Source organism: Bacillus sp. JK62, assembly GCF_053663455.1.
This window is the reverse complement of the sequence record NZ_JBSJQA010000001.1, coordinates 403,701-459,632: the sequence shown is the minus strand read 5'-3', so window position 1 is coordinate 459,632 and position 55,932 is coordinate 403,701. Positions and strand designations below refer to the sequence as shown.

At 46.9% G+C, this 55,932-nt stretch carries 64 protein-coding genes and 1 pseudogene (2 of these 65 running past the window's edge); 10 read left to right on the top strand and 55 right to left on the bottom strand.

Going from position 1 to position 55,932, the window contains the following annotated elements; genetic code table 11:
* Position 1, top strand: partial view of a DUF5362 family protein gene (locus tag ACWJJ4_RS02275; RefSeq protein WP_003151208.1) — a 1-nt sliver only. 386 nt of this gene lie to the left of the window's left edge; a 1-nt sliver of its 387-nt coding sequence is all that appears in the window; its start codon lies off the left edge, out of view; the stop codon is cut by the window's left edge — 1 of its three bases falls inside, at position 1.
* 472 nt (positions 2-473) lie between these two features.
* Positions 474-1,115 carry an endo-1,4-beta-xylanase XynA gene (gene xynA / locus ACWJJ4_RS02270; RefSeq protein ID WP_007407578.1) on the top strand — a complete coding sequence of 214 codons (642 nt, stop codon included), beginning with the start codon at positions 474-476 and terminating at the stop codon, positions 1,113-1,115.
* Positions 1,116-1,139: 24 nt separating this feature from the next.
* Here xynA and ACWJJ4_RS02265 read toward each other — a convergent pair whose 3' ends face one another.
* The 17 genes from ACWJJ4_RS02265 to ACWJJ4_RS02185 all read right to left on the bottom strand — a co-directional run bounded on the left by ACWJJ4_RS02265 (position 1,140) and on the right by ACWJJ4_RS02185 (position 14,772).
* Positions 1,140-1,451, bottom strand: a complete 312-nt coding sequence (locus ACWJJ4_RS02265; protein WP_223609733.1) for a hypothetical protein — start codon at positions 1,449-1,451, stop codon at positions 1,140-1,142.
* A gap of 37 nt (positions 1,452-1,488) precedes the next feature.
* The gene (locus ACWJJ4_RS02260) at positions 1,489-1,893 is read right to left on the bottom strand and encodes an Rrf2 family transcriptional regulator (RefSeq protein ID WP_003151203.1); all 405 of its coding nucleotides are present in this window, start codon (positions 1,891-1,893) and stop codon (positions 1,489-1,491) included.
* A 140-nt stretch (positions 1,894-2,033) separates the two neighbouring features.
* On the bottom strand, positions 2,034-3,743 hold the full coding sequence (ureC, locus tag ACWJJ4_RS02255) for an urease subunit alpha (RefSeq protein ID WP_014305996.1): 1,710 nt from the start codon (positions 3,741-3,743) through the stop codon (positions 2,034-2,036).
* A complete protein-coding gene (ureB, locus tag ACWJJ4_RS02250; protein ID WP_070082506.1) occupies positions 3,740-4,114 on the bottom strand; it encodes an urease subunit beta in 375 nt (124 codons plus the stop codon). The genes ureC and ureB overlap by 4 nt, the downstream gene beginning before the upstream one ends.
* Positions 4,111-4,428 carry an urease subunit gamma gene (ureA, locus tag ACWJJ4_RS02245; protein ID WP_003151198.1) on the bottom strand — a complete coding sequence of 106 codons (318 nt, stop codon included), beginning with the start codon at positions 4,426-4,428 and terminating at the stop codon, positions 4,111-4,113. Before ureA ends, ureB begins: the two co-directional genes overlap by 4 nt.
* Before the next feature lie 353 nt (positions 4,429-4,781).
* The gene (locus ACWJJ4_RS02240; protein WP_003151197.1) at positions 4,782-4,970 is read right to left on the bottom strand and encodes a CsbD family protein; all 189 of its coding nucleotides are present in this window, start codon (positions 4,968-4,970) and stop codon (positions 4,782-4,784) included.
* A gap of 73 nt (positions 4,971-5,043) precedes the next feature.
* Entirely contained in the window at positions 5,044-5,523 is a 480-nt protein-coding gene (locus tag ACWJJ4_RS02235; protein ID WP_065982538.1) for a hypothetical protein, read from the bottom strand.
* 121 nt (positions 5,524-5,644) lie between these two features.
* Positions 5,645-6,775 (bottom strand): response regulator aspartate phosphatase, encoded by a 1,131-nt coding sequence (locus tag ACWJJ4_RS02230; protein WP_053573977.1) that lies wholly within the window; start codon positions 6,773-6,775, stop codon positions 5,645-5,647.
* Between the two features lie 190 nt (positions 6,776-6,965).
* Complete coding sequence (moaA, locus tag ACWJJ4_RS02225; protein ID WP_146284000.1) at positions 6,966-7,991, bottom strand: GTP 3',8-cyclase MoaA; 1,026 nt, start codon at positions 7,989-7,991, stop codon at positions 6,966-6,968.
* Positions 7,992-8,008: 17 nt separating this feature from the next.
* Positions 8,009-8,797, bottom strand: a complete 789-nt coding sequence (fdhD, locus tag ACWJJ4_RS02220; protein ID WP_014306001.1) for a formate dehydrogenase accessory sulfurtransferase FdhD — start codon at positions 8,795-8,797, stop codon at positions 8,009-8,011.
* Between the two features lie 94 nt (positions 8,798-8,891).
* Positions 8,892-9,056, bottom strand: coding sequence for a hypothetical protein (locus tag ACWJJ4_RS02215; RefSeq protein ID WP_007407587.1), 165 nt, complete (start codon positions 9,054-9,056; stop codon positions 8,892-8,894).
* Positions 9,057-9,142: 86 nt separating this feature from the next.
* Complete coding sequence (locus ACWJJ4_RS02210; protein ID WP_015387578.1) at positions 9,143-9,823, bottom strand: VWA domain-containing protein; 681 nt, start codon at positions 9,821-9,823, stop codon at positions 9,143-9,145.
* Positions 9,824-10,133: 310 nt separating this feature from the next.
* Positions 10,134-10,820, bottom strand: coding sequence for a VWA domain-containing protein (locus ACWJJ4_RS02205; protein WP_182069045.1), 687 nt, complete (start codon positions 10,818-10,820; stop codon positions 10,134-10,136).
* A gap of 265 nt (positions 10,821-11,085) precedes the next feature.
* On the bottom strand, positions 11,086-12,117 hold the full coding sequence (spoIID, locus tag ACWJJ4_RS02200; protein ID WP_077722974.1) for a stage II sporulation protein D: 1,032 nt from the start codon (positions 12,115-12,117) through the stop codon (positions 11,086-11,088).
* A 198-nt stretch (positions 12,118-12,315) separates the two neighbouring features.
* Positions 12,316-13,626 (bottom strand): UDP-N-acetylglucosamine 1-carboxyvinyltransferase, encoded by a 1,311-nt coding sequence (gene murA, locus ACWJJ4_RS02195; protein WP_007407592.1) that lies wholly within the window; start codon positions 13,624-13,626, stop codon positions 12,316-12,318.
* Between the two features lie 33 nt (positions 13,627-13,659).
* Positions 13,660-14,400 carry a YwmB family TATA-box binding protein gene (locus tag ACWJJ4_RS02190; protein WP_003151183.1) on the bottom strand — a complete coding sequence of 247 codons (741 nt, stop codon included), beginning with the start codon at positions 14,398-14,400 and terminating at the stop codon, positions 13,660-13,662.
* A 141-nt stretch (positions 14,401-14,541) separates the two neighbouring features.
* Positions 14,542-14,772: a DUF1146 family protein gene (locus ACWJJ4_RS02185; RefSeq protein ID WP_003151181.1), complete on the bottom strand. Its 231-nt coding sequence runs from the start codon at positions 14,770-14,772 to the stop codon at positions 14,542-14,544.
* A 172-nt stretch (positions 14,773-14,944) separates the two neighbouring features.
* Here ACWJJ4_RS02185 and ACWJJ4_RS02180 point away from each other — a divergent pair, with 172 nt between their 5' ends.
* Positions 14,945-15,415 carry a hypothetical protein gene (locus ACWJJ4_RS02180; protein WP_003151179.1) on the top strand — a complete coding sequence of 157 codons (471 nt, stop codon included), beginning with the start codon at positions 14,945-14,947 and terminating at the stop codon, positions 15,413-15,415.
* A gap of 44 nt (positions 15,416-15,459) precedes the next feature.
* Here ACWJJ4_RS02180 and ACWJJ4_RS02175 read toward each other — a convergent pair whose 3' ends face one another.
* The 18 genes from ACWJJ4_RS02175 to spoIIR all read right to left on the bottom strand — a co-directional run bounded on the left by ACWJJ4_RS02175 (position 15,460) and on the right by spoIIR (position 29,635).
* Positions 15,460-15,858 (bottom strand): F0F1 ATP synthase subunit epsilon, encoded by a 399-nt coding sequence (locus tag ACWJJ4_RS02175; RefSeq protein ID WP_003151176.1) that lies wholly within the window; start codon positions 15,856-15,858, stop codon positions 15,460-15,462.
* A 23-nt stretch (positions 15,859-15,881) separates the two neighbouring features.
* A complete protein-coding gene (atpD, locus tag ACWJJ4_RS02170; RefSeq protein ID WP_003151173.1) occupies positions 15,882-17,303 on the bottom strand; it encodes a F0F1 ATP synthase subunit beta in 1,422 nt (473 codons plus the stop codon).
* Positions 17,304-17,328: 25 nt separating this feature from the next.
* Positions 17,329-18,192 carry an ATP synthase F1 subunit gamma gene (gene atpG / locus ACWJJ4_RS02165; RefSeq protein ID WP_003151172.1) on the bottom strand — a complete coding sequence of 288 codons (864 nt, stop codon included), beginning with the start codon at positions 18,190-18,192 and terminating at the stop codon, positions 17,329-17,331.
* 75 nt (positions 18,193-18,267) lie between these two features.
* Entirely contained in the window at positions 18,268-19,776 is a 1,509-nt protein-coding gene (gene atpA / locus ACWJJ4_RS02160; protein WP_003151170.1) for a F0F1 ATP synthase subunit alpha, read from the bottom strand.
* A 16-nt stretch (positions 19,777-19,792) separates the two neighbouring features.
* Positions 19,793-20,338: a F0F1 ATP synthase subunit delta gene (locus ACWJJ4_RS02155; protein WP_146283999.1), complete on the bottom strand. Its 546-nt coding sequence runs from the start codon at positions 20,336-20,338 to the stop codon at positions 19,793-19,795.
* On the bottom strand, positions 20,335-20,847 hold the full coding sequence (atpF, locus tag ACWJJ4_RS02150) for a F0F1 ATP synthase subunit B (protein ID WP_003151168.1): 513 nt from the start codon (positions 20,845-20,847) through the stop codon (positions 20,335-20,337). Before atpF ends, ACWJJ4_RS02155 begins: the two co-directional genes overlap by 4 nt.
* A gap of 142 nt (positions 20,848-20,989) precedes the next feature.
* Positions 20,990-21,202: a F0F1 ATP synthase subunit C gene (gene atpE / locus ACWJJ4_RS02145; protein ID WP_003151167.1), complete on the bottom strand. Its 213-nt coding sequence runs from the start codon at positions 21,200-21,202 to the stop codon at positions 20,990-20,992.
* A 45-nt stretch (positions 21,203-21,247) separates the two neighbouring features.
* Entirely contained in the window at positions 21,248-21,982 is a 735-nt protein-coding gene (atpB, locus tag ACWJJ4_RS02140; RefSeq protein ID WP_003151158.1) for a F0F1 ATP synthase subunit A, read from the bottom strand.
* A gap of 7 nt (positions 21,983-21,989) precedes the next feature.
* Positions 21,990-22,373, bottom strand: a complete 384-nt coding sequence (gene atpI / locus ACWJJ4_RS02135) for an ATP synthase subunit I (RefSeq protein ID WP_003151155.1) — start codon at positions 22,371-22,373, stop codon at positions 21,990-21,992.
* 419 nt (positions 22,374-22,792) lie between these two features.
* Positions 22,793-23,422 (bottom strand): uracil phosphoribosyltransferase, encoded by a 630-nt coding sequence (gene upp, locus ACWJJ4_RS02130; RefSeq protein WP_003151154.1) that lies wholly within the window; start codon positions 23,420-23,422, stop codon positions 22,793-22,795.
* 134 nt (positions 23,423-23,556) lie between these two features.
* Complete coding sequence (glyA, locus tag ACWJJ4_RS02125) at positions 23,557-24,804, bottom strand: serine hydroxymethyltransferase (protein WP_102422814.1); 1,248 nt, start codon at positions 24,802-24,804, stop codon at positions 23,557-23,559.
* A gap of 146 nt (positions 24,805-24,950) precedes the next feature.
* A complete protein-coding gene (locus ACWJJ4_RS02120) occupies positions 24,951-25,493 on the bottom strand; it encodes a TIGR01440 family protein (protein ID WP_454021392.1) in 543 nt (180 codons plus the stop codon).
* Positions 25,494-25,506: 13 nt separating this feature from the next.
* Entirely contained in the window at positions 25,507-25,956 is a 450-nt protein-coding gene (rpiB, locus tag ACWJJ4_RS02115) for a ribose 5-phosphate isomerase B (RefSeq protein ID WP_003151149.1), read from the bottom strand.
* 133 nt (positions 25,957-26,089) lie between these two features.
* Positions 26,090-26,545: a low molecular weight protein arginine phosphatase gene (locus ACWJJ4_RS02110; RefSeq protein ID WP_029325731.1), complete on the bottom strand. Its 456-nt coding sequence runs from the start codon at positions 26,543-26,545 to the stop codon at positions 26,090-26,092.
* Between the two features lie 73 nt (positions 26,546-26,618).
* Positions 26,619-27,176, bottom strand: a complete 558-nt coding sequence (locus ACWJJ4_RS02105; RefSeq protein WP_039253506.1) for a manganese efflux pump MntP — start codon at positions 27,174-27,176, stop codon at positions 26,619-26,621.
* A 67-nt stretch (positions 27,177-27,243) separates the two neighbouring features.
* Positions 27,244-28,284: an L-threonylcarbamoyladenylate synthase gene (locus ACWJJ4_RS02100; protein ID WP_070082510.1), complete on the bottom strand. Its 1,041-nt coding sequence runs from the start codon at positions 28,282-28,284 to the stop codon at positions 27,244-27,246.
* A gap of 156 nt (positions 28,285-28,440) precedes the next feature.
* The gene (locus ACWJJ4_RS02095) at positions 28,441-28,884 is read right to left on the bottom strand and encodes a GNAT family N-acetyltransferase (RefSeq protein ID WP_003151145.1); all 444 of its coding nucleotides are present in this window, start codon (positions 28,882-28,884) and stop codon (positions 28,441-28,443) included.
* 70 nt (positions 28,885-28,954) lie between these two features.
* Positions 28,955-29,635, bottom strand: coding sequence for a stage II sporulation protein R (gene spoIIR / locus ACWJJ4_RS02090; protein ID WP_077722976.1), 681 nt, complete (start codon positions 29,633-29,635; stop codon positions 28,955-28,957).
* 160 nt (positions 29,636-29,795) lie between these two features.
* On the opposite strand from spoIIR, the gene ACWJJ4_RS02085 reads away from it, so the two are divergent.
* Positions 29,796-30,170, top strand: a complete 375-nt coding sequence (locus ACWJJ4_RS02085; RefSeq protein ID WP_069449065.1) for a UPF0715 family protein — start codon at positions 29,796-29,798, stop codon at positions 30,168-30,170.
* On the opposite strand, the gene ACWJJ4_RS02080 is transcribed toward ACWJJ4_RS02085, so the two are convergent.
* From ACWJJ4_RS02080 to prfA, 3 genes are all read right to left on the bottom strand, one after another.
* A complete protein-coding gene (locus ACWJJ4_RS02080; protein ID WP_069449066.1) occupies positions 30,157-30,435 on the bottom strand; it encodes a DUF5316 family protein in 279 nt (92 codons plus the stop codon). The two genes, ACWJJ4_RS02085 and ACWJJ4_RS02080, sit on opposite strands and share 14 nt — an antisense overlap.
* A gap of 70 nt (positions 30,436-30,505) precedes the next feature.
* Positions 30,506-31,366, bottom strand: coding sequence for a peptide chain release factor N(5)-glutamine methyltransferase (prmC, locus tag ACWJJ4_RS02075; protein ID WP_069449067.1), 861 nt, complete (start codon positions 31,364-31,366; stop codon positions 30,506-30,508).
* 1 nt (position 31,367) lies between these two features.
* The gene (prfA, locus tag ACWJJ4_RS02070) at positions 31,368-32,438 is read right to left on the bottom strand and encodes a peptide chain release factor 1 (protein WP_003151139.1); all 1,071 of its coding nucleotides are present in this window, start codon (positions 32,436-32,438) and stop codon (positions 31,368-31,370) included.
* A 111-nt stretch (positions 32,439-32,549) separates the two neighbouring features.
* Between prfA and gloA2 the strand changes: the two genes are divergently transcribed.
* Positions 32,550-32,933: an SMU1112c/YaeR family gloxylase I-like metalloprotein gene (gene gloA2 / locus ACWJJ4_RS02065; RefSeq protein ID WP_003151138.1), complete on the top strand. Its 384-nt coding sequence runs from the start codon at positions 32,550-32,552 to the stop codon at positions 32,931-32,933.
* A 110-nt stretch (positions 32,934-33,043) separates the two neighbouring features.
* Positions 33,044-33,607, top strand: coding sequence for a chromosome-anchoring protein RacA (gene racA / locus ACWJJ4_RS02060; RefSeq protein ID WP_015418422.1), 564 nt, complete (start codon positions 33,044-33,046; stop codon positions 33,605-33,607).
* A 33-nt stretch (positions 33,608-33,640) separates the two neighbouring features.
* On the opposite strand, the gene ACWJJ4_RS02055 is transcribed toward racA, so the two are convergent.
* The 11 genes and pseudogenes from ACWJJ4_RS02055 to spo0F form a co-directional block, all read right to left on the bottom strand.
* Positions 33,641-34,597 carry an AEC family transporter gene (locus tag ACWJJ4_RS02055; RefSeq protein WP_003151136.1) on the bottom strand — a complete coding sequence of 319 codons (957 nt, stop codon included), beginning with the start codon at positions 34,595-34,597 and terminating at the stop codon, positions 33,641-33,643.
* An 85-nt stretch (positions 34,598-34,682) separates the two neighbouring features.
* Entirely contained in the window at positions 34,683-36,380 is a 1,698-nt protein-coding gene (malS, locus tag ACWJJ4_RS02050; RefSeq protein ID WP_003151135.1) for an oxaloacetate-decarboxylating malate dehydrogenase, read from the bottom strand.
* A 276-nt stretch (positions 36,381-36,656) separates the two neighbouring features.
* Positions 36,657-37,247, bottom strand: coding sequence for a thymidine kinase (locus ACWJJ4_RS02045; RefSeq protein WP_038464350.1), 591 nt, complete (start codon positions 37,245-37,247; stop codon positions 36,657-36,659).
* 84 nt (positions 37,248-37,331) lie between these two features.
* On the bottom strand, positions 37,332-37,532 hold the full coding sequence (gene rpmE, locus ACWJJ4_RS02040; protein WP_003151132.1) for a 50S ribosomal protein L31: 201 nt from the start codon (positions 37,530-37,532) through the stop codon (positions 37,332-37,334).
* Positions 37,533-37,654: 122 nt separating this feature from the next.
* Positions 37,655-38,941: a transcription termination factor Rho gene (gene rho, locus ACWJJ4_RS02035; protein WP_003151107.1), complete on the bottom strand. Its 1,287-nt coding sequence runs from the start codon at positions 38,939-38,941 to the stop codon at positions 37,655-37,657.
* Positions 38,938-39,146: pseudogene (locus ACWJJ4_RS02030) on the bottom strand (hypothetical protein). Before ACWJJ4_RS02030 ends, rho begins: the two are co-directional and overlap by 4 nt.
* Positions 39,147-39,347: 201 nt before the next feature.
* A complete protein-coding gene (gene glpX / locus ACWJJ4_RS02025) occupies positions 39,348-40,313 on the bottom strand; it encodes a class II fructose-bisphosphatase (RefSeq protein WP_003151105.1) in 966 nt (321 codons plus the stop codon).
* 33 nt (positions 40,314-40,346) lie between these two features.
* On the bottom strand, positions 40,347-41,636 hold the full coding sequence (locus ACWJJ4_RS02020) for a UDP-N-acetylglucosamine 1-carboxyvinyltransferase (RefSeq protein ID WP_014306008.1): 1,290 nt from the start codon (positions 41,634-41,636) through the stop codon (positions 40,347-40,349).
* A gap of 309 nt (positions 41,637-41,945) precedes the next feature.
* Positions 41,946-42,584 (bottom strand): fructose-6-phosphate aldolase, encoded by a 639-nt coding sequence (gene fsa / locus ACWJJ4_RS02015; protein ID WP_003151103.1) that lies wholly within the window; start codon positions 42,582-42,584, stop codon positions 41,946-41,948.
* 118 nt (positions 42,585-42,702) lie between these two features.
* Positions 42,703-43,560: a class II fructose-bisphosphate aldolase gene (locus ACWJJ4_RS02010; protein ID WP_003151102.1), complete on the bottom strand. Its 858-nt coding sequence runs from the start codon at positions 43,558-43,560 to the stop codon at positions 42,703-42,705.
* Positions 43,561-43,735: 175 nt separating this feature from the next.
* A complete protein-coding gene (spo0F, locus tag ACWJJ4_RS02005; RefSeq protein ID WP_012118670.1) occupies positions 43,736-44,110 on the bottom strand; it encodes a sporulation initiation phosphotransferase Spo0F in 375 nt (124 codons plus the stop codon).
* 164 nt (positions 44,111-44,274) lie between these two features.
* Between spo0F and ACWJJ4_RS02000 the strand changes: the two genes are divergently transcribed.
* On the top strand, positions 44,275-44,796 hold the full coding sequence (locus tag ACWJJ4_RS02000) for a DUF2529 domain-containing protein (protein ID WP_077722977.1): 522 nt from the start codon (positions 44,275-44,277) through the stop codon (positions 44,794-44,796).
* A 47-nt stretch (positions 44,797-44,843) separates the two neighbouring features.
* On the opposite strand, the gene pyrG is transcribed toward ACWJJ4_RS02000, so the two are convergent.
* From pyrG to ACWJJ4_RS01985, 3 genes are all read right to left on the bottom strand, one after another.
* Entirely contained in the window at positions 44,844-46,451 is a 1,608-nt protein-coding gene (gene pyrG / locus ACWJJ4_RS01995) for a glutamine hydrolyzing CTP synthase (RefSeq protein ID WP_003151098.1), read from the bottom strand.
* A 240-nt stretch (positions 46,452-46,691) separates the two neighbouring features.
* Positions 46,692-47,219 (bottom strand): DNA-directed RNA polymerase subunit delta, encoded by a 528-nt coding sequence (gene rpoE, locus ACWJJ4_RS01990; RefSeq protein WP_146275710.1) that lies wholly within the window; start codon positions 47,217-47,219, stop codon positions 46,692-46,694.
* 227 nt (positions 47,220-47,446) lie between these two features.
* A complete protein-coding gene (locus tag ACWJJ4_RS01985; RefSeq protein ID WP_326374878.1) occupies positions 47,447-49,555 on the bottom strand; it encodes a (Fe-S)-binding protein in 2,109 nt (702 codons plus the stop codon).
* A 138-nt stretch (positions 49,556-49,693) separates the two neighbouring features.
* Here ACWJJ4_RS01985 and cls (ACWJJ4_RS01980) point away from each other — a divergent pair, with 138 nt between their 5' ends.
* From cls (ACWJJ4_RS01980) to ACWJJ4_RS01970, 3 genes are all read left to right on the top strand, one after another.
* Positions 49,694-50,893 carry a cardiolipin synthase gene (gene cls, locus ACWJJ4_RS01980; RefSeq protein ID WP_146275712.1) on the top strand — a complete coding sequence of 400 codons (1,200 nt, stop codon included), beginning with the start codon at positions 49,694-49,696 and terminating at the stop codon, positions 50,891-50,893.
* 12 nt (positions 50,894-50,905) lie between these two features.
* Entirely contained in the window at positions 50,906-51,868 is a 963-nt protein-coding gene (uvsE, locus tag ACWJJ4_RS01975; RefSeq protein ID WP_454021391.1) for a UV DNA damage repair endonuclease UvsE, read from the top strand.
* A 68-nt stretch (positions 51,869-51,936) separates the two neighbouring features.
* Positions 51,937-52,209, top strand: coding sequence for a hypothetical protein (locus ACWJJ4_RS01970; protein WP_003151087.1), 273 nt, complete (start codon positions 51,937-51,939; stop codon positions 52,207-52,209).
* Positions 52,210-52,275: 66 nt separating this feature from the next.
* On the opposite strand, the gene ACWJJ4_RS01965 is transcribed toward ACWJJ4_RS01970, so the two are convergent.
* The 3 genes from ACWJJ4_RS01965 to ACWJJ4_RS01955 form a co-directional block, all read right to left on the bottom strand.
* Entirely contained in the window at positions 52,276-54,003 is a 1,728-nt protein-coding gene (locus ACWJJ4_RS01965; RefSeq protein ID WP_025853595.1) for an ABC transporter ATP-binding protein, read from the bottom strand.
* 80 nt (positions 54,004-54,083) lie between these two features.
* On the bottom strand, positions 54,084-55,586 hold the full coding sequence (cls, locus tag ACWJJ4_RS01960; RefSeq protein WP_454021390.1) for a cardiolipin synthase: 1,503 nt from the start codon (positions 55,584-55,586) through the stop codon (positions 54,084-54,086).
* 96 nt (positions 55,587-55,682) lie between these two features.
* Positions 55,683-55,932: the 3' portion of a YitT family protein gene (locus tag ACWJJ4_RS01955; RefSeq protein ID WP_077722981.1), read on the bottom strand. 380 nt of this gene lie beyond the right edge of the window; 250 of the gene's 630 nt are visible here — the last part of the coding sequence; the start codon falls outside the window, past its right edge; it ends in the stop codon at positions 55,683-55,685.

The following is a 55,932-nucleotide window of genomic DNA, read 5'->3' as shown; positions in this document are numbered from 1 at the left end:
AAAAGGAAAATCCCGGCGCATCCGCCCGGGATTTTTTCTTATTCCGCTTCTTCGACAACGGTAAAGTTTTTCTGCTTTGGATTTGCCAATACGGCGAACAGCATTGACGCTGTATGCTCCAGCGCGCTTTCCGTTCGGGTCATGGACTCCGTGCTCTCAAGGTCTTGTAAATTCTCGCCTGCTGAAGCGCTGTATGCAGATATTCTTTCGGCAAAAAATTTTTTTCAAATAAAACTTTTCCTCAGAGTTTCAACTGAAATCACTCAGTTCTGCGAAATAAGGCTATGGCGGTACAAGACCACTCATCATACAGTTTTTTGGGTCTTTGTAATTAAATTACAATTGTTCTTAATATTCACTCATGTATTCATGCTATTATATTGAAAGGAACGATCAAAAGCGTTGGCGTTCGTTAAATATTTACGAGTGCTGCCTCATGTCAAAGTCAGAAAAAATAGTATAGGAGGTAACATATGTTTAAGTTTAAAAAGAAATTCTTAGTGGGATTGACGGCAGCTTTCATGAGTATCAGCATGTTTTCGGCAACCGCCTCTGCAGCTGGCACAGATTACTGGCAAAATTGGACTGACGGGGGCGGAACAGTAAACGCAGTCAATGGCTCTGGCGGGAATTACAGTGTTAATTGGTCTAATACCGGGAATTTCGTTGTTGGTAAAGGCTGGACTACAGGCTCGCCATTTAGAACAATAAACTATAATGCCGGAGTTTGGGCGCCGAATGGCAATGGATATTTGACTTTATACGGATGGACGAGAGCACCTCTCATCGAATATTATGTAGTGGATTCATGGGGTACTTACAGACCTACCGGAACGTATAAAGGTACTGTAAAGAGTGATGGAGGTACATATGACATATATACAACCACACGTTATAATGCACCTTCCATTGATGGCGATAACACTACTTTTACGCAGTACTGGAGTGTCCGCCAGTCGAAGAGACCAACCGGAAGCAACGCTGCAATCACTTTCAGCAATCATGTTAACGCATGGAAGAGCCATGGAATGAATCTGGGCAGTAATTGGGCTTATCAAGTCTTAGCGACAGAAGGATATAAAAGCAGCGGAAGTTCTAATGTAACAGTGTGGTAACAGCTCATCTTTAATGAGGGGCAGCTAACGGGCTGCTGATCGTTCCTTGAGAAATTTTATAATGATTGTGAAGAGGCGAACGGTTTTGGCATTACCGGAGGCAGGATATTCTCCATCAGTTTTTTTAGCGCGTATTAAAATAAGAGTTCCGTCTTTTTTTGGTAACCCGCTTACAACAGACACCTTCACATAAGCCTTAAGCAAAATAAAAATATCCCGGTTACCACCTCCTTTAGTTTCGGAGGATTTCTTCATTAAACAGATCGCAATCCCGCATCCAGGCTTGTCTGAATATAGAGCCAAAACCGTGATTTCCTCATTATCCATTGTAACCATTCCCGTTACACCTCTAGCGGCATGAACCCATCTCTTTTTAACAAAAGAGATGATTCATTACATCATAAAGGGACTTGCTCGCAAGTTCATTCTCCATTGCCCGCTGTACGCTTCCGAACGTCTCATCGAGCGCGCGCTGAATATTTTTGCCGACCGGACAGTCGGGGTTCGGATTGTCGTGAACCGCAAAAAGCTCTTCCTTATTCTGCACCGCCCTGTAAACCTCTAAGAGGGTGATCTCCGACGGATCTTTTTTCAGGCTGGCTCCCGGAACACCCGCCCGGGATGTCAGAATACCCGCTTTTTTCAGCTGGCTGATCGTTCTCCGCACTACGACGGGATTGGTGTTTACGCTGCCCGCAATCATGTCCGATGACGCCCGTTCATCCGTTGAGATCAGCGATAAAATGTGAATGGCCACAGCAAGACGGCTGTTAATCATGTTTTTCACCACCGTTGTAACCACAATGGTTACATTTCATTTGTTTGTCAACTACTAATATACACTAAAACGGGCGGCAGGATGAAATCAAGTTGGCAATAGAGGGTAAACAGGCCGGCGGGAAACCGGCCGGAGAGGGATTAAAATAAGAAATAACGCTGTCCTAACGGAACATAACTGACGGGCTGGCATGCCAGCTCTTCTCCGTCGGCGAACACCTGATAGGTTTTCGGATCGACATGTATATTCGGCATCGCGTCATTCAGCTTCATGTCGAGCTTACTCAGCTTACGGATATTCCGTACGGGAGAAATCATTTTTTCAAGGCCGAGCTTTTCCGGCACACCGTTTGCGATACCGGCCTGGGACATAAATGTAATAGAGGTATTTCGGTTTGCTTTACCGTAGGATGCGTACATCTGCCGCATAAACACGGGCTCAGGCGTCGGAATGGAAGCATTCGGATCTCCCATCTGGGCGCGGGCGATCATGCCGCCTTTGAGCACAAGTTCAGGTTTGACACCGAAGAAAACCGGGTCCCATAGTACAAGGTCTGCAAGCTTTCCTTTTTCAACGGAACCGACTTCATGGCTCAGGCCGTGAGTGACAGCCGGGTTGATCGTGTATTTGGCGATATAGCGTTTGGCGCGCACATTGTCATTGCCGTTTTCTCCTGATAGAGCGCCGCGCTGTTTTTTCATTTTATCGGCGACCTGCCATGTCCGGATAATCACTTCTCCCACCCTGCCCATCGCCTGCGAGTCAGATGACGTCATGCTGATCGCGCCGATATCGTGCAGAATATCCTCCGCCGCGATGGTGGCCGCTCTGATGCGTGAATGACTGAACGCCACGTCTTCAGGCACTTTTGAATCTAAATGATGGCAGACCATCATCATATCAAGATGCTCATCCATCGTGTTGACGGTATATGGAATCGTCGGCGTCGTAGAGGACGGCAGGATATTGGCGTAAGATGCGAGTTTCATAATATCCGGTGCATGGCCTCCGCCGGCTCCCTCTATGTGATATGTATGGATAACCCGGTCGCCGATCGCATCAAGCGTATTTTCTAAAAAGCCCGCTTCATTTATCGTGTCTGTGTGGATCGCCACCTGAATGTCCGCCTCATCCGCTGCTTCCATGCAAGCTTTAATGGCGCTTGGCGTTGATCCCCAATCTTCATGCAGCTTCAGGCCGATCGCGCCTGCTTCCACCTGCTCGATCAGCGGCGCTTTATCGGATGCATTTCCTTTTCCTAAGAAACCGACATTGATCGGAAACTCCTCGGCCGCTTCCAGCATTCTCGACATGTACCATGCACCGGATGTACAAGTCGTCGCTTTACTTCCCGTCGCAGGACCTGTTCCGCCGCCGAGAAGCGTGGTCACGCCTGAAGAAAGCGCGACTTCCATCTGCTGCGGGCAGATAAAGTGGATATGCGTATCCACCCCGCCGGCCGTTACGATTTTCCCTTCGCCGGAAATGACTTCTGTTCCGGCACCGATAATCATGTGCGGGTCCACCCCATCCATCATATCAGGGTTGCCGCTTTTCCCGACGCCGACAATCCGGCCGTCCTTCACCCCGATATCCGCCTTGACGATTCCGGTATAATCCAGGATGACGGCGTTTGTAATGACCAGATCAAGCGCTCCGTCTTTCCCGGTGATACGCCCGTTCTGCCCCATGCCGTCCCGGATTGTTTTCCCTCCGCCGAAAATCATTTCTTCCCCGTAATTCGTGAAATCTTTTTCGACTTCAATCCATAAATCCGTATCTCCGAGTCTGACTTTGTCTCCCGTTGTCGGTCCGAACAGTTCTGCGTATTGCTCACGTGACATTTTCATCGGATCGCCTCCTCCATCCATCCGGCTTTTTTAAGATTTGACAGCGTCTTCTCTTTTCCCCGCTCATCCATATACGTATCGGCCATGCCGTTGAGGCCTCTGACCGTTTTTCGCCCTCCGATTTCCACGAGCGTGACGGTTTTCTCTTCTCCCGGTTCAAAACGGACAGATGTGCCTGACGGGATATCAAGGCGCATGCCGATTGCTTTGTCCCGATTGAAGGAAAGGGAGCCGTTGGCTTCGGCAAAATGAAAATGCGATCCTACCTGCACTGACCGTGTTCCGTTATTGGTGACTGACACCTCCAGCGTCTTCCGGCCTTCGTTAATGGTGATGGTCCCCTTTGCGACTTGAATCGCTCCCGGCTTCATGACTTCACCTCCGCTTTGATCGGCTGATGAACGGTGACAAGCTTAACCCCGTCCGGGAACGTCGCTTCCACCTGAATGCTGTCCAGCATTTCCGCAACACCTTCCATAACGTCTTTTTCCGTCAATACATTGCGGCCGGATTCCATCAGCTCCGCAACGCTTTTTCCGTCTCTCGCGCCTTCCATCAGATAACAGGTCAAATATGCGGCGGCTTCGGGATAATTCAGCAGGACGCCGCGCGCCTTCCGTTGCTTAGCGAGCTCTCCCGCCGTAAAAATAAGCAATTTTTCTTGTTCAACCGGTGTCAGTTTCATCTGTATTCCCCCTTAGTGATAGTCAAACGCAATCCGCATGGTCATACCGAAACGATGCAGGCGGCCGTTACCCCCTTCACCTCATGAAATGTTAAGTGATAAAAGTTATTCGACGGTGAACGGCCCGATTCCTTTTGCAGAAATGACCGATTTCTCATTTTTTTCTTCAACAAACGTTTAATTAAATGTGAAGAAAGGTTACATTCTTTGTGAATATTATAAAGAAATCGCCGGAGAATTTATAGAATATTTAAAAATTTAGTGAATATTAACCAAATGAACTGGAATTTTTGTCATTTCTCATAACAAAAAGCCCAAAATATTTTGGGCTTTTGCTGTGTTTCACGATCAAATTAATCATCACTGAGTTTATCTTTCGTTTTACCGACACCCTTTTGCAGGCTGCCTTTCGCTTTGTCTTTTTTCCCTTCCGCTTTTAAGTCGGACTTGTTTGCCATGTCGCCTGCTTTGTCCTTTGCTTCCCCTTTCATTTTGTTCATGCCGCCTTTTACTTTGTCTTTTAAACCGTTATCTTCACTCATGATCTCTTCAGCTCCTTTTGTTTTTGTGTACTTGTTTTCTTCCCTTTCAGCCTGATAGCAAACATTTCAACTCTCAATTATTGATTTCACAGCGTTCCCCGTAGCGGATCACTTTGTAAACGGCCAATCCGTCTGACAGCTTATTATCCCCGTATTGCACGGGCAGAAGAGCAAAGAAAACATAATAAGTTGAAAAATAGACAAATTGGTAAAAAAATAAGTTTGGCTCGAGGACATCTTTTATGATCAGCAGATTTATTAAAAAGATAGAAGCGAGATTAAACAGACAGCCTCCGGAATAGACGAGCGCGCTCGTCAGACGGTTATCTATCCGCAATTCGCCGAACTTGCAGAAAGAATCTATGAAGTAGATACGCCGAACCTGAATCGGCCCTACTTTTAAAAGACGTTTCCCCATTCCGATATCCAATGACGCCTTGCCTCCGAACAGCATGGCCATAAAGCTGTGTCCCGACACATGGATGACAGACACCATCGGGAGAATGATGAGAAATGAAACGAAAAACTTTATCATATCATTAAATCCGAACAACAAATCCCTCCTTCCCATCGTACTTTTTTCCCTCTTTTGCGATTTTTCCGATTTTTTCTATGATCAAACGTCCTGATGTGCATAAAAAAATAACCATCTGCTGATCAGATGGTTAAGAAAATTATATATCGTATAAACACTGTTCTTTTTGAATGTTTTCTCTCATGCGAATCGCTTTTTCATAAAAATACGCCGCTTCTTTATATTGCTCATGTGCGCTTGTGTAAACGGCGGCCTCCAAGGCGAAATCTTCAATATACACATACAGCGATTTTTCATTCATATAGTCAAACACTTCATGAATTAAATCCATATTGAGAGACTCCAAATAAAGCGCTTGTAAAAACTTATACTTCTCTAAACTGAATCGGTCGCCGCGTTCTTTCGCGATCATGATCCCTCTTTCATAATAGGTAAGGGCCGCTTGGTCATCATGCAGCCTGAAAAGGGTGTGCGTTAAGCTGAACAGCGCCTTCGGAAGCTGTTCAAGCTGATGCTCTTCAAAAACGGGAACCGCTTTTCTAAAGTACCGGGCCGCTTCATCCAGATCCCGCTTTTCAGAATAACAATTCCCCAGATTGTAAAGCGAAGACCCGATCAGGCGGGGCTGTCCTTCAAGCAAAGAAAGGCGGAGGGCTTCGTCTAAATGCTCAAGCGCTTTGTCGTAGTTTTTGCAGTCGATGTAGTTTCCTGAGATGACGAAATGGCATTGAATTCTCCGCACTCTGTAAAAATCGTGTTTCATATACGTATCCAGCGCCTGAATCCCGTGATTCATGGAAAAATGAGTCTGCTTCATGACGTAAAACACTTCAGACATCTTGAAATGGAATTCCGCCCTCTCTATATCATCCTCGACAAATGAAAGGAGTTTTTCCGCTTTCCGGTAAAAAGAAATAGCCGCAACATAGTTATTGTGATCGAATTCATACATTCCTCTGAACAAATGGAAATAATACTCAGACAGTCCTGATATACTGTCCGTGCTTTCGATCGTCTTTTGCAGCTCGCTGTACTGAATCTGTGATTGTTCGGTGCATTCCGGCTTGACGTAATCAAGCATAATATGATGGCGGTAGCTGATCAGCTGATAATATAACAGCAGCAGCTGGTCTTCCTCCATACGTTGTATATCCTCATCAATTTCCTCTTTCAGCTTTATGGCATCAGCCGCTTGAAACGCTAAAATGTGCTTGTACCATTTGTTGATCTTGACTCCAACTTGAGATGACGGAATCTCGTATGCGGTCATGCCCCTTTCACAACCTTTTCTAATTTCTATTGGTTATATTTTAACATATTGTATGGCTTTGGAATTGCATAACTTGATTGTCCTGCATCAAAATTCCTATCATATATTTCGGCTGTCACCGGTATTTTTTGAACAGACCGCTCTCATAATGTGAATAAAAAAGCCTGCCCTTGTCCGGGCAAGCTTTTCTTCATCCGCCTATATAAGACATTTCCACTTTCTTTTTCCCATCCGTTTTAGAAAGCGCGCGGTCAATTGAATACTGATCCGTGCGATTTCTCCAGACAGAAGCGATGGATTCCGTCAATTCATCATCGGTCAGACCGCCGCGCACGAGTTTCCGAACATCATAGCCGCTTGACGCAAACAGGCACGTAAACAGCTCGCCTCTCGCCGACAGGCGCGCTCTGTTGCAGGAGGCGCAGAATGCATCCGAGACGGAGGAAATCACGCCGATTTCGCCGGAACCGTCAAGATAGCGGAACCTGGAAGCAACCTCCCCTTTATAATTCGCTTCTATCGGCTCCGTCGGCATGTGCTGGTTGATCAGATCAATAATTTCAGCCTTCGTGATCACGTCTTTTTTATTCCATTGATTCGTATTGCCTACATCCATAAATTCAATAAACCGGAGAATATGACCCTTTTCTTTAAAATAGCGGGCCATCGGCAGGATATCTTTTTCATTGACGCCCTTTTGAACAACCATATTGATTTTCACACCGAGTCCGGCCGCTTTTGCCGCCTCAATGCCCTCAAGCACCTTTTTCACCGAAACGCCGCGGCCGTTAATGGCCTTAAACCGCTCATCCTCTAAAGAATCGAGGCTGACTGTCACTCGATGCAGCCCCGCCTCCTTCAGTTTTTCCGCATACACGGGAAGCAGAGAGCCGTTTGTCGTCATCGCGATATCTTTAAGTCCGGGGATGCGCGCAAGTTTTTTGATCAATTCAGGCATATCTTTTCTCATGAGCGGCTCTCCGCCCGTCAGCCTGATTTTTTCAACGCCGAAGCGGCCGACAAACAGCTTCGCAAGCCGCTCAAGCTCCTCGAAGGAGAGCAATTCCGTCTTTTGTAAAAATGGATAATCCGGTCCGAATAATTCGGCTGGCATACAGTACGTGCATCTGAAGTTGCAGCGGTCGGTTACAGAGATACGAAGATCCCTGAGCGGCCTTTCCCTTTTGTCTGTCACCCGGCGCGTTTCTGTATTCATAAGCCCAAGACCCCTTTCTATTGTTCAACCCGTTCAGGATGTGTGTATACGTTAAATGATCCGTTTCTGACAAAACCGATCGCGGTGATGTTCAGCTCTTCCGCCATTTGCAGCGCGAGCTCCGTCGGCGCCGATTTTGAAATGACAATCGACACGCCGATTTTTGCGGCTTTTAATAAAACCTCTGAGGAAATCCGGCCGCTGAAGACGATCAGCTTGTCACGGACGGGCATTCCGTTTTTCAAACAGCAGCCGTACAGCTTATCCAGCGCGTTGTGGCGCCCGATATCCGTCCTCATCAAGAGCAGCTTTTCCGTATCGCACAGCGCTGCATTATGGACGCCGCCCGTTTCCCGGAAGGTGCCGCTTCCGCTTTGCATCTCCTTCATCAGGCGAAGGCACGTCTCAGGAGTTATGGTAATCCGGCTGACGGCGGTTTTGGCCGTTTTCACATCCTGCTGAAAGTAAAAATGGCGGCCTTTCCCGCAGCATGAACCGATGACCCTCTTCGTATAGTCTTTTTGCTCAAGCACTCCGGGATTCGTCAGTTCAACATATGCAAACCCGAGACTTTCATCTATAGTAAAGCTTTTGATCTCTTTTTCAAAACGAATGACGCCTTCTGATGCGAGAAATCCGATGACGAGTTCCTCTAAATGGTCAGGCGTGCAGACGAGCGTAACAAATTCCTGCCCGTTCACCATGACGGTCAGCGGATACTCTGAAACCATCCGATCTGCCGTCTTTGTTAATACCCCTTTTTCATAGCGGTATATGTCTCTTACCGCTGTTGTTTTTTCATCCACTTTTTTCCCCTCCGCAGTATCCTTCTCTTTTATTCTTCCACAATCCCTGTATTTTGTCGAATTTGCGGTTTAAAAAAAGAGCCCTCTTCGGACTCTATGTTTCGTTGCGATGATGTCTGCTCAAAATGGTGAATAAAATTACTGCGGCGATAATGGCCAATATACTGACGAATATGAAGGCGGCAAGCTTCAGAAAAATCCCCATCAGAACAAAAACGACTGCCGCCAGCACCAATATAATGCCTGCTCCTTTTAACAACAGCGTTCATCTCCTTTTATCCGTATCATTCCCGCGGTTCCGTTTTCTAAACAAAAAAAGACGCCGCGCGGGCGCCCTTTTTTAACCTATTCTTTTGCTAAATCCTTTGCAGCGTCTTCCCAAGCCTGTTTGAACTCGTCCGCGCTGTCAGCTGAGACGTATGTGCCGCCTCCCGCTTCCGCCGCTTTTTCAAGGCTTTCGCTTCCTTTCATGCCGAAGTTGAAGCCGATGATATTGACGACCGTGTTGACATTCGCTTTACGGAGCTTTTGAATTTCGGCCTGAGGATTCCCGCCGCATGTTTCTTCACCGTCTGTGATCAGATATACGACGTTTTTCCCTTTAGCGCCGGCCCGCTCAAATTCTTCCCGTGTATCAGAAAGCGCTTTCGCTATCGGTGTCCAGCCGGTCGGTTTAATCTTGCTGAGTGATTGCTCAAATGGAGTCACGGCGTACGGCTGAAGGCCGTATAACGTTTCTGTCGCGTTACATGATACGGCTTTGCCTGAGTTTTTATTATTGCCCTTATGCCCGAATACCCGAAGCATCAGATTCGTGTCTTCAGGAAGAACTTCCGCAAAAGAAGTGACAGACTCTTTCGCAACATCTATTTTACGCTCTCCCCCTGTTTTTTGTATCATGCTCCCGCTTGCGTCAAACAGCACGGCGACATTTGTTTCTTCGTGCTTTTTCTCAGCTGCAAAAACAGGCGATCCGAGTGAAAGCGTCAAAAGTCCGACAATCCCCGCAGTGAACATTTTTTTCATTTCCTTCATTCCTCTCCGTTTGTTTTTGGCCGATGGGCCCCCGGCTCTTCTCTATGCTAGATGAGGAGTATGCAAAAAGATATAGGGCGGGATTCCTTTTGTATAAGCGGCTGTACGCCGTTAAAAATGAACAGAATTATGCGCATCATCCTAAAAAGATTGGATAAATGATGACAGATTTAATGCCTTTTTCGCCCTTTTTGTAATATAAGTCCGGAATCTGATTCTTTTTACAGTTTTCTCTTCATCTTTTCTTGAAACTTTTGTTAAATGGAACATAAAAAAAAGGGCCGCTAAACGGCACCTTTTCTTATTTCGCTAATGAACTCGCTTCCAGCGTAAAGATGCGGTTCATATCCTTTTGGCTGTGAGCTTCGTAATATTTTCCTCCGCCCGCACCGGCAATTGCGTGAAGCTGTCCGTTGAAGCCTTCTTTAAAGTCAAAGCCGATCACGTTGACTTTAATATGATGTTTGCGAAGTTCTTTCGCTGTCTTAATAGGATCTCCGCCGCATGTCTCCTCACCGTCTGTCAACAGGTAAACGGATTTAAAGCCGAATTTATGGACGCCGTTAAAAGAAGCCTTCGCGTCTTCTAATGCTTTTGCAATCGGTGTCCAGCCCGTAGGCCCGATTCCGTTCAGAGAATTGAGGAAGCTCTGTCTGTCAAACTTTTGGAATCCGTATACACCGCGAATGGATTCACAAGATTGAACTTTGCCGGAGTTTTTATTATTGCCTTCCGAACCGAAAACCGTCATTCTGACCTGTGATGTAGACTTAATTCGATCTGCAAAACGGACGATTTCATCTTTTGCCATATTGTATTTGGAAACGCCGTCAATCCGTTTCGCCATACTGCCGCTTGCATCAAGCAAAATGGCGATATTGTTTTTAAATAAAAATGTCTTCTCGTTTGCATTCTCGGCAGCAAAAGCAGGAGATGCAGCAGTCAGCATCAATCCGAGCATGATTATGAGTGAAAGTGTTTTTTTCATTGCTTCTTCCCCTTTTCAATAGATTTACGTTCAACGCCGAACAATATTTATCGTAAATGAGATGAAAAGGGAAATAAATAGGACGGCGTTCCTCATTATTTTTGCGTATATTCACATAGATGCGGCATTTTTATCAGTGATTTTCACCCGGCGCTCAGCCTTCAGACGGCATTTGTCAGCCTTTAGGCTTTCGTTATATGAGTCTGTTGGTTGCTTTACCGTTTATGGAATAGTTTTCAAAAAAAACAGACGCTCATGAAAGCGTCTATTTTTTCGCCATATATTTGTTTAAAAATGAATCTGCTTCGGATATGTCCACTCCCTGATAATAATGCTTGACGATGTCCGCCACGGATTTCCCCTGCTCCGCCATGTAATTGGCCCCGTACTGGCTCATGCCGACGCCGTGGCCGAATCCTTTTGTCGTAATGGTGATGCTGCCGCCGTTCCGTTTCCATTCAAAGTCGGCAGAACGGAGTCCGAGTTTTTCCCGGATGTCTCTTCCCTTCAGCTTTTTGCCGTTTATGACGGCCGTCGCCACTTGATGGCCCGGCGTTCTGGCTGTAATCTGCCCTACCGTGTTTTGCCCCGAGAGCTGCACGCCGAGCTTTTGCTGAAACTCCGGCACACTGAAGGTCTGGGTGGCGAGATATTTCGGCGATTGCTTATCCCACGGACTTTTCACGCTCTTTAAATAAGGAATGGCGCTTGTCCAATAGGCTTCCGCATTTTCCGTATACCCGTTGCTCGTAGAGAAGAAAGATGCCTCAATCGGCTTGTTGTCGTACGTTAAAATCTTTCCTTGCGTGCCGGCGACCGCGTTTGTGATTTTCTTGAGGTTGTGTGCGTACTTAGAACCCCATTCTTTTTTCAGCTGGCTTTTGCTTTGATAGACTTGGAACATTTGCGTATCATCCACCAGTGATCCTTTCGGCGCCTGAACGGCTGAGTCAGCGACCATCAGTCTGACGATGAAAGTCCGGGCGGCGAGCGCCTGGGCTTTTAAGGCTTCCGGTTTAAAGTTTGCGGGCATTTCGGAAGCCACGACACCGATCACGTACTCTTCAAGCGGAATGTTCTCTACAGAATGTTTGGATGTCCGATAAACCGGAATGGATACAGGTGATTCTTTCAATGTTTCTGCTCCTTTTGTTTCTCGTATGGTGTGTGCTGTTTTGTGTCCGGGCTCTCTGTTTACGGCTGCTCCTTTTTCCGCCTGAAACGGAAGGACGAGAATGGTGGGGACAAGAAGAATAAGTATACACAGCCCGGATAGTAGAAATACAATCGGTTTCATATATCAGCTGCCTCCTGCTTGGGATTCGACTCTACTTCATCTTATGGGCAGGGACAAGCTAATATGACTTCCTTTTGGACAGAATCTTATTCCATTTTTCACGCGAAAAACGTATTCTTTTTTGAAAATCAGAGCATAATAATGATGATAAACCATAAAAAAACAGTATGCCAGATTGACATACTGTTTTTACAGCCATTATGCGTTTAGGTCAGTTACGACTTCTTTGCTTTCTTGTTCAGCGGCCGTTTCATCAACGACACGCTCGATGTCAGCGCCGAGGGCCGCAAGTTTTTTATGGAAATTCACATAACCGCGATCCAAGTGCTTCAGTTCCGTGACGCGTGTATGACCTTCAGCCACTAATCCCGCAAGAATCAGCGCCGCGCCCGCACGCAGGTCCGTAGCGGCAACTTCTGCGCCTTGCAGCTGTACAGGACCGTTAATGATCACAGAACGTCCTTCAATTTTAATGTCGCCATTCATCCGGCGGAATTCTTCAGCATGCATAAAACGGTTTTCAAACACAGTTTCAGTAATCATGCTTGTTCCGCTCGCACGGAGAAGCAGCGCCATCATTTGCGACTGCATATCAGTCGGGAATCCTGGGTGAGGCATCGTTTTAATGTCGATCGGCTTCAGCTGGGCAGGACCGATGACACGAAGGCCTTCTCCTTCATCCGTAATTTTGACTCCCATTTCTTCCATTTTCGCAATTAAAGACGTAAGATGCTCAGGAACCGCACCTTTTACTAATACATTTCCTTCCGTGATAGCCGCAGCCACCATGAAAGTACCCGCCTCAATACGGTCAGGAATGATGTTGTGTCTTACGCCGTGAAGCTTCTCGACACCTTCAATTTTAATGGTGCCTGTGCCGGCTCCGCGGATTTTTCCGCCCATCGCATTGATATAGTTCGCTAAGTCAACGATTTCAGGCTCTTTTGCCACGTTTTCAAGCGTTGTTGTTCCTTCAGCTAAAGCAGCTGCCATAATCAAGTTTTCTGTCGCACCCACACTTGGGAAATCTAAATAGATTTTTGCGCCCTGCAGACGGCCTTCCACTTCTGCTTCAATAAAGCCGTTGCCTACTTTGATTTTTGCACCCATTGCTTCAAAGCCTTTTAAATGCTGATCAATCGGTCTTGAGCCGATTGCGCAGCCGCCCGGAAGCGCTACTCTTGAATGACCCGTACGAGCTAACAGAGGGCCCATAACAAGCACTGACGCGCGCATTTTGCGCACATATTCAAAAGGTGCTTCTGTTTCTAAAGCGTAAGAAGCGTTTACGGTAACTTCATTATTCTCAAAATGCACATCTGCTCCTAAATGACGCAACACTTCATTAATTGTATATACATCGGAGAGCGTAGGTACATCACATATTACGCTTTTTTCTTCACTTGCTAATAAAGATGCAGCGATAACTGGTAAAACGGCATTTTTTGCTCCTTCAACTTTCACTGTGCCGTTTAACTTCTGACCGCCGCGGACGATGATTTTTTCCAAGGTATTCCCCTCCGCGTCCCTATATTCTCTATATTAATATTCAGTTGTCACGATTGGTGTGCCAACCGTAACGGTATGTTTTCCGCCCATTCCCGCACTTCTAAGCGCAACTTGCACATTCATCTTATGTTTCGATGTCATGATGTAATCTGTCCACTTATATGTAAATGCAGAAACAGAAACGAAATGAGGCTCAACTACATGTTCAACTGGACTTGCTTCAAATTCTTTCATGAGCTGTTCTGCTTTTTTTTGCAAAACAATACTCATATTATCATTTAAATGACCCTTTAGACAAGTAAAAATAAATACTTTATTTTGAAATATGTCATGTGCCTGCCGTTCAAACTGTTCATATGTATCATTCCAGTTTTCCGGTTGCTCCGGGCTCATTTGCTCATATAATAAATACGAAGTTGGGTTCTGGTTTTTGAGGGTAGTGACGAGCTGCAGTTTAAAAGTTGTGTGATTTTTTTTGTCAGAATACGTGCCGACGGCCTTTACGATTTTATCTTCCCGCGCGGATTCCCAATGATATTGCGGATACTGCGTCTTCAGTTCTTTTACCTTGTCATCAAATTCACTCAGTGACAGGTTCAGATTTTTTTTCGCATGAAGCGTCCATTCATCCACAGTGACCTGCTGCCGCTCCATTCCTTCGGCAATCTGGGCAAGCGGAGACAGCTCACTTGCATGAATGGAATGAAATACCGCTATTAAGGCGCTTAAAAAAACAAAAAACAAGATGATGCGGCCTGCTCTTTTTTTCTTCATATCGATCTCTCCCCCTTACTCCCATTTTTGCCGGAGCCGGGGAAAGCAATACATGGAAAACTTCGTCAAAACTCGCCAAGCGGGTGAAGAAAAATTGGTTTCTCACCCAGCGATTCCCTTCATTTCAACAGACGAAACATCTTAAAATAAGTATGGAAGCTGTTTCGAATAGGTAAGATAATCTAAAAAGAAGTTGGCGACTGCCGTACCGATCGCAATGGTAAGAAGAATGATCAGCAGCCTCGCCTGCACTATTTTTCCTTTTCGGATCAGCGGATCAAAGTTGACGGCCTGAAGCGCCCACCATGTCACCGCAATGCATACCAGGTGAACCAGGATGCTGATTGCGGCCTGCTGCCCCAATACATTCACAAATTCCATCTCCTTTCATTTTTTCCGCCCCTCATATCCTCTCTTATTATATAAGAAGAAGAGAGAAAGATGATCATTTTTACATCAGAATTTTTATCCAAAATTAGGGGCAATCCCCGCTTAAATGTCCGTTCTCCGGCATGATATACTTTTTTGGAAAGGAGATGGGGATATGAATCATTCCTTTTTTCATCCGGAAAAGCAGTATGGAGAAACACTTCCCGTATTTGACCACGAGTGGGAAGCGATAGCATTCTACTATGATTATAGACAGTCTCAAACAGAGGAACTGAAAGAATTATGTCAGTTTTTCAACATTTCTCTTGATTATTCACCCGGCAGCCTGCTGGCAGTGGAAGCTCTTTACTTCCGCAGCATAAAAGAGCTGCTTTTGGCGGATTGGAACCTGCCGATTGACGAATTTGAGAAAATGCTCAGTGTGTATGTCATCGATTGCGCCATCAGACATCATGACGATGCCGAATGGGTCGTCAAACCTTATCCGTATACGGACGGCGCTTATACGACGGGTGTGCGGAGAGGAAACAAAACGTGGCACACCGACAACTGCTGCGAACATTTATATCTGCAAAAAGAAGAGGATCATCCGCTTATCGGCGTCTATGAATCTCTTATGCGTTAATATAGAAAAAGAATCCTTCTCAGACAGCCGAGAAGGATTCTTTTTTAGTTTCCTGCAACATCCAATCTGTTTACAGCCCGCTGTAACGCAAGCTCAGCCCGACGAATGTCAGTATCATCTGATCGTTTGTTCAAACGGTCTTCCGCCCGCTTTTTCGCAGCAAGGGCGCGCTCTTTATCAATGCTTTCCGCTGTTTCAGCGGCTTGTGCAAGGATAGTGACCTGATCAGGACGGACTTCTAAAAATCCGCCGCTGACAGCCGCCAATTCGGTCTGCCCGTCTTTTTTAAGGCGGACAGCGCCGATTTTAAGCGGAGCCACGGTCGGAATATGGCCAGGCAGGATACCGAGATCACCGCTCTCGGCTCTTACACTCACCATTTCAATATCAGCATCATATACTGGGCCGTCGGGAGTAACGATATTGACTTTAACGGTCTTCATGCTTTTACCCTCCTAGGACCAGATTAAACTTCTACACCCATCTCTTTTGCATTCTCAATGACTTCTTCAATGCGTCCCACAAGACGGAATGCATCTTCCGGAAGATGGTCATATTTACCGGAAAGGATTTCTTTAAAGCCTCGTACCGTTTCTTTAACAGGCACGTAAGAACCCTTTTGTCCCGTAAACTGCTCAGCTACGTGGAAGTTTTGAGAAAGGAAGAACTGGATACGGCGTGCGCGGTGAACGACAAGCTTGTCTTCTTCACCTAATTCGTCCATACCGAGAATCGCGATAATATCCTGAAGTTCTTTGTAACGCTGAAGCGTTGACTGGACTTCACGCGCCACCGCATAATGCTCTTCTCCGACAATTTCCGGAGCAAGCGCGCGGGAAGTGGAAGCCAGCGGATCAACCGCAGGGTAGATACCCATTTCAGTTAATTTACGCTCAAGGTTAGTCGTTGCATCCAAGTGAGCGAACGTTGTCGCCGGAGCCGGGTCTGTGTAGTCATCGGCAGGCACGTAGATCGCCTGGATAGATGTAACTGAACCAACGTTTGTAGACGTAATACGCTCTTGAAGCTGACCCATTTCTGTCGCAAGCGTCGGCTGATAACCAACCGCAGAAGGCATACGGCCGAGAAGCGCGGAAACCTCTGAACCCGCTTGTGTGAAACGGAAAATGTTATCGATAAAGAACAGTACGTCCTGTCCTTGTTTATCACGGAAATGCTCAGCCATTGTAAGACCCGTCAGTGCTACACGCATACGTGCGCCCGGCGGCTCGTTCATTTGTCCGAAGACCATGGCTGTTTTCTTGATAACGCCTGAATCGCTCATTTCGTAGAAAAGGTCGTTCCCTTCACGAGTACGCTCTCCTACACCGGCGAATACGGAAATACCGCCGTGCTCTTGCGCGATGTTGTTGATTAATTCCTGGATTAATACGGTTTTACCTACGCCGGCGCCGCCGAACAATCCGATTTTACCGCCCTTGATGTAAGGAGCGAGCAGGTCAACAACCTTAATTCCCGTTTCAAGAATTTCAACCTCAGTTGAAAGCTCATCGAATGAAGGAGCTGATCTGTGGATCGGGTCCTTTTGAGCATCCGCAGGCAGCGGTTCATTTAAATCAATTTTATCTCCCAGTACGTTAAATACGCGTCCGAGAGTCACATCACCGACAGGAACGGAAATCGGCGCACCTGTATCAACGGCTTCCATTCCGCGCTGAATTCCGTCCGTAGATGCCATGGCAATTGTACGGACTGTATCATCGCCTAAATGAAGAGCAACCTCTAGCGTTAGGTCGATGCCTACTTCATTTTCGCCTGTAGCTGGCTGTGAAACTTTAATCGCATTATAAATCGCAGGCAAGTGGCCGTCCTCGAAACGTACGTCGACAACCGGTCCAAGCACCTGACTTACGCGTCCTTTCTTCATCGCTATCCCTCCTGACAAAATCTTTCTATTCTAAAGCGGCTGCACCGCCGACAATTTCGGTAATTTCTTGTGTAATCGCCGCTTGACGCGCGCGGTTATATGAAAGCGAAAGTGAATCAATGAGTTCTTTCGCATTATCAGTCGCATTTTTCATTGCTGTCATTCTCGCAGCGTGTTCACTTGCTTTACTGTCAAGAAGCGCGCCGTAAATTAAGCTTTCCGCATATTGAGGAAGCAGCACTTCGAGCACCTCTTCTTCATCCGGTTCGAACTCGTAAGAAGCCGTGCGCTTCCCGCCGCTCGTTCCGAAATCCGTTAAAGGCAGCACCTTTTTCTCCGTCACTTCCTGTGAAATCGCACTGACGAAATGGTTATACACCAAATGCAGTTCATCAAAAGCGCCGTCGATAAACATTTGAACCGTCTGACGGGTCAAATCTTTAATCTGAGCAAAAGTGACCTCGTCGCCAAGCCCCACTAACTCAGACAAAATCGGCATCTCCCGTTTTTTGAAGAAATCGCGGCCGACTCTGCCGATTGCAATCACCGTGTATTCATCTTTAGACTGATGGCGTTCTTGAATGGTGCGGTAAGCGTTTCGCAAAACCGAACTGTTAAACGCACCCGCAAGCCCGCGGTCAGAGGTAATGACGAGATACGCCGTCTTTTTCACTTCTCTTGAGACAAGCATCGGATGTTTCGCGTTTTTCGCGCCTTTTCCGACGTTAAACACAACCTCCTGGATCTTATCCATATACGGAGCAAATGACTTCGCGTTGGTTTCCGCACGGTTCAGCTTCGCAGCGGATACCATCTGCATGGCTTTTGTAATCTGGCTTGTTTTTTTCGTTGACGTGATCCTTGACTTAATATCGCGTAATGAGGCCAAAGATTTCACCACCTTTATTCTTCATTTGCGTAAAAAGAGAGAAAAAGAGAACCTTTTTCTCTCATCTTCTAAGGGTTAGTTGCTTGGTGCAAATGTGCGTTTGAAGCCTTCGATTGCAGCTTTGAAGTCTTCATCAGCAGGAAGGTTTCCTGTTTTCGCAATGCCGTCAAGCAGATCTTTATGGTTTTGATCAAGGTACATGTAGTACTCTTCTTCAAAACGTCTGATATCCGCAACCGGAATATCATCAAGATATCCTTTTGTCAGCGCATAAAGAATGGCTACCTGTTTTTCAACCGGAAGCGGCTTATTCAAGTCTTGTTTCAGCACTTCAACTGTACGCGCACCGCGGTTAAGTTTCGCCTGAGTCGCCTGGTCAAGATCAGATCCGAATTGGGCGAATGCTTCAAGTTCACGGTATGAAGCAAGGTCAAGACGCAATGTTCCCGCTACCTTTTTCATCGCTTTGATTTGGGCTGACCCGCCGACACGGGATACGGATAATCCGGCATTGATCGCAGGACGCACGCCTGAGAAGAATAGGTCGGATTGAAGGAAAATCTGTCCGTCAGTAATGGAAATGACGTTTGTCGGGATATAAGCGGAGATATCTCCTGCTTGTGTTTCGACGAACGGCAGCGCCGTAATTGATCCTGCGCCTTTAGCGTCACTCAGCTTGGCTGCGCGCTCAAGCAGACGGGAGTGAAGATAGAATACATCCCCAGGGAATGCTTCACGGCCCGGCGGACGGCGAAGAAGCAATGACAGCTCACGGTAAGCGGCTGCTTGTTTGGATAAATCATCATATACGACGAGAACGTGCTTGCCGTTGTACATGAATTCTTCACCCATTGTCACCCCTGCATACGGTGCAAGGTAAAGAAGCGGAGCCGGCTGTGAAGCGGACGCCGTCACGACAATCGTGTAATCAAGCGCGCCATGCTTACGAAGTGTTTCCACCACGCCGCGCACTGTAGATTCTTTTTGGCCGATCGCTACGTACACACAGATCATGTCTTGATCTTTTTGGTTTAAGATTGTATCAATCGCAACAGATGTTTTACCTGTCTGACGGTCCCCGATAATCAGCTCACGCTGTCCGCGGCCGATCGGAATTAACGCGTCGATCGCTTTGATACCCGTTTGCAGCGGCTCATGTACCGATTTACGGTCCATTACGCCTGGAGCCTGGCTTTCGATCGGACGTGTTTTGCTTGTCAGAATCGGACCCAGTCCGTCTACCGGCTGTCCGAGCGGGTTGACGATACGTCCGATTAATTCTTCACCTACAGGAACTTCCATGATGCGGCCCGTTCTTTTGACCTCATCACCTTCGCGGATATCTCTGTAAGGTCCTAAGATAACGATACCTACGTTGGATTCTTCAAGGTTTTGAGCCATACCCAAAACGCCGTTTGAAAACTCAACAAGTTCACCGGCCATACAATTGTCAAGGCCGTGTACACGCGCAATACCGTCTCCGACTTGGATGACTGTACCTACGTCATGAACTTCAATTTCAGATTGGTAATTTTGAATTTGCTGCTTTATCAGCGTGCTAATCTCTTCAGCTTTGATGCTCACTTAGGTTTCACCCCTTCTATCGATTTCCTCCGGCAAGTTGACGTTCCATGCGCTCAAGCTTTCCGCTTACGCTTCCGTCATAAATCCGGTTTCCAATGCGGACTTTAATGCCGCCTATTAAATCCGTCTGCACTTCATTTCTGATTCTGAGCGAAGCGATTCCGGCTTTTTTTGCAAACACTTGAGACAATGATAACATTTCCGCTTCTGAAAGCGGTTTTACTGAATAAACAACCGCGTCCTCTGTCTGACGGGCCTGATTGGCAAGTTTGATAAACTCGTCTGTGAGATCAGGCACAATCGAAGACCGGCGGCGGTCAATCAGAAGAAAAATCGTATGCAGCACAGACTCAGACAGTGCGCCGAACGATTGCTGAATCAGCTCTTTTTTCTTAGCGGCCGATACCTTCGGATGGCTTAGCACTTCCTGTAATCCGGCTTCGTTCCGGAACACTTCTTTTAGTACGGTAAGCTCTTCTTCGATTTCATTGATTTGAGAGTTCTCAACGGCAATGTCGAAAAGCGCTGACGCGTATCGTTTAGAGACAGCAGATCCACTCATCGGCTTTCTCCTACCTCTTTAAGATAGTCCTGAATCAGTTGTTCCTGGGCTTGTTCATCAAGCTCTTTTTCAATCACTTTCGATGCGATTAAGACAGAAAGTGATGCGACTTGCTCGCGAAGTGCGGAAACCGCTTGTTCTTTTTCTTTGACAATTTCGGTTCTCGCCGCTTCTTTCAATCTTTCAGACTCGGCGCGTGCAGCCTGGATAATATCTTCCTTCTGCTTTTCACCCAGTTTTTTCGCATTTTCAATGAGTGATTGTGATTCCTGTTTCGCTTCTTTTAAAAGAACGCGCTGCTCTTCAATCAGCTTCTGCGCTTCTTTATTTCTTTCTTCAGCGGACGTAATTTCGCCGGCGATATGATCTTCACGCTGTTTCATTATATTTAATAGCGGTCCCAGAGCGAATTTCTTGAGAAGCGCTAATAAAACTAACATAGCTAACAATTGGAATAGGATATCTCCGCCGTTAAACGACAGTCCTAATTCAAGAGGTAATTGAGACATCTACTACGGCAACTCCCTTCTGCAGGTTTTCTCTGCTGATAAAAAGCCGTTTCGGGACGGCCTGCTTATCAGACATAAAGCAATGGCGAAGGTTCTCTTAGAGTGATCTTCGCCATTTTTAGTTCATATAAGGCTTTTTTGCTTAGCCAAAGAACGCTAAGAACGCGATAACGACAGCGATAATCGGAAGGGCCTCAACCAATGCGATACCCATGAACATAAGAGTTCTAAGTTCTTTTCCTGCTTCCGGCTGACGGGCGATTCCCTCTACCGTACGTGAAACGATCAGACCGTTACCAATACCTGCACCAAGTGCACCTAAACCGATTGCAATTGCAGCTGCTATTAAATTCATGAAAAAGTTCCTCCTTTAAAATGTTATCCGAATGGATATATGATTTTAATGATCATGACTGATTTTGTGTGACATGTACACCATCGTCAGCATCGTAAAGATAAATGCCTGGATGGTACCGATGAACAAGCTGAATGCCTGCCATGCAAGCATCGGAATAATGGCTCCGACTGTGCCGACCAAACCGAGAAAGAAACTGTTTGAGTAGAAATTCGTCGCCAGATTCGCAAGCAGGCCAAGAAGAATTTCCCCGGCGAAAATGTTACCGTAAAGACGAAGTCCGAGTGTCAGCGTATTCGCAAACTCCTCAATGATCTTCATCGGGAACATAAGCGGAACCGGTCTGAGGTAATCCTTAGAGTATTCCTTCAAACCTTTCATCTTCACGCCGTAATAGTGCGTTAACGACACAACCATAACGGCTAGAGTCAGAGTAATAGCCGGATCGGCCGTCGGTGATTTCCACCAAAGCTCGTGTCCGACCGTTACAGAAAACGGCAGCCCTAGCATATTTGATACAAATATGTACATCAGCAAGGTTACACCAAGCGCCAAGAAGTTAGCCCCTGTTTTTAAATCCATTGTACTGCCTATAATATTGCGGACAAAATCAACAATCCATTCCATGAAGTTCTGGGCTTTTCCCGGACGGATGGACAGCGTTCTTGTAGTAAGAATCGCAATCAGCAGCACAATCACACTTGCCACAGTAATCATCAGAATGTTTGTCAGATTAAAAGTAAGACCAAACAAATCAATAGTTCTGTAATCGTGATTCAATGGGTTTTCACCTCTCTTCCATTGATGAACGTTTGAGCTGAATAATGGAATCTATCATAATGACGGGATAAATTGTCATTAATCCAATAATCACACTTGCCACACTGACTTTATCGGGATATTTAAAGGCGACAGCCATCGCAAGTATCGCATTGCACCAACGCGCTGCGCTCCCGAGTGATCGTATGGACTTTCCTTTCGCCACGGCCTTGTCAAAAGCATTCATTCTTCTGGTCAAGAGCCACAAATTAAACAAACTGAAAACAGTTCCCAAAAAGAGGCCTAAAAAAACAGTTTTATACGCCGTAAGACCATATCCCAGCAAATAGATTGCTAAGATTACAAATACATATCTCCGTTGTCTGCTGAATGTAAGATTGGGATCGTCCATCAACTATCTGTCTCCTGATGAAAATGTAATATAATTCCTGGATACGGCAAAACATGCGGTTAACCCTTGCAGAAGGCCTTTTTTGTCCGCAAAACGGCCTGTTCGAAAAAACCACTCATCCTCCTGATGCCACGGGATGCTGTTTCATTCGCTTAGATAAATCCTCATATAACGGGTTTTTTTGGAGGATTTAAAATGAGGATGGATACTAGAAATGAAAGGAATGAAAACCTTCTCATAATACCCTCGTTTAGCATACAATAGCCCCTAACATGTGTCAATCTGTTTAAAGTTAAAAAACTTTTTATACCGGAAGCATACACAGAATGTTCACAAATTCACCTATAAATGTATGAACTCTGCCCATTCAGCAAATATCTGGATAAAAAAAGAAAACCCCCTGAATGAGGTTTTCCGATTTATTTGGTTCCGTACAGTCTGTCACCCGCGTCACCGAGGCCCGGAACGATATAGCCTTTTTCATTCAGTTTTTCATCAAGGGCGGCGATATAAATATCAACGTCAGAATGATGTTTCTGCAGCTCTTCCACGCCTTCCGGAGCCGCTACAAGACACATAAAACGAATGTTTCTCGCGCCGCGCTTTTTCAGGCTGTTGATCGCTTCCACCGCAGAGCCTCCCGTAGCAAGCATCGGATCCACGACAATAAATTCGCGTTCTTCTACATCAGAAGGAAGCTTGACATAGTATTCCACCGGTTTTAAGGTTTCCGGATCACGGTATAATCCGACATGTCCCACTTTAGCGGCCGGGATTAATTTCAGCATGCCGTCAACCATTCCGAGACCCGCTCTCAGGATCGGCACGATACCGAGTTTCTTCCCTGAAATCACTTTGGAAGTCGCTGTTTGAACAGGTGTTTTCACTTCCACTTCTTTAAGAGGAAGATCACGTGTAATTTCAAACGCCATCAGTGATGCGACTTCGTCCACAAGGTCTCTGAAATCCTTTGTGCCTGTATTTTCATTCCGAATATATGTCAGCTTATGCTGGATTAAAGGATGATCAAATACGTAAACCTTTCCCATACTGTGTTCAGCTCCTTTTTTGTTGTCCGAGTGACTTTTTCACACTTCTATTGATTCTACAGAAAAAGACAAACAGTTTCAAGAAAATCATAAAAAAACCCGCCGGATTAAGGTTCCGGCGGGTTTCTTCCTTATTAATAGTCCAGTTCTTTATATAAAGGAAACTTTTCAGTCAAGGCAGATACGCGCTTTCTCGCTTCTTCAAGTTTTGCTTCGTCTTCATGATTTTTCAGCGCGAGGCCGATGATGGCGCCGACTTCTTCAAGCGCGTCACCGTCAAAGCCGCGGCTTGTCACAGCTGCCGTACCGAGACGGATTCCGCTTGTGACGAACGGTTTTTCCGGATCGTAAGGGATCGCGTTTTTATTAGATGTAATGCCGATTTCATCAAGAACGTGTTCAGCGACTTTTCCGGTCAGTCCGAGAGAACGGAGGTCGACAAGTACAAGGTGGTTATCCGTTCCGCCTGATACGAGCTGAATGCCCTCTTTGTTCAGAGACTCAGCCAGGCGCTTCGCGTTCGAGATGACGTTTTGCGCATATGTTTTGAAATCATCTTCAAGCACTTCTCCGAAAGAAACGGCTTTGGCCGCGATGACATGCATAAGCGGTCCGCCTTGGATTCCCGGGAAAATGGATTTATCAATCTTTTTGCCAAACTCTTCACGGCAAAGGATCATTCCTCCGCGGGGTCCGCGAAGTGTTTTGTGAGTCGTTGTCGTTACAAAGTCAGCGTAAGGAACCGGATTCGGATGAAGACCGGCTGCGACAAGACCCGCGATATGCGCCATGTCTACCATGAAGTAAGCGCCGACTTCATCAGCGATTTCGCGGAATTTTTTAAAGTCGATCGTGCGGGGGTATGCGCTCGCTCCGGCTACGATGAGTTTCGGCTTATGCGCCAGCGCTTTTTCACGCACATCTTCATAATCTATATATTGCGTGTCTTTATCGACACCGTATTCTACAAAGTTGTATTGAACGCCGCTGAAATTAACCGGGCTTCCGTGTGTTAAGTGGCCGCCGTGGGAGAGGTTCATCCCGAGCACCGTGTCGCCGTGCTCTAAAATCGTGAAGTAAACAGCCATGTTCGCCTGAGCGCCTGAGTGCGGCTGAACGTTTACATGCTCAGCTCCGAAAATCTCTTTCGCGCGGTCGCGGGCGATGTCCTCAACGACATCAACATGCTCACAGCCGCCGTAGTAGCGTTTGCCGGGGTAGCCTTCAGCATATTTGTTTGTTAAAACAGAGCCTTGCGCTTCCATTACCGCTTCCGTCACGAAGTTTTCAGAAGCAATTAATTCGATCTTAGTCTGTTGACGCTTACGCTCATCTTTGATGGCGTTAAACACTTGTTTATCTTGTACAGGTAAATGTTTCATCAGCGAGATCCTCTCCTATCCGTTTCCTGTTCTTTATTTTTACCACCTTATTGTACATGGTTTTTCAGGTGAATGTAACAGCTTATTTAAAAAAATCACAAAATTTAATTAGAAAACACGAACATTATAGAGGGAAAGTATTTTTATCATTCGCATTCATAAACGGCGCGCATTCCGCCTATCAGCTTCGGTCTTGTCCGGGCCATCGTCACATGTGCTTCTCCAAGCTCACGGCTCGATATCCGGACAGGGACGGCAACGGGTTTCAGATGCATGCCGATGAACGTATCACCGATGTCAATCCCGGCGTCAGCCTGAATCGATTCAGCGAGCACTGGAGAACGCATCTGCCGGTATGCATAAGAGGCCATCGCTCCGCCCGCTTTCGGGACGGGGACGGCTGAAACAATGGGGAGCCTGAACCGCTCGGCCGTTTCCGCTTCAATGACAAGCGCCCTGTTTAAATGCTCGCAGCATTGAAAAGCAAGATGCACACCCGTTTTTTCCTTAAACCGGTTAAGTCCGCCGTATATCAATTCAGCCCAATCCCCGCTTCCGGCGGTGCCGATCCGGCTTCCGGCGGCTTCACTTGTACTGCACCCGATCACCAGCAGACTGCCGTCCGTCAGTCCTGCCTGCTCTTGAAACTCAGTCAGCATGTCCGTCCATTTTTGCTTCATCTCTTCCATTGTCCAGCACCTCTTACAGATTTTTTTCTTCGTAATCTGCGATTTTGCCGATCCGCCGTTCGTGGCGGCCGCCCGTAAATTCAGTCGTCAGCCAGACTTTTGCGATTTCGCGCGCCAGCCCCGGGCCGATGACGCGTTCGCCCATCGCAAGAACATTCGTGTCATTGTGTTCACGCGTCGCTTTTGCGCTGAAGGTGTCATGGGCAAGCGCACAGCGTATGCCCTTTACCTTATTTGCGGAGATGCTCATGCCGATGCCTGTGCCGCAAATTAAAATTCCCCTGTCAGCTTCGCCGTTCACCACTTTTTCCGCTACCGGAAAAGCGTAGTCTGAATAATCGACAGAGCCGGCGCCGCATTCACAGCCCATATCAATGTATTCAATCTGCAATTCATCCAAAAGACTTTTTATTTCTTCGCGGATATGGACGCCGCCGTGATCTGACGCAATAGCTACTTTCATTCATTTACCTCCTAGGTGTGGCTGGGCGAAGACAGCCCAGTGTGCTTGTCCTTTTTATTACGAAATCCGTTGATTTCATTCTACTCTTTCACATTCGTTTTGCAAATGACCTGTTTGCAGATTTTCTGACAGATTACTTGCTTTTCCCGTCAAGCAATTGATCAGCCAAAAGGGTCAGCAGCTCCTCCAGTTCGTCCCGCGTCTGTTTATAAACATCAAGCGGACCGCCGAACGGGTCAGAGATATCGCCGCTTTCCCCCGTCACGTATTCTTTAATGGTAAAAACTTTGCCCTGACTGTTTTGATATCGGCCTTCAATCAGCTGTTTATGCTGTTCGGTCATCGCCAGCACCAGATCGGCCGTCTCGATATGTTCTTCCGATAAGGGAGATGAACTGTGATTGAGGGCGATCCGTTTTTCAAACAGCGCTTCTACGGCATGAGCCGACGCTTTTCCGTGCGGAGACGCGAATACGCCGGCCGAGCTTACGCTGACATCCAGCCCTTTCGTTTCTGCTATGGATTTAAAAAGAGCCTCAGCCATGGGACTGCGGCACGTATTGCCTGTACAAACAAAGATTATTTTCATGTCCGTCACCTCTTACTGCCTATTATAAATGAAGAAAAAAGAAACGGCATCTTCGTTTCTTTTTTTACGTATCTTATATCGGTAAAAGCAGTTTCAGCCCGAATCCGATCAAAATGGCTCCGCCAAGCGCTTCGCTGTAGGAGCCGAGCCACGACTGCACCTTTCTTCCCGCCAAAAGGCCCGCCCATGTTAAAACGGTGCTGAAGACCCCGAACAGCGTAACGGCCAGAAACGGATTGGAGCCGTTCATCCCGAGACTGAGCCCGACAGAAAAGCTGTCCAGACTGACACCGACCGCAAACAGCAACAGTCCCGAGCCTGCCGGAGATATGAGCGGCCCGTCCGATTGTTTAAACGCGGCGATCATCATCTGCACTCCTAAAATGAAAAGAAGAGATCCGCCGATGTAAACGGCGAGCATCCCCAGAAAACCGGACAGCAGATGCCCGGCCGCCATTCCCGCCAGCGGCATCATGACATGAAACAGCCCGATGACAACCCCTATATGAAAAATCTGTTTTTTCTTCAGCTGAATCATCCCCATTCCGAGCCCGACGGAAAAGGCATCCGTCCCCAAAGCAAATGCCATGATGCTTAAGGAGACAAGTTCCCCGATGAATAGATTCGACATGAATAAAAACCCCCTTGGACGTGCCCGCTTGTTTAGCTTATGCATGTCCGATAAGGGGTAGAACAAGTTAATGGATAACGGTGCCGCCTGCGGCTTTCATCAGCCTGTTCATAACGGCGAGCCCCACTCCGGTATCCGGAAAGGACTCAGAAATAATCATATCCACTTCCGCTTCATCAAAGCTGCGGAGCGCATCGTATAAGGCGGACGCCACTGTTTCAAGGTCGGCGCGTCTGCCGCAGACCTTGATATAATCAGCCTGGTAACTATCGGCGTTCTCTTCTGTTGTCAAAATGCCGATTCGTTTTCCCCGGCTTTTATATGCGTCTGCCAGTTCTTGAATTCTCCGGGCGCCGCCGTCGGCAATAGCCATCGGCGCAGAAGGCGCGTAATGTGTATATTTCATACCGGGAGAAATAGGAACCTCATCTTCTTCGGTCAGCCCTTTATCCACAAGAACCGGACCGGCGGCGGATTCAATCTGCTCTTTTGTCACGCCTCCCGGACGAAGCAGCACGGGCTGTTTCCCCGTACAGGACAGAACGGTTGATTCCACTCCGATTCCCGTCGCGCCGCCGTCCACAATACCCGCAATGCGGCCGTTTAAATCATGAGCGACATGCTCGGCCTTCGTCGGGCTCGGTTTTCCTGATAAATTGGCGCTCGGCGCGGCGATCGGCAGTCCGGCCGAGCTGATGAGGGCTAATGCTGCCGGATGATCAGGCATTCTGACCGCTACCGTCTCAAGTCCCGCGGTGACACGGGGTGACAGCGCACCGGGCTTACACGGCAGGACAAGGGTCAGCGCCCCCGGCCAGAATAGCTCCATAAGCTTTTTCGCCGTCTCAGGAATATGGCTGATAAAACGATCAAGCTGGCTGATATGGGATATATGCACAATCAGCGGGTTATCGCTCGGCCTTCCTTTCGCCTCATATATTTTCGTTACGGCTTCCGTATTTTCAGCGTTAGCGCCCAGTCCGTAAACGGTTTCTGTCGGAAAAGCCACAACCTCATTCTGCCGGAGCAATTCCGCGGCTTGTGTAATTTGGGGATCGGTTGTGGATAATTCTGCGGAACAATCCACAAACCATCTTCTTGTTTTCATGTATAACCAAACTCCTTATTTTAAAGCGGTAAAACTTTATTTTCTCTCGTGTATTCCTTTTGAAAGTATAAAAGATGTCCTTTAATAAAACAAGTGTTATCCACAAACTGTGGACAACACTTTTTAATAAGTGGATAACCTTGTGTATAAGTTAGATCAGGCAGAGGTTTTCACCATTAAAAACGAACCTTCTGTGCATAACGAGTTGCGGAAATGTTCGGACGTATACAGTTCATCAGGCGCATCGGCGCACGCTTCAAATCCCATCACATTCAGAAACTCAGCAGATGAGGGCTGATTGGCGACTAAGTAGACATCTTGAATCTCATGTTTTTTGCACAGCACATCCATACTTTGAAACAGTGTAACGATATGGCTTTGATTCAGCCTGTCCGACATGACGAGTGAACGGAGAAGCCCTTTTCCGCCGCTGAATTTTTCGATCCCGAGACAGGCGGCAATCTTTTTTTCGCTGTCTTCCAGCACGATAAACCGGCTGATCTGCTGATCGATTTCCGCATGTGCCGTATCAGACTTTTTCAAAAAGGCCTCCAGCGCCTCCGTATCTTGATCTCTTGCCACTCTCAGCTGATAAAACATATATTTCCCTCCGTTTCGATCAACTCTTTCTTCCAATCTATGAATCGAATCCGGATTTATGCCTTTTGCTTCAGGAAAATAGATCTGAAATCCAATCGACGAGGAAAAACTTCACTTCGGTATCATCGTCATCTTTATTTTCTTTCTTCGCTTTATCAGCCTTTGCTTTTACGTCATCCAGCACTTTTTCTGTCTGTTTCTGCGTTTCTTCCTGCTTCTGTCCGCCGTCTTCCTGATCTTTCACCGCTTCGCCGTTTGAGAAATCAAGGAAGCACAGCGGCGGAAACAAGACGCACCACCAGTTGGCGCCCTCGCCATTGCCGAGTGTAATTAAAATGGCTTCATATTTTCCGGCCGGATAGACCATATTGCCGTACAGCTTTGTCGGAAACGAAATTTTATTGAATTGAACTGAAACGGATTGATGCGCACCCTTTTCTTTCATCGTTTGTTTGGCGATTTCTTTAATTTCAGGAAGCTTCGAACGAATGAGCCGCCGCGCTTCTTCAATGGAAGTGATATCTTTCACCCAGTCCGTGATTTGCTCGTTTACAGCATCTCTGATCTGGCGCTTGAGCTTTTGATCCTCATCGTTATCACTGTTGGCCAAAATCCTGAGCCGGATCGCTTCATCCGGTATGACGACGGGCTCATCGGCTGATGCCCGCGCCGTTTCTTCTTTTGTCAAACCCGCAAGCGCTCCTGATAATAAAAGAAAAATATATATGCAGATCATCATTGTCTGTTTCATCGGTCCCCACCGTTCCTCTCCGTGCTTTTTTTATCTAGTCCCATTATGGACATGACGGAAAAGGTTTAAACCGGCGGGAAGAAAAAAATCTAGCAAGCTGATAATCTGCATTGACAGATTCAAAATATGGTACGATATTATTTTGATAGGAGGTTTTCAGATGAAATATAATTACACCGTGCTGCTGTCGGCGGCATGTATGTCTGTCATTTATTCTATTTTGTATGTTCATCAATTCATTATCGCGGCTTTCATTTCGATGGCGTTTTATTTTTTGTTTCCTTATTTGATTTTTGCGCTGCCGCTTCAATACTTTCTGAATAAAAAGCCGAAGAGATTTCATCCGCTGTATTTTCTTTATTATTTAGGGGTGTCGTTCATTGCAAACGGGATCATCTTCGGTCTTTTGCAGCCGTCAGGCCAATCTCTGTTTTCTAATTCAGCCTTTTATATCTTTGCGGTTTTAACAGCCGTCGTCTATTGGGTGTGGGATTCCGTATTGCTGCAAAGACAAAATTCGGCTACAGAAGCGTAATCAGCAGACAGCCGGCTGAAGGGAGAGCGGCGCAAAAGAAAACGGCGGCCATCTTTAAACGGGCGTGCCGTCCTTCTTCTGTTTCAGAATGATAATTGGCCCGCTGCTCCGCTCCGCTTACGGCCAGCCCGGAAACGATGACCGCTGCGACGATAAGAACAGCCGTAACGGCGCCGAAAATGATGTCAAAGCCAAACGGCAGGACAAATCCAGCCGCATAAGCTGCGGCGGCGAGTATACATCCGAAGGCGAACGCTTTTTTCAAGGCGGATGCCCCTTTCATTTTCTTTCCATTGTAACAAAAGCCCGCCGTGTGCGTCACCGGCGGGCTTTTTTCATGATGTGATGACCGCGGATACGGTTCTGTCTTTTCCGTTGATGTCCTGTACGACTTCCACTTCCGCATTCGGAAAGGAATGACGGAACAGGTCTTTCACGGCTTTTCCCTGATTATATCCGATTTCAAAGACGACAAGCGCTTTATCTTTCATGACAAGAGGCAGCTCCTCCATAAACCGCTTGTAGAATTTCAAACCGTCACCGCCGTCCGTAAGTGCATGAAGCGGCTCATGGAAACGGACGATATCCGACAAATCCGCCATTTCTTCTTCAGAAATATACGGCGGATTGGAAACAATAATATCCGCTTTTTTTCCTGATGAAATAAAAGGAGTTAACAGATCTCCCTGCAAAAAGCACACGTCCGCTCCGAGGTTTTGCGCATTTCTTTCCGCCACCTGCAGCGCTTCTTTTGAAATATCCGAAGCCGATACTGAAAAATGTCTGCATTCAAGCGCGAGCGTCACCGCAATAGCTCCGCTCCCCGTACCGATATCAATGACGTTCAGTCGTTCCGCCCCGGAAAATACCCGCTTCTGTCTGTCCAGCAGATGAAAGACGACTTCTTCCGTTTCCGGACGCGGAATGAGAACATCGTCATTCACAAAAAATTCCCTGCCGTAAAACTGTTCTTTCCCGATAATATATTGAATCGGAACGCCTTCTTTATGCATTTCCACATGCCGTCTGAATCGGTAAAGCTCGTCCTCGCCGACGGGCTCCTGCAGACTTGCGAGAAGCTTGCTCCGATCCATTCCGATATCATTTAACAGCAGCAGCTCGGCCGCGTTTTTTTCTCTTCCCGCTTCGGTTAAATAAGAAGAAGCCCAGCTTAGGGCTTCAAAAACGGTCTTCATCTTAATTTTCCGCCTGCTGGAGCTTGCTTGACTGGTCTTCTACGATTAACGCTTCAACCACTTCATCAAGCTTGCCTTCCAGGATTTGATCCAGCTTTTGAATCGTCAGGCCGATGCGGTGATCCGTCACACGGTTTTGCGGGAAATTGTATGTGCGGATACGCTCGGAACGGTCGCCTGATCCGACGGCTGATTTACGGGTCTGATCATATTCAGCCTGAGCTTCCTGCTGGAATTTGTCATAGATTCTGGCGCGGAGCACCTTCATCGCTTTTTCTTTATTTTTAATCTGAGATTTTTCATCCTGACAGGATACGACGACACCGGTCGGTAAATGCGTCAGGCGTACGGCCGACATCGTCGTGTTTACGCTTTGTCCGCCCGGTCCGCTTGATGCGAATGTATCGACGCGGATGTCTTTTTCGTGGATGTCCACTTCTACTTCTTCCGCTTCAGGAAGACACGCCACCGTCGCCGTGGATGTATGAATACGGCCGCCTGATTCCGTTTCCGGAACACGCTGTACGCGGTGCGCGCCATTTTCATACTTCAGCTTGGAGTATGCGCCTTTTCCCGTAATCATAAAGATGATTTCTTTGTAACCGCCCGTTCCGGTCACGTTTGCTTCCATGACTTCAGTCTTCCAGCCTTGGATCTCGGCGTAACGGGAGTACATTCTGTAGAGATTTCCCGCAAACAGCGCAGCTTCTTCTCCTCCCGCTGCTCCCCGGATCTCCATAATTACGTTTTTGTCATCGTTCGGGTCTTTCGGGATGAGGAGCACTTTCAAACGCTCTGATAAGGTTTCCGTCTCTCCCTGCAGTTCGGAGATTTCTTCCTTCACCATTTCTCTCATATCGGCATCAAGCTTTTCCTCAAGCATCGCTTTCGCATCGGCAAGCTGTTCTGATGCGTCTCTGTATTGTCTATAGACTTCAACGGTTTCTTGTATATCAGATTGCTCTTTCGAATATTCTCTAAGCTTTTTCGGATCGTTGACCACTTCCGGATCACTTAAAAGCTCATTTAATTTTTCGTATCGTTGTTCAATTGACTGTAAACGGTCTAACACGGTCTTCACCTCTGTTTTCCTGTGCGTAACATTCTCATTATAGTATAGGGCTTATCGCCAGTCAAAAGCAATTCGCCTCTGTTATACTGAAGCAAAAAAGGAGGGGCGGATATGCTGAAATCCATCCACCATATAGCAATCATATGCTCTGATTATGAAAAGTCGAAAGCTTTTTACACCGAGATACTCGGTTTCGGCATTATAAAAGAAACATATCGAAAGGAACGGGAATCTTATAAACTCGATCTGGCGCTGGACGGCGCGTATGCGATTGAATTGTTTTCCTTTCCCGATCCGCCCGAACGGCCGACCAGACCGGAAGCCGCGGGTCTCCGGCATCTCGCCTTCACCGTAAACGATCTTGAAGCAGCCGTCAGGGAGTTAAAAGAAAAGGGCGTCGGCACAGAACCGATCAGAACCGATCCGCTGACGGGGAAACGGTTTACCTTTTTCTTCGATCCCGACAAGCTTCCGCTTGAATTGTATGAAGCGTAACGTTTTTTGAAGAAATGCCGCTTTCTTTGGCGAATTCCTTCTTGTTTTGTCTAACATGAAGGGAACGCCGCCTCATGGTCGAATACCTAGCAAAAAGGAGGTATGTGATCATGAATACAAACATGGCCGCGAAAGAGCTCGGTGTCTCCGCAAAAACGGTGCAAAGGTGGGTCAAGCAGCTGAATCTTCCGGCTGAACGGAATGAGCTCGGACATTATTCCTTTACACCTGAGGATCTTGATGTGCTGAAATCGGTCAAACGGCAAATTTCTGAAGGCACTGCCCTTCTGGACGTTCAAGTGCCCCGGCAGCCGAAAAAACGGACAGGCTTTATTTTGCAGCGTCCGAAAATCAATGGCGGCGCTGAACAAAGGTTGGCAGAGCTGGAGCGCAAACTGGACATTCTCACGAAAGAGAAACAAGGTGAGAACCATCTGCTTTCAAGGATAGAGGAGCTGGAACGCCAGCTGAAACAAAAAGCGGATGAAGGGGTGTCTTATCAGCTTCTTCAGCACAGACGGGAAATTGACGACCTCAATACCGAATTGCAGACATTGGCCTCCCGCATCCAGGAACTTGCCCAGACAGCTCCCCTCTCAGAAACAGCCGCTTCTTCAGAACATAAGAAACCCAGAAAAAAAACGAGATTTTCGCCTTTTAAATTTCAATTCTAATCAAAAAAGCTCCCTGAAACAGGGAGCTTTTCATTATGCAGTCAGCGCAATGATGATCGGCAGTGAGATGAGAGATAAAATCGCACTGATCACGAACGCGGACGCAGTTTCTTCCTCTTGTTTTTCGAAACGTGTGGCAATCATTGCCGCTACCGCAGATCCAGGGAATGCAACGAGCAATACCGCTTTAGTGATCTGGTCAGCCGGAAGTCCGACTGCAAGAGCGATCAAGTACATCAGCGCAGGCTGAACGGCAACTTTTAACAAAGCGATACCGAAAGCCGGCAGACTGAGCTTGATGTTGCGGATACCGACAGTTACACCGACGGCAAAGAGTGCAACACCTGATGTTGTGCTTCCGAGCTGATCAAGCATTTTTTCACCCAAGCCAGGGAGTGTTACACCGCAGAGTACCAGGATGATACTGATAAGCGGTGCAGCCGCAAGCGGTTCGGAAAGACCGTGAAGAATAGACTTACCAGTCATTTTCCAGAAGTTCTCGTTTTCGCTGTCTTGTTTCTTAGATGACTCACCGACTGTAGCGATAATGATCGCAAGCGGGTCAAGGATGGCGTTAACCACGATACCCGTAACCGCGATAGGAATCGCTACTTCGTTTGCTCCGAATAAGCTTCCGAGTACCGGAATACCCATAAATGCAAATGTCGGCTGTGCAGAGTTTAAAGAAAATACAGATGAATTCGTTAAATCATACTTGAAGATAAATTTGCAAACCAACAGAATGACGATAAAGAATCCGACAATCCCAATGATCAAAGCGATCATCAAAGGAACCTGTGATAAAAACGCACTTCTTGAAGTGGTTAAAATACTTGCGATAAAATGCGCCGGAAGCGCGTACTTCGTAACTAAGGTGCTTACCCCTTTTGCTGACTTCGCGTCATAACTTCCGAAGCGACCTGCGAACCATCCCAGCACGATCACGAAAAAGATCGGCGCCAGGAGGATTAAAATATCTAAGAAGCTCAAAATATTCTCCTCCAAATCCTTAATGTCCGTATACTTTAGCCTTTACATAAAAGCTTTCCCTCGGACTGTAAAATTAATCGTAAAATTATTTAGCGATAACTTGTTTATATTGCGGTTTCCACATTGCATCAAGAACGGCTTGTTCTACATTCTCAGGAATGCGGTTTGCCACGCCTTCTTTAATGGCAGTTTCCGCTACGGCGATCGCAACTTTAATTGAAACTTCTTGTAAGTCGCTCATGCTCGGCAGAAGGCCTGCACCCGGTGTTTCAAAATCAACGCTTTCTGCGATTGCGTCAGCAGTTGCCGCAAACATTGCAGGAGTAATCACTTTCGCTTCTACAACGATTGAACCGAGACCAAGTCCAGGGAACGCGAACGCGTTGTTAGATTGTCCGATTTCATGAGAAACGCCATTGTACTCTACATTGTCAAACGGGCTTCCTGTCGCCACAAGCACTTTGCCGTCAGTCCATTTGAAAAGATCGCTAGGAACGGCTTCAGCAAGCGGTGTCGGGTTAGACATCGGCATGATGACCGGACGCTCAACGTGTTTTGCCATTTCTTTGACGATTTCTTCACTGAACGCGCCGCTTTGGCCTGATGTACCGATTAAGATTGTCGGTTTCGCTTGACGGATCACTTCAATGAAAGGAATTTGTCCGTTTTCATCGCGTTTCCAATCTTTAATTTCTTCAGCTGTGCGCAGGTACGGCTCTTGGAAATCAAGAATGTTTTCCATACCTTCAATTAACAAGCCTCTGTAGTCCATTGTGTAGAACGCTTTGTTGGCTTCTTCTTCAGAAAGACCGGCAAGCACCATAGTGTCGCGGATTTGGTCAGCGATTCCGATTCCGGCAGATCCCGCACCGAAGACAACCACACGCTGGTCTTTAATAGACGCGCCTGTTTTCTTCATAGCCGCAAGCACACCTGCAAGCGTAATTGCGCCTGTTCCTTGAATGTCATCGTTGAAGGTAAGAATTTCATGGTTGTATTTCTTCATGATATTGCGCGCGTTTTTGTTTCCAAGGTCTTCCCAGTGAAGAAGAGCTTTAGGGAAATATTTAAGCGCAGCTTTTACATAAGCGTCAATGAAAGCTTCATAACGTTCGCCTTGGATACGTTCATGACGGTTACCGATGTATAAAGGATCGTTCAGAAGTTTTTCATTGTTCGTACCGACGTCAAGAACGACAGGAATAACACGGCTTGGGTCAATACCGGCAGCCGCTGTGTATACGGCTAATTTACCGATGGCGATGTTGATACCGCCTACACCCCAGTCACCGATTCCGAGGATGCTTTCTGAGTCTGTCGCAACGATCAGATCAATATCTCCGGCAGTGGCATGAAGGTTTTCAAATGCCTCTTCGATTCCTTCTACATTGTCGATAGAAAGGTAAATCCCTTGAGGTCTTCTGTACTCATGGCTGTATTCTTGAATCGCTTCACCGACAGTCGGTGTGTAAACAACCGGCAGCATTTCACGAAGATGGTTTTGAAGCAATTTAAAGAAAAGAACTTCGTTACGGTTTTGCAAATCATTCAAATACACGTTTTGGCGAAGGCGGTCCGGCTGAGCTTGAAACTGCTCGTATGCGCGTTTTGCCTGCTCATCAAGAGACAGAATGGTCGGAGGAAGCAGCCCGTCTAATCCAAGGCTTTTTCTTTCTTCTGCTGAAAACGCAACACCTTTATTTAAAGTAGGGATAGATAGAACTTCTTTTCCTCTTAAAGTAGTTTCTAAGTTGCCTTCCTTCGTTACTTTAATATTATTCAAGAAAATCTCCTTCTTTCTTCAAATAGTTAACAAAGTTAAGTAATTACCCATTTTGGCTAGTGTGATCGCGATCTGCTATATCTTTTTTTGACAATTATTCGAACAATGTCTCATAACTATTTACATTACTTAGTCATTTTATGCCTGTAAAAATGAAAATTCAAGAGATGAAAATTACTTAATTTTTTCATACTCTTTTTTAAGTTAATTAACTACAATTTTTGAAAAACCGTCAAAAAAACACCGGATTTTTTACCGATGTTTTCATGAAAAGGGTTATTTATCAGTCTGTTTTTTCGGCACTTCGTGATGATGTCTGCATCTCGCTTCGTATGACTCCGACGCGCCGACTAAAATGACCGGATCATCATAGGAAGCGGGCTTCCCGTCAATCAAACGCTGCGTACGGCTTGCCGGCGACCCGCAAACGGAGCAGACCGCCTGCAGCTTCGTCACTGATTCGGCAACCGCCATCAGATTCGGCACCACGCCGAACGGCTCTCCCCGGAAATCCATATCAAGTCCGGCCGCGATGACACGATAGCCTTTATCCGCAAGCGAGGATAAGTCGCCGATGATCGATTCGCCGAAAAACTGCACTTCATCTACCGCGATGACGTCCGTGCTTTCACTGATATGATCCCATATTTCAGCCGAAGACGAGATGACGTGGCTTGTCATGGAGGTGCCGTTGTGAGAAACGACAGCCTCCTCACTGTAGCGATTATCAATGGCAGGTTTGAACACCTTGACCTCCTGCTTCGCATAAGTCGCTCTTTTCACTCTGCGGATCAGCTCTTCTGATTTCCCAGAGAACATGCTGCCGCATATCAGCTCAAGCCATCCGCTTTGCTTCATTATGTACATAGGCTATCCGCTCCCCTTTTTTTCCTGTTTATGGACATAAAAAACAGGCAAGAAGCAATTCTTGCCTGCCTGTAAAATCTATTATTACTTAAGACCGTATTTTTTGTTAAAGCGATCAACACGACCATCAGCAGAAGCGAATTTTTGACGTCCAGTGTAGAATGGGTGGCATTCAGAGCAAATCTCAACGCGTACCTCTTCTTTTACTGAGCCTGTTTCAAATTCATTTCCGCAAGCGCATTTAACTGTTGCTTTTTTGAAATTAGGATGAATTCCTGCTTTCATTGTATCCATCTCCTTCCGCCCTGAATCCCGTGTGGAAACAGAGTTATTATTCCGGAGCGAATCCGGAACGCATATGAGAGAATTATATCAGTCATTTACTGCATTTGCAAATACATTTTTTATCAGCGGCGGGCTGATGATGAAAGGTTTGCCTGCTTCCATTCTTGGTTGATCAGATCGAAGAATTCCTGATTCGTTTTTGTTTTTTTCATTTTTCTCATAAACTTCTCTGCGAAGTCCGGAGAATCAGACATCGATTTGCGGATCGCCCATAGACGGTCAAGATGCTCTTTCGGCACGAGCAGCTCTTCCTTCCGCGTGCCGGAGCGGCGGATATCGATCGCCGGGAAAATCCGTCTTTCCGCAAGAGAACGGTCAAGGTGAAGCTCCATGTTGCCCGTTCCTTTAAACTCTTCGTAGATGACGTCATCCATCCGGGAGCCCGTGTCAACGAGCGCCGTCGCCAAAATGGTCAGGCTGCCGCCCTCTTCAATGTTTCTCGCGGCACCGAAAAAGCGCTTCGGACGATGGAACGCAGCCGGGTCAATCCCGCCGGAAAGCGTACGTCCGCTTGGCGGGATAACGAGGTTGTAGGCCCGTGCCAGGCGGGTAATGCTGTCCATCAGAATGATAACGTCTTTTTTGTGTTCAACGAGACGCATCGCCCGTTCAAGCACAAGCTCCGCTACCTTAATGTGATTTTCCGGCACTTCATCGAACGTCGAGCTGACGACATCGCCCGCTACGGAACGTTCAATATCCGTTACTTCTTCCGGTCTTTCATCAATTAAGAGAACGATCAATTCAGCGTCAGGCTGATTTGTCGTAATGCTGTTAGCGATTTCTTTTAACAGCATGGTTTTACCGGCTTTCGGCGGTGCCACGATCAGACCGCGCTGGCCGAAACCGACAGGAGCCATCATATCGAGAATTCTTGTTGAGAGATAATTCGGTTTCGTCTCAAGCACCATTTGGCGGTCCGGATAAAGCGGCGTCAGCGCGGGAAAATGAACGCGCTCTTTCGCAGATTCCGGATCGTCTCCATTTACCGCTTCAACGTGCAAAAGTCCGTAATAGCGTTCGTTTTCTTTCGGCGGACGCACCTTGCCGGATACTTTGTCACCGTTTCTTAAATCAAAGCGGCGGATCTGGGAAGCAGAAATATAGATGTCTTCTGAGCTTGGCGAGTAATTAATCGGTCTGAGGAAGCCGAATCCTTCCGATTGGATGATTTCGAGCACGCCTTCCATAAACAGAAGATCCTCCTGCTCGGCGTTGGCTTTCAGGATGGCAAAGATTAATTCTTTTTTAGTCAGTTTGCTGTAGTAGGAGATTTTATAATGTCTGGCCAGTTCATATAGTTCTTTTAATTTCATATTTTCCAAAGAGGAAATAGATACGTCTTTCATAAAAACACCACGCTTTTCATAGTCAATGTATTGCTGTTTTCATTCAAATCGGCTGCTTCGCATGATTCCGCCAAAGCACATTCTTTTATAAAACGTTCAGGAACTTCTATCGGTAACACTTCCACCCATGATCGGCGCTTTTTTAAAAAAGGAATGTCTTAATGAGTTTTGAAGGAAGCGAGGACAAAAACTTGAGAAGATCAATATTTATATCGTCTGTATGCGGTAGAATTTGAAAATTTCCCAGTACTCAAAAGAAGGAATGACACAGAAAAATCGCAGCACTCTTTATTTTTACCTCATTTCAAAAAATTATTCAACTTAAATAATGCTTTGACATATAAATGATAGGGTTGACTCTTTTTTGCAAAAGAAAAGCGGGACTTTCCGTCCCGCTTTTCTCTATTTATGGCCGGATCACAAGATTTGGTTTTTTCTTCAGGCTGTGTCTTCCGTCAACGAATCGGACCGTTCCTGATTTCGCCCGGATGACCAGGCTTTCAGTCGTGCCGACGGAGCCTTTGAACTGAACGCCTTTCAGCAGCTCTCCGTCCGTGACGCCCGTTGCGGCAAAAATGGCGTCATCCCCTCTCACAAGGTCCTCCATCCGGAGCACTTTGGATACATCAAGGCCCATTCGCTCACAGCGCGCCTGCTCTTCCGCACTTTGCGGCAGAAGCCTGCCGATGATTTCGCCGCCTAGCGCTTTTAACGCAACGGCAGACAGCACGCCTTCAGGAGCCCCGCCTGAACCGAAGAGAATATCTACTCCCGTATGGTCAAAGGCCGTATTGATGGCGCCCGCGACATCGCCGTCGTTGATCAGTTTGATTCTGGCGCCCGCCTCACGCAATTCAGAGATAATTTTTTCGTGTCTGTCACGATTTAAAATGGTTGCCACGACATCTTCAATGTCTTTATTTTTCGCTTTCGCAACGGCTTTTAAGTTATCAATGACAGGCGCTTCGATATCGATGCAGCCTACCGCTTCGGGACCGACCGCGATTTTTTCCATATACATATCCGGGGCGTTCAGCAATGTTCCATGGTCGGCGACAGCGATCACCGTCAGCGCATTCCAGCCGCCGCTCGCTACGATGTTTGTGCCTTCAAGAGGATCGACGGCGACATCGACGCGCGGGCCGTATCCGTTTCCGAGCTTTTCGCCGATGTAAAGCATCGGCGCTTCATCCATCTCGCCTTCCCCGATCACGACCGTGCCTTTCATCGGCACCGTGTCAAACACGTCACGCATTGCGCTTGTCGCCGCATCATCAGCTTCATCTTTTTTCCCGCGGCCCATCCATCTGGCAGATGCTAAAGCCGCCGCTTCAGTGACTCGAACCAATTCCATCGATAAGCTTCTTTCCATTTCAACACGATCTCCTCTCAAAAGTCCGCATTTCTATGAATTTTGGAGCTGTTCTATCTCTTCGTCCGTCAGCCTTTGCCGCCAGATTGTGGCGCCCAGACCTTCGAGTTTTTTCTCAAGATTGCTGTAGCCGCGGTCTAAATGCTCGAGACCGGTAATTTCGGTTACGCCGTCAGCCATGAGTCCGGCGACGACCAGACAAGCGCCTGCACGCAGATCGCTCGCCTTTACTTTTGCGCCCTGAAGCTCGGCCGGACCGGTGATAATGGCCGACCTGCCTTCCACTTTCATATTGGCCCCCATCCGTCTCAGCTCATCTATATGTTTAAATCGGGCCGAGTAGATGGTGTCGGTTACGACGCTCGTGCCGCTGGCTCTCGTTAACAGAGATGTCATCGGCTGCTGAAGATCAGTCGGGAATCCCGGGTAAACAAGCGTTTTTACGTCGACCGGTTTTATCTGCTTCTGCCCGCCGAGCATAAGAAGCTGATCGTCACTCGTCTCGATGTAAAAACCCATTTCCCTGAGCTTCGCCGTTAAAGACTCCAGGTGAGTCGGTATGACATTATCAATAATGACTTCTTTCCCCATCGCGGCGCCGGCGATCATAAAGGTGCCCGCCTCAATTCTGTCCGGAATGATCGTATGCCTGCATCCGTGCAGCTCTTTTACGCCGTCGATTCTGATTACATTGGTTCCCGCGCCTTTGATCTTCGCGCCCATGCTGGTGAGCAATGTGGCAACATCAATAATCTCAGGTTCCTTGGCGGCGTTTTCTATCACGGTTTTACCTTCAGCCAGTACAGCGGCAAGCATGATATTGATCGTCGCTCCGACGCTGACGACATCTAAATAAATCCGTGCGCCTCTCAGCCTTTCGGCGCGCAGATAAATCGCGCCTTGTTCATTGGTGACTTCCGCCCCAAGCGCCTCAAACCCTTTGATATGCTGGTCAATCGGCCGCGGCCCGAGATGGCATCCGCCCGGCAGTCCGATGACCGCCTGTTTGAAGCGGCCGAGCATCGCGCCCATTAAGTAATAGGAAGCGCGGAGTTTTTTCACTTTGCCGTTGGGAAGCGGCATGCTGATCATCGGGGAAGGGTCGACGACCATTTCTCCTTTTTCAAAATGGACGTTTCCGCCGATTTCTTTCAGCAGGTCACGCAGCGTTTCAATATCTGAGATCTCCGGAAGCCCTTCGATCGTTACTTCGGAATTTGCCAGAATGGTTGCGGGTATCAATGCGACGGCGCTGTTTTTCGCGCCGCTGATATGTACGGTTCCGTTTAACGGATCGCCGCCGGCAATATTCAACTTTTCCATGATAGTCTCCTTCCATAAGAAGATAGCTGCGGAGCGTAAATAAAATGGCATTTTATTCTGTCTCTGCAAATAAAGCTCTTGTCCAAAATGTAGCCAATTCGAAGAGAAAGAATACAAGGACATTATAAAATAACAGGAAGAAAATAGCGAAGCTTTGCGGGGCATTTTTAACACAGGATGCACAGAGGCCCGCCGGGTTCATATTCCGGGGAAACACACTCTTCACTTTGATACTGAAGGCCCGCTGCCAAACAGGAAAACATAAGGGTGCGGCAAACGGATGCAACCGGTTTGCCGCCCTTTTCCCCCTTATTTATTCCAGTCAGCCAAGAATTGCTCGATGCCTTTATCCGTTAACGGATGTTTCGTCAGCTGGTGAATGACTTTCAGCGGCATCGTACCAATATGCGCACCGCGTAAAGCGGCTTCAGTCACGTGCTGTGCATGACGGATGGAAGCTGCGATGATTTGTGTATCAATGTCATGAATGTCAAAAATCTGTCTTATTTCTGAAATCAGTTCAAGACCGTTATGGCCGATGTCATCCAGACGGCCTAAGAACGGAGATACATAAGTCGCCCCGGCTCTTGCCGCCAAAAGCGCCTGGTTGGCGCTGAAAATGAGCGTTACGTTTGTTTTAATGTTCAGGTCGCTCAGCGCTTTTACGGCTTTTAACCCTTCAGACGTCATCGGGATTTTCACCGTAATATTCGGCGCGATTTTCGCAAGTTCTTTACCTTCTTCAATCATTTCTTCAGCATTCAGGGAAATGACTTCCGCGCTTACTGATCCGCTCACGACTTCCGTAATCTCACGAAGTCTGTCATGGAAAGACACGTCAGCTTCTTTCGCCACTAAACTAGGGTTTGTCGTAACTCCGGCAAGAACGCCAAGTTCATAAGCTTCTTTAATCTCGTCAATGTTTGCTGTATCAATGAAAAATAACATAAGGAAAGCCTCCCCAGTAATAAATTTTCAGAACTGTAAAACATGATTGCGCTTTCTAAAGGTAAGACATAAAACCGCCTGTCAATGCTGTCAGGCGGTTTATGGATGTTACATTGAATTAAGCTTGGTTTGAAGAACCGAACTCACGCATTTTGCCGATAACCGTTTCTTTGATTGCTTCACGAGCAGGTCCAAGATATTTACGAGGATCGTATTCGTTCGGCTTAGCTGCCAATGTTTCGCGGACAGCTTTTGCAGAAGAAATTTGGTTTTCAGTGTTTACGTTGATTTTAGCCGTACCAAGTGAGATTGATTTTTTAATGTCGGCAGTCGGAATTCCTGTACCTCCGTGAAGTACTAACGGAAGGCCGGTTGATTTTCCGATATCTTCCATTTCTTTGAAACCGAGGTTCGGTTCGCCTTTGTAAGGACCGTGAACAGAACCCAGTGCAGGTGCAAGGCAGTCGATGCCAGTGCGCTCTACAAGTTCTTGACACTCTTTAGGGTCAGCATAGATTACGCCTTCAGCGATCACGTCATCTTCCTGTCCGCCTACAGTTCCAAGCTCAGCTTCAACTGAAACGCCGTGGAAATGAGCAAGCTCAACCACTTTAGCTGTAGTTGCTACGTTTTCCTCAAACGGATGGTGAGATGCGTCGATCATTACAGAAGTGAAACCTGCATGAATCGCTTTCGCACAAGATTCAAAGCTTGAACCGTGGTCTAAGTGAATCGCGACAGGAACTGTCACTTTGTATTCTTCCATAAGAGCTTTAACCATGGCAACCACTGTTTTGAAGCCGCCCATGTAGCGTCCCGCGCCTTCTGAAACACCAAGAATAACCGGGGATTTTTCCTCTTCTGCTGCTTGTAAAATAGCTTGAGTGAACTCAAGGTTATTTAAGTTAAATTGTCCAACAGCATATCCTTTTTCTTTAGCTGTATTCAACATTTCCGTCATTGAAACTAAAGGCATGTCGAAAGTCCTCCTTATGTAGCCTGATTTGCTTCTTCTCGAAAAAAGCTTTCCACCTATAGCATGACCATAAAAACCTGTCATATGTAAAACAACAGATCGCTTTTTCTCCATCTCTAGGATACCAACTTTTCGACAAATCGGCAACACAATGACATAATTGTTTCTAATTTTATTAATTCGATTTTAGAGGTAAATATTTTTTCACCGCGTCTCTGATCTCATCAATGTCAAAAGGTTTCGCAAAATGGGTCAGCGCTCCGAGCTCTTTTGATTCCTTAATCATATCGAGTTCTCCGTACGCGGTCATGATAATGACGCGGATGGATTCGTCGATCATCTTCATGCGCTTGAGAATTTCGATACCGTCCATGCCGGGGATTTTCATATCTAAAAGCACGAGATCGGGCCGTTCTTTCGTTACAATGTCCAGCGCCTGTATGCCGTTGGCGGCCTGAAACGTCTGGTACCCTTCTTTATGAAACACTTCATTGAGCAATATGCGTATACCGTATTGGTCATCTACGATTAAAATCTTTTCATTCATCATTTTACACCCCAATATTATCATTTTCGTCAAAAGGAAGCAGTTGTTTATGTATTCTGTTTGATTTTCACATTTCCTTTAATTATAATAGTCTACTTTCCGACATTTTCTGAGCATTTTCTCTTTTGTTGTATACTGTTCTTGTATGTGTAAAGGAGGTTTCACTCATGTTAAAGATATTTACGACCCAGCTTGCAGGCATTTTTTCCCGCATTCAGGATAAGGAATCCGAAGCAATAGAAGACGGCGCGCGCCTGCTGGCGCAGGCAGCCGTCAGCGGTCATACCATTTATTTATACGGCGCAAATGAGATGCAGGGCATTTTGTGCGAGGCGGAACTCGGCTCAGAACCGATGCCTTCCGTCAAAGCGTTTCCGGATACAGCTGATTCGGTTACAGAAAGCGACAGGGTGCTGATGTTTTGTTCAGGTCCGGGCACAGCTGAAGAACAGGCGCTGGCTCAAAAGCTTTATGAAAAAGGGGTCGGCCTCGTTTGCGTATCTCCTGTCATCAAAGATCAAACCGGGATTGAGGAATTTTGTGATGTTCATATTGACAGCAAATTAAAAATGCCGCTTCTGCCCGATGAAGACGGGACAAGATACGGCTTTCCTTCATTAATGACAGGCCTGTATGTCTATCACGCGCTATCCTTTACGTTAAAGGAAATGATGCAGGAATATGCCTGATGCAGAAAAAAGACTTGCCGCTTTTAAAGGAGGCAAGTCTTTTTTTATTACTTCTGTTCTGCAGCTTGTACGGAAGCGCCGATAAAGTCTTTGAATAAAGGCTGAGGTCTTGTCGGTCTTGATTTGAACTCAGGGTGGAACTGGCAAGCGACATACCAAGGATGATCTTTCAGCTCGATGATTTCCACAAGGCGGCCGTCAGGGCTTGTTCCTGAGAACACAAAACCGTTCTCTTCCATTTGCTGTCTGTATTCGTTGTTGAATTCATAACGGTGGCGGTGGCGTTCGTATACCACTTCATCCGCATACGCTTCGAAGGCTTTCGTGTCTTCCTGAAGCTTACAAGGGTACAGTCCGAGACGAAGCGTTCCTCCAAGATCCTCGACATCTTTTTGTTCTGGCAGAAGGTCGATGATCGGATAAGGAGTGGACGGATCGATCTCCGCAGAGTGAGCCCCTTCCAGACCTAATACGTTTCGCGCATATTCAATGGATGCAATCTGCATACCGAGGCAGATGCCGAAGAACGGAATTTTATTCTCACGCGCATACTTGGCGGCAATGATTTTCCCTTCTACGCCGCGGTCCCCGAAACCGCCGGGCACGATGATTCCGTCTGTGCCGCCAGTCAGCTCTTGAATATTGCTTTCTGTCACTTCTTCGGCGTTAATCCATTTGATCTTCACATCAGCGTCAAACGCATAGCCCGCGTGGCGCAGTGATTCAACGACTGAAATGTAAGCGTCCTGAAGCTCGACGTATTTACCGACAAGGCTGATTGTAATGGTTTTAGACAAGTTTTTCACTTTCGTGACAAGGTCTTTCCATTCCGTCATATCCGGGTCTTTGCATTCTAATTTCATATGATCGCAGACAAGCTTATCGAGTCCCTGCTCCTGAAGGTTAAGCGGGATGGAGTAAAGGTTGTCCGCATCTTCGCACTCGATGACCGCTTTCGTGTCAATATCGCAGAAGAGCGCGATTTTATCTTTCATATCTTGAGAAATCGGCATTTCCGTGCGCACGACGATGATATTAGGCTGAATACCGAGGCTTCTCAGCTCTTTTACGCTGTGCTGCGTCGGTTTTGTTTTCAGCTCGCCCGCCGCTTTGATGTACGGAACAAGCGTACAGTGAATGTACATCACGTTTTCATGGCCGATGTCGCTTTTCATTTGACGGATGGCTTCAAGGAACGGAAGGGATTCGATGTCTCCCACTGTTCCGCCGATCTCAGTAATGACTACATCTGCGTTTGTTTCTTTGCCTGCACGGTACACACGGTCTTTCAGTTCATTTGTGATGTGCGGAATGACCTGAACCGTTCCGCCGAGGTAGTCCCCGCGGCGCTCTTTTTTCAATACGGCAGAATAGATTTTACCGGTCGTCACGTTGCTGAATCTGTTCAGATTAATGTCAATGAACCGCTCATAATGCCCTAAGTCAAGGTCAGTCTCAGCGCCGTCATCGGTAACGAATACCTCACCGTGCTGGTACGGGCTCATCGTTCCCGGGTCAACGTTGATATAAGGGTCAAATTTTTGGATGGTGACGCTCATGCCTCTGTTTTTCAAAAGGCGGCCAAGTGATGCTGCCACAATTCCTTTTCCGAGTGATGATACAACTCCCCCGGTTACAAAAATATATTTCGTCATTTCGTTTGCTCCTCTCTTCGGTCTGCGCTACATTCCTTAAAATGTGCCGTTTTATAGAAAATCATTTCACTAAAAACAAATGATGTGTAAAAGAATTTGGGAGATGAAAATAAGAAAGCTCCCTTTCAATTTCTTGAAAGGGAGCGTAGCACTCTTATGAATTCTCTTCTTTTTGAAGAGCCCAAAATACATACTACATAGTTCGACAATGAAAGTCAAGATCGTTTTGCTGATATAAAATCAGTCTTTGCGATCCTCTTCCTCATCATCATAATCTTCCTCATCTTCTTCAATCATCTCATCTTCAATCTCAAGCTCGTCGTCATCTTCTTCATCGATATCTTCGTCTTCAAAGCTGTCTGCGTCAAGGTCAATATCTTCTTCCATTTCATCGAGATCGATGTCATCTTCATCAACTTCCTCGAATTCATCAAGATCGAGATCTTCCTCAACGGCTTTTTTCGCTTTTTTCTTTTTCGCTTTTACAGTCGGCTGTGTTTCTTCGTCCAGCTGATCGTACGGATACCAGCTGCGGAGCCCCCATGTCTGATCTGACAGAGCAATAAAGCGGCCGTCAATGTTGAGGTCTGTATAAAATTGGGCGATACGGTCGCCCAGTTCCTCTTTCGTAACACCGAGCAAGGAGATCATTTCATTCAGCAGCTCCTGGAACGGAACCGGTTTTTTATGTTCTGAGAAAATTTCGTGAGCGATTTCAACTAAAGCCATCTGCTTCAGCTGTTCCTGAGAATATTGTTTGATACCCAAGGTCGGACACTCCCTTTCTATTACTTATATGTATCTGTTTCTATCCTATAATAAGAACGAATTTGTATTGTTTTGTTCATAAACCATACCTCTCATTATAAACAAATTAAAACAGAATATGCTACCCTAAACAGCGTAATTTAAGAAATTTTAGAGCCGCCCCTTCATAAATCGGCTGATGTGCGAAAACAAAGCCGCCGGCATATGCGCCGGCGGCCCGCTTCTTTCTATAAAGACTCTTGTTTTTCGGCGCCGAATACAGACATGGCGAGCAATTCACTGACATCATAAGTGCCGATCGCGTCTTCGGCTTCTTTCGCTTTCGTACCGTCACCGAGCATGGTCAGACAGTACGGACATCCGGAGCTGATGACCGTCGGACTGATAGAAAGCGCCTGCTCAGTCCGGGCCGTGTTGATCCTCGCTCCCGTTTCTTCTTCCATCCACATGAGCCCTCCTCCGGCGCCGCAGCACATCCCGTTTTCGCGGCTGCGCTCCATTTCCTTCAATTGAACGCCCGGAATGGCTTTTAAGATCGCTCTCGGCGGCTCATACACTTCGTTGTATCTTCCTAAATAGCACGAGTCATGGAAGGTAATCGTTTCATTGACCGGGTGAAGCGGTTTTAGTTTCCCCTGTGACACAAGCTCGGCTAATAATTCAGTATGATGATAGACTTCGGCCCGGAATCCGAAATCAGGGTATTCATTTTTGAACATATTATAGGCGTGCGGATCAATTGTGACGATTTTTTTGATTCCGTGTTTTTCAAATTCGCCGATGTTGTGTTCCGCCAGCTCTTGGAACAGAAACTCGTTGCCCAAACGGCGCGGCGTATCGCCTGAGTTTTTTTCCTTATTGCCGAGAATCGCAAAGGATACGCCCGCTTCATTGAGCAGCTTTGCAAATGAAACGGCAATCTTTTGGCTCCTGTTGTCGTAGGAACCCATTGAGCCGACCCAAAACAAGTAGTCGAACTCTTTGTCTTGTTTTTTCATTTCTTTCACTGTCGGAATCTCTGTATCAGTCTGCTCCCGCCAGTTCTCCCGCTCTTTCCGGTTTAGGCCCCACGGGTTTCCCTGTCTTTCAATGCTTGTCATGGCCCGCTGCGCGTCGCTGTCCATCTTCCCTTCCGTAAGCACAAGATAGCGGCGCAGATCGATAATTTTATCAACGTGTTCATTCATGACCGGACATTGATCTTCACAGTTGCGGCAAGTGGTGCACGCCCAAATCTCCTCTTCCGTGATGACCTCGCCGATTAGGCTCGGGTTGTAATCAATGGCTGCCGCCGCTTCACGCGATCCTCCCCCTGAGGAAGCCGCGGCGAGCTGATTCGCCTTCGTGTGCTGAAAAACGGGCGCGGGCACCCACGGAGATTTTGACGTCACGGCAGCGCCTTTTTCCGTCAAATGGTCTCTGAGCTTTAAAATGAGGTCCATCGGAGAGAGCATCTTGCCCGTACCGGAGGCCGGACACATATTTGTACAGCGGCCGCATTCGACGCAGGCGTAAAGGTCGACAAGCTGAGAGCGGCGGAAGTCTTCAATCTTTCCGACGCCGTAGCTTTCTTTCGTCTCATCGGTAAAATCGATTTTTTCCAGCTTTCCTTTTGAATCCAGCCTGCTGAGGAACACATTCGCCGGACCCGCAATTAAGTGCGCATGCTTTGATTGCGGCACGTACACTAAAAAGCTGAGCAAAAACAACAGATGAAGCCACCATGAAACATAAAATACGGCGGCGGCCGCCGGCGCTGAAAGACCGCCGAGCACAAACGCAATGGAGGAAGCGATCGGTTCCGTCCAAGACAGAGAATGATCGTGCCATAAAAGGTTCATGGCGTTCCCGAGAAGCACCGTCACCATCAGTCCGCCGATAAACAGCAGGACAAGCCCCGCTTTAAACCCGCGTTTCAGTCTGACGAGCTTTTCAATGTAGCGCCGGTAAAACGCCCAGACTACGGCGATTAAAATCAGAAACGTGACGATTTCCTGAAAAAAGGTAAACGCCGGATAAAGCGGGCCGAACGGCAGATGCCGGTCAGGTAGCAGCCCTTTCAGAATAAAATCAATTGCGCCGAACTGAACGAGTATAAAACCGTAAAAAAACAGAACGTGGATGATTCCGCTCTTTTTATCTTTCAGCAATTTTTTCTGTCCGAACACATTTACCCATATCTTCTGAAGACGTTCTTTCAGGCGTTTATCAAATTCTTCCCTTTGGCCGAGCTTAATATAAGCGATCCTCGTTCTGATCAGGTAAACGAATAAATAAACGGCGTAAGCGGTTACAGCTGAAAACAGCAGCGCGTTTACCATGAGAAATGCGTTCATCTTGTCTCCCCCTTTGTTCTGATTCCCCTCTTCATTGTCATATCTTTACTTTATCATAAATAATGAATGAGTGTTCAGTCAATAATTAAATTCACATTCTCAGGGCACACTACGGATACTTCGGAAAGGAGCGTCGGTATGAAGGTCATTTTTGTGTTGCTTGTCATTTTTATCATATTGATCGCACTTATGCTGTTTGATATGCTGCTTGGCCGGGCGGCGTACAAAAAACAGGCGTATGAGCCCGTTTTTGACCCGAAAAAGAGTAATATCACACTCATTCACTGCGGAAGCGAGCTTGTGCAGCAGATGACGGCTGATATCCGCCAAGCCGTCTCTTCTATTCATATGATGTTTTTTATTATGAAGAACGACCAAGTCAGCCATGAGATGTTTGATTTATTGAAAGAAAAGGCCCGGGCCGGCGTCTCCGTATATCTGCTGCTCGATTGGGCAGGCAGCCGCCAAGTGAAAAAGCCTTCCATTCAAACGATGAAAAAAGCCGGCGTTCACGTTCATTTTCTAAATAAACCGGCATTTCCGTTTCTTTTTTTCAGGCTGCAAAAACGGAATCACCGGAAAGTGACCGTCATTGACGGCAAAATCGGCTATGTCGGCGGCTTTAATATCGCTGAAGAGTACCTCGGCAAAAAAGCGAAGTTCGGAAACTGGGAGGATTATCACCTGCGGATGACCGGCGAAGGCACGGCGGATCTTCAGACGCTTTTTGTAAGCGACCTGAAACGAAACACCGGAAAAACACCCGAATCACCCGGGGTTTATCCGGCATTATCCGAAGGGAATATCTCTCATAGGACATATGCGTCTGACGGTTTTTCGCTTGAATCGCATTATGAAAACTGCATCCGTAAGGCGGAGAAAAAAATCATCATCGGCACGCCTTATTATGTACCGAGCAAAAAGCTTCAGGAAGCGCTTATTTCAGCCTGCCGAAAAGGCGTCAAAGTCATCTTGATCGTTCCGATGAAATCAGATCACCCGCTCGTTCGGGAAACAGCTTTTGCCTATTATCCCGAGCTTCTGAAGGCCGGCTGCCTCATCTATCGGTATTATCAAGGCTTTTATCATGTTAAAGCCTTCATTATAGATGACCGCATCAGCATTATCGGCACGCCGAATTTTGATAAACGGAGCCTGTTCTGGAATGAAGAGGTGAATGTCATCATTCATGATGAAGCCTTTACAAAGGAAGTGCTTTCAACCATAAAGCAGGACATCGAAAAATCCGAGCTTCTCACATTAGAAAAAGTGAAACAGCGCTCCGTCAGACAGCTTCCTGCAGAATGGCTGGGAAAGGCCATATCTTACTTTTTATAAAGGAGAAACCATATGCTGTTCAGATTCGGATTCGTCGCAAACGCCATGTGCCTTTGGGACGCGTCCCCCGCCAAAACCTTAACATATGCGCGCTATACCAAGCTTTCCCGCAGTGAGCGGAAAGACGCCCTGCTTTCTGTGACGAAAGCAAATCTTACCAATACGCTGCGCACCCTCCACTATGCGGTCGGCCACGGCATCCCTTTGTACAGGTTCTCAAGCTCAATTGTGCCGCTCGCCACGCACCCGGATGTACTGTGGGATTTTGTCACGCCGTTTCGCCAGGAGTTTCGTGAGATCGGCGGGCTGGTCAGAAAATATGACCTCAGAACGAGCTTTCATCCGAACCAATTCACGCTTTTTACAAGCCCGAAACGGGAGATTACCGCAAATGCGGTCAAGGATATGGCCTATCATTATGACATGCTGGACGCAATGGGCATCGCGGACCGTTCCGTCATCAACATCCATGTCGGAGGCGCTTACGGTGACAAACAAAGCGCGCTTGGCCGTTTCCGCGTGAATCTGAAAGAACTTCCCGATGTCATCAAACAGCGGATGACTTTAGAAAACGATGATAAAACATATACGTCCGAGGAAACACTCAGTGTATGTGAGCAAGAAGGCATTCCGTTTGTGTTTGATTATCACCATTTTTACGCCAATCCGAACGATGACGCTGATTTAGATGACATTCTTCCGCGGATGATCAAAACATGGCAGCGGATCGGCTTAAAGCCGAAGGTCCATCTCTCCTCGCCAAAATCAGAATCAGCCGTACGCAGTCATGCGGACTATGTGGATGCGAATTTTATTCTGCCGGTGCTGGAGCGGTTCAGACAATGGGATACGGACATCGATTTTATGATTGAGGCGAAAGAGAAAGACCGGGCGCTGCTCCGGCTCGTCGAAGAATTAAGCGCCATCCGCGGAGTTAAACGCCTGGCGGGCGGAGTGCTGAGGTGGAAGGTATAACCAGGTTTATCACCCGTTCATATGGGGAATTTCCGAAATAACAGACCATCAGACGGAGGAGAAAATACATGAAAAACATTACATCTTTGAAAATAGCCGCTAAGAAGTTCACTTTAAGAAACATGCTTCAGCTTTATCAGCTTTGCCACACGGGAGGCCACGAGCTGTATATCTACTCTAAAAAAACAATGTGCAAAATCAAAGATATCATTGAGCTGGAAACGTTCAGAATGGCTCATAAAGAACAAGAATATTTAATTGTAGTGGAAGGAAAGAAAGCGGTGCAGCTTGTTGACCGTTTCAAACATATCATCGAACCTGCGCAAAAAGAAGCCCATTAAATACGGACTACATAAAAAAGGATAGACAGGAGGCTGCCCGGCCCCCGCTCGTCTATCCTTTTTCCATTATTCATGTATCAGCTCGCCGAATTGGGCCTGATGGAGTCTCTGGTACATGCCGCCGGATGCCAGCAGTTCCTTATGATGACCTTGTTCAGCGATGCCTTCTTTCGTGACGACGACGATCCTGTCCGCATCCTTAATCGTAGCCAGCCGATGGGCGATCACAAGCGTTGTGCGTCCTTCAGACAGCTCTTGCAGCGATTTTTGAATGGCGGCTTCCGTTTCTGTATCGAGGGCTGATGTAGCCTCGTCTAAAATTAAGATCGACGGGTTTTTCAAAAACATTCTGGCGATGGAAAGCCGTTGCTTCTGCCCGCCTGACAGCTTCACGCCGCGCTCGCCGATCACCGTGTTTAAACCGTCGGGATACCCGTTTACCAAATCCTCTAAATGTGCCTGGCGGACGGCCTGCCGGATTTCTTCCTCAGACGCATCGAGCCGCCCGTAAGCAATGTTTTCCCGCAATGTGCCGGAAAACAGAAAGACATCCTGCTGGACGACGCCGATTTGTCCGCGCAATGATGACAGCGTCATGTCCTTAATATCGATACCGTCGATGGAAATCACGCCTTCAGACGGCTCATAAAAGCGCGGCAGCAGACTTGTCAGCGTTGATTTTCCCGCTCCCGAAGGCCCGACGAATGCGACTGTCTCCCCGGCATGAATGGACAAATTGATTCCCGACAGAACCGGACTGTTTTCTTCGTAACCGAATGACACACCATCATAACGGATATTCCCTTTTAAACCGGACACATGTCTCGCGTTCGGGGCGTCCTTGATATCAGGCTCCGTTTCCATTATTTCTATAAAGCTTTTAAAACCGGCTATGCCTCTCGGATACAGCTCAATAATCGCGTTGATTTTATCAATCGGACGGAAGAGAACGTTCGTCAGAAGCACAAAAGCGACGAATTCCCCGTAAGATAACGATCCGCGGATCACGAACCATGTCCCGCACAACAGGACGAACAGCGTGACGAATCTTGTCAGCATGTAACTGATCGAGCCGTTTTTCGCCATGATTTTATATGACGTCAGCTTTGTTTTGCGGAAACGCTGATTGTTCACGTCAAACCGCTGCTTTTCAAACGCTTCATTGCTGAAAGCCTGAACAAGACGGATGCCGCCGATATTGTTTTCGACCCTCGCGCTGAAGTCTCCGACGTCTTTGTTCAGTTTTGTAAACGCAGAGGTCATTTTTTTATTAAAATACAAAGCAAGCCAAATGACGACCGGCATAATGATAAAGGTCAACAGCGCGAGCTGCCAGTTAATGAACAGCATCACACCGAACGCGCCCAAAATCGTCATGACCGCGATAAACAGGTCTTCAGGCCCGTGGTGGGCGGTTTCTCCGATATACATCAAATCATTGGTGAGCTTGGACATTAAACTGCCCGTTTTGTTGTTATCGTAAAATTTGAACGAAAGCTTTTGCAGATGGTCAAAAAGCTTTTTCCGCATATCGGTTTCAATGTTAATGCCGAGCATATGTCCCCAATACGTCACAACATACTGAAGCGCCGAGCTGAGGGCGTAGACTCCGAATAAAGCAGCGGAAGTCAAAATAATCAGACGCCAATCCCGCCCCGGGAGCAATGTATCGATAAAGTAATTAACAATCAGAGGAAAACTCAGCTCCATCAATCCGCCGGCGATGGCAGAAAAGAAGTCGAGAAAAAACAGCTTTTTGTACGGTTTATAATAAGAAAAAAATTGTCGCAGCACGATTCCGTCCTCCTTGTGCCTCGTTCCTAATGATAATATTTCTCAATTATACTATACACAAGGAGTTTTAAAAGCGTTTTTTATAAAACGCCGGAAAATAACCGCGCGAAGGATTCCTTCGTTCTTTCCCATAATGTGCGCTTATAGAAACGGACGGGGCTGATTTTCTCAGACTCTCTCATATCCTCCAGATAATGCGCTTCAAGATCTTTGATCGCCTTTTGATCTGTAAAAAAGACATTGACCTCAAAGTTCAGCTGAAAGCTTCTCATGTCCATGTTCGCCGTCCCGACAGAGGCGAGGTTTCCGTCAGTGATGAGCACCTTTTGATGCATAAAGCCTTTTTGATAGGAATAGACTTCGATTCCTTCGCGAAGAAGCTCGGGGAAATACGATCTCGTCGCGTACTGGGTTAAAAATCCGTCATTGGTTTCCGGCACCATGACTCGGACCCGGACGCCTCTGGCAGCAGCCTCCTTTAGCGCTGTGCGGATCGGCTCATTCGGCACGAAATAAGGCGTCGCGATCCATACAGATGATTCGGCCGCCGCTATCATGGCATAATACAGATCGCTCATCCGTTCCTTCATATCGGGGCCCGTCGGAACGACTTGATAGACGCCGCCGCTTTCTGCAGGGACCGGGCGGCTGTATGCTTTCTGATCAATCAGCACCTCATCCGAAACGTATTCCCAATCAAGCATAAAAATGCTGTGGAGCGTCTGAACGATTTCTCCTTCGACTTTCATATGGGTGTCCCGCCAAAAACCGACACTTTGGTCTTTGCCGATATACTCCTTGCCGACATTCAGCCCGCCTACAAAACCGACTTTCCCGTCAACGATGACGATCTTGCGGTGATTTCTGAAATTGAATTTTTGGTTGAAAAAACCGTATTTCAGCGGCAGAAACGGGACGATGTTCACGCCCGCGCGTTTCAGTTTTTTAATGTCTTTTCCGGCCAGCTTCAGGCTGCCGGCCGCGTCGAACAAAAACCGCACTTCCACGCCTTGACGCGCTTTTTCCATCATAATGTCCATCATCTTGTGCCCAAGCATGTCTGATTTGAACATGTAATACTCAATATGTATAAATGATGCTGCCGACCGGAGCGCTTCAAACAGCTCCGGAAATGTTTCGTCCCCGTTTTTGAGCACCTTCAGCCTGCTTTTTGTATTGATATTCATATGGGACGCCTTGATTGAATATTGAAAGAAACGCTTCTGATTTCCTTTCAGCCCGGACAGATCGGGAGTCTGTTCCATATCAAATATCGTTCTCAGCTTTTCCCGGTTGTATGTCCGTTTCGACCTGAACAGCTTGCCTTTTTCATAAAGCTGGCCGGAAAAAAGGTAAAATAAGTACCCAGCGATCGGAAAAAACACAAGAATATGAATCCATAACAGCGTGTGCTGCGAGGTGCGGTTTTCAAGAATTAACGAATAGATGCTGAACAAAATAATGCTTGCATAGCAAAGCAACCCTCCGTAAAACTCAAGCCTGGAAACCGGAAAAAACCATATGACATATGCTCCGATAAGCATCATATATAAAAAGCAAAATTCCAGTCTCCTTTTCAGCATCCCGACTCTCTCCCATCTGATCCGATAACTCTGTATACCCTCTGTCTTCCGGCCTGTAAACATATGAAAAAGCCTCTCCGCACGAGCCGGAAAGGCTTATGATGACACTTCCTGTGACTGGCCGGGTGTGATGTTCTGAAGCAATGCCGGATTGAGCGAGCAGCTGCCTTTGATTTTATTTTTGAAGATGCCGATGATCAGACCGGTGACCGCAATCGACACTAAGGAGAAGAGCCCTTTCAGCAATCCGACGGAGAAAATGCCGGCCAGCACGACGCCAAAATCGAAGAGGAAATTAACGGCACCCGGATTCCATCCGCAGCGCTTTTGCAGAAATAAAGCGAGG

Bases quoted from the DNA above. Each gene is read 5' to 3' on its own strand.
- gloA2 (WP_003151138.1), top strand. From the start codon at position 32,550: ATGCTGAAATCCATCCACCATATAGCAATCATATGCTCTGATTATGAA.
- atpD (WP_003151173.1), bottom strand. From the start codon at position 17,303: ATGAAGAAAGGACGCGTAAGTCAGGTGCTTGGACCGGTTGTCGACGTA.
- prmC (WP_069449067.1), bottom strand. From the start codon at position 31,366: ATGAAGACCGTTTTTGAAGCCCTAAGCTGGGCTTCTTCTTATTTAACC.
- glyA (WP_102422814.1), bottom strand. From the start codon at position 24,804: ATGAAACATTTACCTGTACAAGATAAACAAGTGTTTAACGCCATCAAA.
- ACWJJ4_RS02180 (WP_003151179.1), top strand. From the start codon at position 14,945: ATGAATCATTCCTTTTTTCATCCGGAAAAGCAGTATGGAGAAACACTT.
- rpiB (WP_003151149.1), bottom strand. From the start codon at position 25,956: ATGAAAGTAGCTATTGCGTCAGATCACGGCGGCGTCCATATCCGCGAA.
- ureA (WP_003151198.1), bottom strand. From the start codon at position 4,428: ATGAAACTGACACCGGTTGAACAAGAAAAATTGCTTATTTTTACGGCG.
- glpX (WP_003151105.1), bottom strand. From the start codon at position 40,313: ATGGAAAGAAGCTTATCGATGGAATTGGTTCGAGTCACTGAAGCGGCG.
- uvsE (WP_454021391.1), top strand. From the start codon at position 50,906: ATGCTGTTCAGATTCGGATTCGTCGCAAACGCCATGTGCCTTTGGGAC.
- ACWJJ4_RS02240 (WP_003151197.1), bottom strand. From the start codon at position 4,970: ATGAGTGAAGATAACGGTTTAAAAGACAAAGTAAAAGGCGGCATGAAC.
- cls (WP_454021390.1), bottom strand. From the start codon at position 55,586: ATGCTGAAAAGGAGACTGGAATTTTGCTTTTTATATATGATGCTTATC.
- ACWJJ4_RS02085 (WP_069449065.1), top strand. From the start codon at position 29,796: ATGAAATATAATTACACCGTGCTGCTGTCGGCGGCATGTATGTCTGTC.
- fsa (WP_003151103.1), bottom strand. From the start codon at position 42,584: ATGTTATTTTTCATTGATACAGCAAACATTGACGAGATTAAAGAAGCT.
- ACWJJ4_RS02210 (WP_015387578.1), bottom strand. From the start codon at position 9,823: ATGAAAAAAATGTTCACTGCGGGGATTGTCGGACTTTTGACGCTTTCA.
- ACWJJ4_RS02205 (WP_182069045.1), bottom strand. From the start codon at position 10,820: ATGAAAAAAACACTTTCACTCATAATCATGCTCGGATTGATGCTGACT.
- rpmE (WP_003151132.1), bottom strand. From the start codon at position 37,532: ATGAAAGCAGGAATTCATCCTAATTTCAAAAAAGCAACAGTTAAATGC.
- ACWJJ4_RS02260 (WP_003151203.1), bottom strand. From the start codon at position 1,893: ATGATTAACAGCCGTCTTGCTGTGGCCATTCACATTTTATCGCTGATC.
- ACWJJ4_RS02095 (WP_003151145.1), bottom strand. From the start codon at position 28,884: ATGTTTTATCAGCTGAGAGTGGCAAGAGATCAAGATACGGAGGCGCTG.
- ACWJJ4_RS02105 (WP_039253506.1), bottom strand. From the start codon at position 27,176: ATGTCGAATCTATTCATCGGGGAACTTGTCTCCTTAAGCATCATGGCA.
- upp (WP_003151154.1), bottom strand. From the start codon at position 23,422: ATGGGAAAGGTTTACGTATTTGATCATCCTTTAATCCAGCATAAGCTG.
- ACWJJ4_RS02190 (WP_003151183.1), bottom strand. From the start codon at position 14,400: ATGAAGAAAAAAAGAGCAGGCCGCATCATCTTGTTTTTTGTTTTTTTA.
- ureB (WP_070082506.1), bottom strand. From the start codon at position 4,114: ATGAAGCCGGGAGCGATTCAAGTCGCAAAGGGGACCATCACCATTAAC.
- cls (WP_146275712.1), top strand. From the start codon at position 49,694: ATGAAGGTCATTTTTGTGTTGCTTGTCATTTTTATCATATTGATCGCA.
- ACWJJ4_RS02120 (WP_454021392.1), bottom strand. From the start codon at position 25,493: ATGGAAGAGATGAAGCAAAAATGGACGGACATGCTGACTGAGTTTCAA.
- ACWJJ4_RS02230 (WP_053573977.1), bottom strand. From the start codon at position 6,775: ATGACCGCATACGAGATTCCGTCATCTCAAGTTGGAGTCAAGATCAAC.
- xynA (WP_007407578.1), top strand. From the start codon at position 474: ATGTTTAAGTTTAAAAAGAAATTCTTAGTGGGATTGACGGCAGCTTTC.
- ACWJJ4_RS02100 (WP_070082510.1), bottom strand. From the start codon at position 28,284: ATGAAAACAAGAAGATGGTTTGTGGATTGTTCCGCAGAATTATCCACA.
- rho (WP_003151107.1), bottom strand. From the start codon at position 38,941: ATGAAAGACGTATCTATTTCCTCTTTGGAAAATATGAAATTAAAAGAA.
- spo0F (WP_012118670.1), bottom strand. From the start codon at position 44,110: ATGATGAATGAAAAGATTTTAATCGTAGATGACCAATACGGTATACGC.
- moaA (WP_146284000.1), bottom strand. From the start codon at position 7,991: ATGAATACAGAAACGCGCCGGGTGACAGACAAAAGGGAAAGGCCGCTC.
- atpF (WP_003151168.1), bottom strand. From the start codon at position 20,847: ATGTCTCAATTACCTCTTGAATTAGGACTGTCGTTTAACGGCGGAGAT.
- ureC (WP_014305996.1), bottom strand. From the start codon at position 3,743: ATGAAAATGTCACGTGAGCAATACGCAGAACTGTTCGGACCGACAACG.
- atpI (WP_003151155.1), bottom strand. From the start codon at position 22,373: ATGGACGATCCCAATCTTACATTCAGCAGACAACGGAGATATGTATTT.
- ACWJJ4_RS02010 (WP_003151102.1), bottom strand. From the start codon at position 43,560: ATGCCTTTAGTTTCAATGACGGAAATGTTGAATACAGCTAAAGAAAAA.
- ACWJJ4_RS02175 (WP_003151176.1), bottom strand. From the start codon at position 15,858: ATGAAGACCGTTAAAGTCAATATCGTTACTCCCGACGGCCCAGTATAT.
- spoIID (WP_077722974.1), bottom strand. From the start codon at position 12,117: ATGAAACCGATTGTATTTCTACTATCCGGGCTGTGTATACTTATTCTT.
- racA (WP_015418422.1), top strand. From the start codon at position 33,044: ATGAATACAAACATGGCCGCGAAAGAGCTCGGTGTCTCCGCAAAAACG.
- ACWJJ4_RS02000 (WP_077722977.1), top strand. From the start codon at position 44,275: ATGTTAAAGATATTTACGACCCAGCTTGCAGGCATTTTTTCCCGCATT.
- ACWJJ4_RS01970 (WP_003151087.1), top strand. From the start codon at position 51,937: ATGAAAAACATTACATCTTTGAAAATAGCCGCTAAGAAGTTCACTTTA.
- pyrG (WP_003151098.1), bottom strand. From the start codon at position 46,451: ATGACGAAATATATTTTTGTAACCGGGGGAGTTGTATCATCACTCGGA.
- ACWJJ4_RS02020 (WP_014306008.1), bottom strand. From the start codon at position 41,636: ATGGAAAAGTTGAATATTGCCGGCGGCGATCCGTTAAACGGAACCGTA.
- ACWJJ4_RS01985 (WP_326374878.1), bottom strand. From the start codon at position 49,555: ATGAACGCATTTCTCATGGTAAACGCGCTGCTGTTTTCAGCTGTAACC.
- ACWJJ4_RS02110 (WP_029325731.1), bottom strand. From the start codon at position 26,545: ATGAAAATAATCTTTGTTTGTACAGGCAATACGTGCCGCAGTCCCATG.
- spoIIR (WP_077722976.1), bottom strand. From the start codon at position 29,635: ATGAAACAGACAATGATGATCTGCATATATATTTTTCTTTTATTATCA.
- atpE (WP_003151167.1), bottom strand. From the start codon at position 21,202: ATGAATTTAATAGCAGCTGCAATTGCAATCGGTTTAGGTGCACTTGGT.
- ACWJJ4_RS02265 (WP_223609733.1), bottom strand. From the start codon at position 1,451: ATGGTTACAATGGATAATGAGGAAATCACGGTTTTGGCTCTATATTCA.
- ACWJJ4_RS02155 (WP_146283999.1), bottom strand. From the start codon at position 20,338: ATGAGTGGATCTGCTGTCTCTAAACGATACGCGTCAGCGCTTTTCGAC.
- ACWJJ4_RS02045 (WP_038464350.1), bottom strand. From the start codon at position 37,247: ATGTACATAATGAAGCAAAGCGGATGGCTTGAGCTGATATGCGGCAGC.